The sequence below is a fragment of the Mesorhizobium sp. M0239 genome (genome assembly GCF_040321815.1).
In the GTDB taxonomy this organism is placed as follows: Bacteria; Pseudomonadota; Alphaproteobacteria; order Rhizobiales; family Rhizobiaceae; genus Mesorhizobium.
The window spans coordinates 56,799-113,495 of sequence record NZ_JAMYSG010000012.1; the positions used below are offsets into that span (position 1 = coordinate 56,799).

A 56,697-nucleotide genomic window follows, 5' to 3' on the forward strand; every position below is an offset into this window, starting at 1 on the left:
TCCCCATAAGCCCGTAATGCCTAGGTCCGCTTCTCCAGCCCGAGGGCGCGGCTCTTGTGTGAATCGGCTGGCAGGGTGACTTCCCCCGAAATCCCGGCAAACCGATGATGGTAGGCAGCGAAGATAATGTCCCGTCAGGGAGACTCCAAATCACGGTTTCTTACTCTGTGTAACCGCGAAATGGAATGAGTACGAATTGGTAAGTCGTTGAAATCCCACCATTTAAAACGTTAACAGGCAAGCGATTCCTCGCTTGCCTGTTAACAAATGTTACAGTCCGTTTACCAATCAGTTGGCCTGGCGGCGCAGGAACGCCGGAATCTCCAGCTGATCGTCTTCCTGAGTCGTCCTCACCTGCGGCGTCAGGCGGCCCTGATCATCGAGCTGGCCACGGCGCGGCGCATACAGCTGCGCATCCTGACTGGCGAGACGGCGTACTTCGGGCGCTGCCTGGCGCAGCTTGGGCTCGCGCGGCTGCGCCGGCTGCAGCCTTGCGGGTTCCTCCTCGCGGCGGGTCAGGCCATTGGTCAGGCGCTTCAGCAGGCCCATCGGTCCGCTGTTGTTCTCGTGGTCGACCGGGCGGCTCTTGGCGTCCACCTCGGCCTTGACGACCGGCGGAAAGTCCTCGACGCGCGGCATACGCTGCGGCGCCATGGCAACCGGCTGCGGCGCTTCGCGCTGCAGCATCTCGCGCGGCTGCGGGGCCGGCTGCATCTGCTGGACCACCGGCTGCGGCATCGGCTGGGCGGGCGGTGCCTGGAAGATCTTGCTCTGCGGGCGGAAATCTTCAGCGTGGGCGACCGGGGCCGGGCGCGCCTGCGCCATAGCCGCGGCATTAGCTTCGGCCAGATGGATGGCTTCCGCGACCGGGTCGACAGCGCGTGGCTCGTATGCCGCCTGCTGGACAGGCGCCGGACGAACCTCCGCGATTTGAGCCGCCGGGCGGCTGGCCGGCTTCGGAGGCGCCGTGCGGATCGAGATCGGCGCGGCGGCGATTTCAGCCGCCGACTTGTCGATGCCGGTGGCAACCACCGAGACGCGAATGACGCCTTCGAGTTCCTCGTCGAAAGTGGCGCCCAGGATGATGTTGGCGTCCTGGTCGACTTCCTCGCGGATACGGGTCGCGGCTTCGTCGACTTCGAACAGCGTCAGGTCGCGGCCGCCGGTGATCGAGATCAGCAGGCCCTTGGCGCCCTTCATCGAGGTCTCGTCGAGCAGCGGGTTGGCGATCGCCGCTTCGGCGGCGGCCATCGCACGGCCCTCTCCGGAAGCCTCGCCGGTGCCCATCATCGCCTTGCCCATCTCGCGCATGACGGAACGGACGTCGGCGAAGTCGAGATTGATCAGGCCTTCCTTGACCATCAGGTCGGTGATGCAGGCGACACCGGAATAGAGCACCTGGTCGGCCATGGCGAAGGCGTCGGCGAAGGTGGTCTTGTCATTGGCCAGCCGGAACAGGTTCTGGTTGGGGATGACGATCAGCGTATCGACGCATTTCTGCAATTCCTCGATGCCGAAATCCGCGGTCTTCATGCGGCGCTGGCCTTCGAAGTGGAACGGCTTGGTGACGACGCCGACGGTGAGGATGCCCTTTTCGCGCGCCGCGCGGGCAACGACGGGAGCAGCACCGGTGCCGGTGCCGCCGCCCATGCCGGCGGTGACGAAGCACATATGGGTGTTGGTCAGGTGATCGAGGATTTCATCGATGCACTCTTCCGCCGCCGCACGGCCGACTTCCGGCTGCGAGCCGGCGCCAAGGCCTTCGGTGACATGCGCGCCGAGCTGGATCAGGCGGCCCGCCTTCGACATGGTCAGCGCCTGCGCGTCGGTGTTGGCCACCACGAACTCGACACCGCGCAAACCGGCGGTGATCATGTTGTTGACGGCATTGCCGCCGCCGCCGCCGACACCGAACACGGTGATGCGCGGCTTAAGCTCGGTGATGTCCGGCTTCTGCAGATTGATGGTCATTGTCTCCGTCCTTTGCCTTTCACGCCGCTTCGCCGCCGCGGCCGCCTATGGGGCTGTCCCCGTCAATTTTAGAAACTGTCTCTCAACCACTGACTCATGCGATGCAGTTTTCCGCCCGTTCCGGTCATTTTGAGACCGGAAATTCCTTTCGCAGGATGGCTCTCGAAGCTCGCCATCTGCGGATAGATCAGAAGCCCCACCGCGGCCGAGAAGGCCGGCCCCTTCGCCGCTTCCGGCAGGCCGGCCACGCCGAGCGGGCGGCCGATGCGCACATTGCGTCCCAGGATGCGGCGCGCCGCCTCCGGCAGGCCGGCAAGCTGGCTGGCACCGCCGGTAAGAACCACACGCTTGCCCACTGCATTGCCATAGCCGGACCTGTTGAGCCGGTCGCGCAGCAGTTCGAGCGTCTCGTCGATGCGGGCGCGCACGATGCGCGTCATCACCGAGCGCGGGATCTGCAAGGGCACGTCGCCATCGTCGCCGATCGGCTGGACCGAGACCAGGTCGCGGTCGTCTGCGCTGCCCGGCAGCGCCGAGCCATGCATCACCTTCAGCCGTTCCGCGGCATCGAGCGAGGTCGACAGCCCCTTGGCCATGTCCAGCGTGACGTGGTTGCCGCCGATGGCGATGGCGTCGCCATGGACGAACTTGCCTTCCGAAAACACCGAAATCGTTGTCGTGCCGCCGCCCATGTCGATGCAGGCCGCACCCATTTCCAGCTCGTCGTCGACCAGGGCCGCCAAACCGCTGGCATAGGGCGTCGCCACCATGCGCTCGACCGACAGATGCGAGCGGTTGATGGAAAGCTCCAGATTGCGCATCGGCGCGGCGTCGCCGGTCAGCACATGCATGTCGACGCCGAGTGCGTCACCGACCATGCCGCGCGGATCGCGCACGCCGCGTTCGGCATCCAGCGAGAAGCCGACGGGAAGCGAATGGATCACCTCGCGCTCGGCCTTCAGCGCCTGCTTGGCGCCAGCACCGAGAACGCGCTTGATGTCGGCCTCGTCGGCCTCATGGCCGCCAAGATTGATGGTGGCGGAGAAGGCTTCGCTCTTGAGCCGGCCGGCCGTCATGTTGACGATCAGAGAATCGACCGTCAGCCCGGCCATGCGCTCGGCCGCGTCGACGGAAAGGCGGATGGCGTGCTCGGCGCGGTCGAGATCGACGATGACACCCGACTTCACGCCTTGCGACTTCTGGTGACCGATGCCGATCACCTGGATCCGGTGCGAGCGGCCGCGCAGCAGCTTGCCGTCATCGCACGGCTTCAGCTTGGCCACCATGCAGCAGACCTTGCTCGAACCGACATCCAGCACCGTCAGGGTGCCGGACCGGCGCGACGCGGCATCGCCAGGACCGCCAAGCCAGTTCATATCTTCGTCTCCGGCTTGCGCTTCAGGCTCTTGGGTTTCTCGTTGAGGGCGGCTTCGCGCTGCGTCGCCGCTTCCGCCGTCAACTGCACGACCAGCCGGTCCGTCAGGCGCATGTCGACGGCGGCGATGTCGCGCGACAGCAAGCCGCTGTCATGATCCATCTTCACGAGTTCGGCGAGCGCCTGTTCCTCGTCATCCTCGGGAAGCTTGATGGTGATGCCATTGTCCAGCTTCAGGTCCCAGCGCCGCTCGCCTACGCGGATATACCCTTTGATCCGGCTCGCGAGCTCGGGATATTTTTCGACCTTGGCCAGGAAATCGGGCGCGCTCGCCGGCGCGCCGGCGCCGATCAGCAGCGGCAGAAGCACCTGCTTGCCGCCCGAGAACGGCGCGATCATGGCACCATTCCTCTCGATGACCGAAAGCTCGTCGCCCTGCTGCCAGAGCGCGAAAGCCTCGCGCTCCTCGACACGTACTTCCAGCGTATGCGGGTAGACCTTGCGCACCGCCGCAACCTCGATCCACGGCAGGCCGGAGATCCGTTCGCGCGCTGCCTCGGCATTAAAGCCGATCAGCGACGTCCAGCCATCAAGTTCAAGCCTGTCGAGTATATCGATTTCCGAGGTCTGGCGATTGCCGACCACCTTGACCTGATCGACGGCAAAGCCGGTACGGGCGGTGATGCTCTGCACGATACCGTCGACGTGACCGCCAAGGTAGGCACCATAGGCACTGCTCGAGAAAATCAGCACGGCCGACATCATGGCCGCGGAAAAGCGCGGCGCCTGGAATTCCCCAACGCCCAGGCGCGCCAGAATGCGCACCGGGCGGCGAAGCATGCGCGGCAGTACGAAATGGTCCAACGACAATGACAGGCCGAACAGCGCCGGCCCGGCCGCGCCCCTCTCCCTACCTTGTCCCCATTTCAACGCAGACACGAAGCGTCCTCCACCATCCAACTCAACAAATCGCCAAACGAGTGCCCGGCTTGGGCGGCGATTTCAGGCACCAAAGACGTCGGCGTCATACCCGGCTGGGTGTTGACCTCGAGCCAGACAATCTCGCCGTTTTCGGAATGACGATCGTCATAACGGAAGTCCGAACGGGAAACGCCTCGACAGCCGATCGCTTGGTGAGCCTTGAGCGCCAGTGTTTGTATTTTTTGGTAAATATTCGGTGAAACTTTTGCGGGGCATTCGTGCTTTGATCCCCCGGCGACATATTTTGAATCATAGTCGTAGAAGGAATGGCCGGTCGGGATGATCTCGCAGACCCCCAGCGCCACATCGCCCATCACCGCGCAGGTCAGCTCCCTGCCGTGGATGTAGCGCTCGACCATGACGGTATCGCCATATTTCCACTCCGACGAGCCAAGAACCTGCGGCGGATGCGACTGGCCCTCATGCACGATGACGACACCGAAGCTCGAACCCTCATTGACCGGCTTGACCACATAGGGCGGCTTCATCGGATGCTTGTTCTGGATGGCAAAGCGGCTGGCGACCTTCGATTCGGCGACCACGATGCCGACCGACTTGGCAACCCGCTTGGCCTGCTCCTTGTTCATGGCCAGAGCCGAGGCGAGCACGCCAGAATGGGTGTAGGGAATGCCGAGATATTCAAGGATGCCCTGAATGGTGCCGTCCTCGCCAAAAGGGCCGTGCAGCGCATTGAAGGCGACATCCGGCTTGAGCTCGGCAAGCACGGAGCCGACATCGCGCCCGACATCGACACGGGTGACCTGGTAGCCTTCCTTCTCGAGCTCATCGGCACAAGCCCTTCCCGACGAAAGAGACACGGGCCGCTCGGACGAAAAACCACCCAGCAGGACGGCCACATGCTTGTTTTTCATTCCCCGGCATCCCCTCTCTCACGGCGGACCAAAACCAGATTTTCCGCAACATTGAGTCAGAGTCTCCCGGCAGGTTGCCCCCCAGACGGAAAACGCTGAAAACGCGTCGAACGACTCAAATCAGGAAACGCTTTCGAGCAGAGAATCAGAGAGTTGATTCACTGGCAAGTGCTTACGATTCCGAGAGATTCACTTTCTGAGAAAATGGATGCGAAAAGCGTGTCGTTGAGTCTTTGCGGCAACGGTCGCGGACCGTTTCGGCCTCGTTGAAGTTCATGCATCACATGAACTTCAACGCGCGCCAAAGTGCACCTTAAAGGAGCTGCCCGAGAAACTCCTGCACGGCATGCCCCGGCCGGAAATTGCCGATTCGCTTGATTTCCCATTGCAACCGGATACCGGAATTCTCCAGCACCCGCGTGCGCACCGTCTCGCCGAGATATTCAAGGTCGTAGCCGGTCGCGGTTCCCGTGTTGATCATGAAGTTGCAATGCATCGGCGACATCTGGGCCCCGCCGATCATCAGGCCGCGGCAGCCCGCTCTGTCGATCTCCTTCCAGGCCGACGTGCCTTCCGGATTCTTGAAGGTCGAGCCACCGGTCTTCTCGCGGATCGGCTGCACGGTCTCGCGATGGTTCTGCACGGCCTCCATCGCCGCCTTGATCGCCGTTTTCTCCTCGGCAAAGCCTTCGAACACGGCCGAGGTGAAGATCAGCCCGGAGGGCGCCGCTGAATGGCGATAGGCGTATCCCATATCGGCATTGCTCAGCGTCTGCACATTGCCCTTGCGGTCGAGCGCCCGCACTTCGACGACGCGCTCGCGCGTCTCGACACCATTGGCGCCGGCATTCATCCGCAGCGCACCGCCGATTGCACCCGGAATGCCGTGGTAGAAATGAAAGCCGCCAATGCCGGCCTCGAGCGCCACCGCTGCGACACGCTTGTCGGGGGTCGCAGCTCCCGCCTTGATCCTGATCGGCGAAATCACCTCGGCCTCGCCGAAGCCCTTGGCCGAAAGGCGGATGACAAAGCCCTCGATGCCGCCGTCGCGGACCAAAAGGTTCGAGCCGACGCCAACGACGGTAAGAGGTATTTCTTCAGGAACGGCTTTGAGGAACACCGCAAGATCCTCCTCATCAGCCGGCTGGAACAACGCTTCAGCCAGGCCCCCGGCACGGAACCAGGTGATCTTGTCCATCTCGGCGTTCGGCGTGAGGCGGCCGCGCAGGCCGGCAAGCCGGTCGCCAAGTCTGTCGATCAGGGCCTGGCCGTGCATCATGAGACGGTCCCGCCAAGCTCCTTGGGCAACGCATAGGCCCATTGGGTGATGTTGCCGGCGCCCAGGAAGACGACGAAGTCACCCGGCTTGGCCAGATCACGGATGACGGGCGCGATCGCCGCCGGACCCTCGATGTAGCGCGCGTCGCGATGGCCGCCGGCGCGGATGCGCGACACCAGCGCGTCCGAGCTGACGCCGTCGATCGGCTCTTCGCCGGCCGCGTAGACCGGCGCCACCATCACTGTGTCGGCGTCGTTGAAGCAAGTGGAAAACTCGTTGAACAGATCATGCAGCCGGGTGAAGCGATGCGGCTGGGCAATGGCGATGACGCGACCCTGGGTGGCGCTGCGCGCCGCCTTCAGCACCGCCGAGATCTCGACCGGATGGTGGCCGTAATCGTCGAATATTTCGACGCCGTCCCACGAACCGGTATGGGTGAAGCGGCGCTTGACGCCGGCGAAGGACGACAGGCCCTTCTTGATCGCCTCGGCCGACAGGCCGAGCTCATGCGCGACCGCGATCGCTGCCGTCGCGTTGGAGACGTTGTGGCGGCCGGGCATCGGCAGGCGCAGGCCTGCTATGACAGTCTGGCCGCCTGTCTTGCGGTCGCGGATCACCACGTCGAATTCCGAAATGGCACCTGCCATGCGGTGATTGGTAAAGCGCACGTCGGCCTGCGCATTCTCGCCATAGGTGATGACCCGGCGGTCCTCGATGCGGCTGACCAGCGCCTGCACCTCGGGATGGTCGGTGCACATCACGCCAAAACCGTAGAACGGCACGTTCTCGACAAACTGGCGGAACGCCTCCCGCACCTTGTCGAAGCTGCCATAGTGATCGAGATGCTCGGGATCGATGTTGGTGACGACCGCGATCTCGGCCGGCAGTTTCAGGAAAGTGCCGTCGCTTTCGTCGGCCTCGACCACCATCCATTCGCCGTCGCCCATGCGCGCGTTGGTGCCGTAGGCATTGATGATGCCGCCATTGATGACGGTCGGATCGAGCCCACCGGCATCGAGCAAGGTCGCCACCATCGAGGTCGTGGTCGTCTTGCCATGCGTGCCGCCGATCGCCACCGCCTGGCGAAAGCGCATCAGCTCGGCCAGCATTTCGGCCCGGCGCACGATCGGCAGCAGCTTTTCGCGCGCGGCCTTGAGCTCAGGGTTGGATTTCTTGATCGCCGTCGAGACGACGACAACCTCGGCATCGCCGAGATTCTCGGCCCTATGGCCGACGAAGCATTCGATGCCCTTGTCGCGCAGCCGCTGCACATTGGCGCTTTCGGCCTGATCGGACCCTTGCACCTTGTAGCCGAGATTGTGCAGCACTTCGGCAATGCCGCTCATGCCGATGCCGCCAATGCCGATGAAATGCACAAGGCCGATGGTCTGCGGCATCTTCATGCTTGCGTCCCCTTCCTGAAATCCGAAATGGTTTTTTTGGACGCAATAGCCTCTGTAAGATCAGCGAGCAACCGTGCCGCGTTCGGCCGGCCGGCCGATTTCGCGCCCGCCGCCATCGCCACAAGCCGCTCAGGCTGGTCGATCAGCCCGCCGAGGAGCACTGCGATGCGTTCGGGCGAGAGCGAGGATTGCGGGTGCACTTCGCCGCCGCCGGCAGCGGCAAGGGCCGCCGCGTTCGCCGCCTGGTCGTGGTCGAGCGCGTAGGGGTAAGGCACCAGCAGCGCCGGCCGGCCGATGACGGCGATCTCCGAAACGGTCGAGGCGCCGGAGCGCGAGATCACCAGGTGCGCAGCCGCCATGCGCTGCGCCATGTCGGTGAAGAAGGGTGAGACCTCGGCAGCAACGCCCAGTGCCGCATAGGCCGCCTTGACCCGCGCCACATCATCGGCGCGAGCTTGTTGGGTAATGACCAGCCGCTTGCGCTGAGCATCGGAAAGCAGCGCGATCGCCCCCGGCACGGCATCGGAAAAGAACTGAGCGCCCTGGCTGCCGCCGAACACCAGCAGGCGGAACGGCTGTTCCCCGGTCGATGCCGCATAATTCGTCCTGGCAGCTTCCAGCACGGCCGGCCTGACCGGATTGCCTGTCGTCACCGTCTTGACCCCGGCAGCACTGGTGTCCTGCGGCAGGAAGCCGCCGGCGATGGCATCGACACGGCCGGCCAGCGCCCGGTTGGCGCGCCCCATCACCGCGTTCTGCTCATGGATCAGGGTCGGCACCTTGCGCCGTGTCGCCGCGTAGAGCGGCGGCAAGGTCGGATAGCCGCCAAAGCCGACGACCGCATCCGGCTTGATCCTGGCGATGACGGCGGAAGCCTGGCGCACGCCGCGCCAGATTTTCCAGAAGGCACCAAGCAGGGCAAAGGGGTTTTTCGAGCCCATCGTCGCCGACTGGATCGGATGGACGGCTGCGGCCGGGAAATGGCCGGCGAAACGCTCTGCACGGTCGTCGGTCGCCAGATGCACTGACCAGCCGCGCTCGTTCAGCTCATGCGCCAGCGCTTCGGCCGGGAAAAGATGCCCACCGGTGCCGCCTGCCGCGAGAAGGATGACGCCTCTGGCCATATCACTCCGCCGGCAGGGCGCGTTGCGACAGGCCAAAGCCCATCTGCTTGCGCTTTTCCGGCCGCTTGCGTGTCAGCGCCAGCACCATGCCCATCGAGATGGCGATGGCGATCTGCGAGGAGCCGCCATAGGAGATGAACGGCAGCGTCATACCTTTGGCCGGCACAAGCTGGAGATTGACGCACATGTTGATGACCGCTTGCAGGCCAAACACGGTGACGAGGCCGCCGACCGCATAGCGGGTGAAATCGTCATGCTCCTTCAGCGCCGTGTTGAGGCCGCGCAGCACGATGAAGGCGAAGATCGACATGATGAAGAAGCACATGATCAGCCCGAACTCTTCGCCCGCGACCGAGAAGACGAAGTCGGCATGGCTATCGGGAATGACGCGCTTGACTGTGCCCTCGCCCGGCCCGACACCGAACCAGCCGCCATTGATCAGCGCTTCGCGCCCCATGTCGACCTGGAACGTGTCGCCCTCGCCGGTGAGGAACTTGTCGATGCGCAAGGCAACGTGCGGGAACACCGTATAGGCGGCAAAGACGCCACCGACGCCGGCCGCGCCGAGCGCGACGATCCACAGCCAGGGCAGCCCGGCCATGAAGAACATGATGCCCCAGGTGCCGGTCGTCAGCATGGTCTGGCCGAGGTCCGGTTGCGCCACCAGCAGCGATACGACCAGCACCAGCAGCAGCATGGCAAACAGATTGCCCGGAATGTCAGGCTGGCGCTTGTGCTCGGCGAACAGCCAGGCGCACATGATGACGAAGGCCGGCTTCAGGAATTCCGACGGCTGGATCGACAGGCCTGCAAGCGACACCCAGCGGCGCGCACCCTTCACCTCGACGCCGATGTAGAGCACCGCCACCATCAGCACCAGCATCAGGCACAGGATGACCAGCGCCATGCGCCGGATCTGCCTGGAATCGAGGAAGGAAACGGCCAGCATCACGCCGAGCGCCGGCACGGTGAAGATGATCTGCCTGGTGGCAAAGTGGAAACTGTCGAGGCCGATGCGTTCGGCCACCGCCGGGCTGGCAGCGAAGGACAAGACGATGCCAAGCCCCATCAGCGACAGGAACGCCGCCAGGAACCAGCGATCGATCGTCCACCACCAGGTCGCAACCGGACTTTTGTCGAGACGGCTCTGCATTATCGTGCCCCTCCGATGGGTTTCACACCCTCGATAGCATTCGCAGCTTGCCTGAAGGCTTCGCCGCGGACTTCGAAATTCTTGAACTGGTCGAAGCTGGCGCAGGCCGGCGACAGCAGCACCACCGCCTCACCGCTGTCGTCCTTGGCCGCATCATGCGCGGCGTGCTCGACCGCCGCGGCCAGCGTGCCTGAAATCTCGTAGGGAACTGCCTCGCCCAGCGTCGCCGAAAAAGCCGGCGCCGCCTCGCCGATAAGATAGGCCTTGGCGATGCGCGGGAAGAAGCCGCGCAAGGGTTCGATGCCGCCTTCCTTGGGCAGGCCGCCGGCGATCCAGTAGATGCGCGCGAAGCTGGACAGCGCCGGCGCCGCCGCATCGGCATTGGTCGCCTTGGAATCGTTGATGAACAGCACATGGTCCTTGCGGCCGACCTGCTCCATGCGGTGCGCGAGGCCGGGAAAGCTTTCCAGCCCCGACTGGATCTCGCCAAGCTCCAGCCCGACCTTGAGGCAAGCGGCGACCGCCGCCAGAGCGTTCTGGGCATTGTGCTGGCCACGCAGCGAGCCGATGCCTTCGAGGAAGGCGACACGGCTGTAACGGCCGTGCACGGCTTCCATCAGATTGCTGCCATCGGCGAAATAGCCATCGGTCAGCGGCAGGCGCTTGGAAATGCGTATGACAGGCCGGCCCGCCCGCTCCAACCGCTCGGCGATCTGCGCGCACCAGGAATCGTCGATGCCGACGATCGCCGTCTCGCTGCCGGCCACCAGCCGCTCCTTGATCGCGGCGTAGTGCTGCATGGTGCCGTGGCGGTCGAGATGATCGGGCGTCAGGTTAAGCAGGATGCCTGCCGTCGGATTGATCGAGGGCGCGAGGTCGATCTGGTAGGACGAGCATTCGACCACATAGTGCCGATCGGGCTCGGGTGGATCGAGCGTCATTACCGCGCGGCCGATATTGCCGCCCATCTGGGTGTCGCGTCCCGCGGCTTTCAGGATATGCGCGGTCAGCGCGGTCGTCGTCGACTTGCCGTTGGTGCCGGTGATGGCGATGAAAGGCGAATTTGGCGCGCTCAGCATCCGCTCGCGGCAGAAAAGCTCGATGTCGCCGATGATCTCGACGCCCGAACCGCGCGCCAGCTCCACCGTCCAATGCGGCTTGGGATGCGTCAGCGGCACACCTGGCGACAGCACGAAGGCCGAGAATTTCGCCCAGTCGGCGCCGCGGAGATCGGCGGTTGCGATGCCGGCAGCCGTTGCCTTGGCCACGCTTTCGGGATTGTCGTCCCAAGCCAGCACGTCCGCGCCGCCCTCGATCAGTGCGCGCGCCGTCGCGATCCCCGAGCCACCGAGCCCGAAGAGCGAAACGCGCTTGCCTGAAAAGGATGCGGCGGGGATCAAGGGGCTTCCTATCTCAGCTTGAGGGTCGACAGGCCGACCAGCGCCAGGATGACGGCGATGATCCAGAAGCGGATCACCACCTGGCTTTCGGTCCAGCCGAGCTTTTCGAAATGATGGTGGATCGGCGCCATCAGGAACACCCGCTTGCCGGTCATCTTGAAGTAGCCGACCTGGATGATGACCGACAGGATTTCCACGACGAACAATCCGCCGACGATGACCAGAACGATCTCGTGCTTGGTGGCGACCGCAACGGTGCCGATCAGGCCGCCCATGGCCAGCGAGCCGGTGTCGCCCATGAAGATCGCCGCAGGCGGCGCATTGAACCAGAGGAAGCCCAGACCAGCGCCGATGACCGCGCCGAGCACGACCGCCAGTTCACCGGTGCCGGGCACGAAATGGATCTGCAGATATTCGGCGAACACGGCGTTGCCGGAGAGATAGGCGATGACACCGAAGGAAGCCGCCGCGATCATGATCGGCACGATCGCCAGTCCGTCCAGACCGTCGGTGAGGTTCACAGCATTGCCGGCGCCGACGATGACGAAGCAGGAGAACGGAATGAAGAACCAGCCGAGATTGACGATGAATTCCTTGGCGAAGGGAAATGTCAGCGACGAAGAGAACGGCGCCTGGCCATTGTGCATGATCACCCAGGCGGCGATGCCGGCAATGACAAATTCAAGCGCAAGGCGTGCCTTGCCGGAAAAGCCGAGATGCGACTGCTTGGTTACCTTGAGATAGTCGTCGTAGAAGCCGATCGACCCGAAGCCCAGCGTCACCAGCAGCACCACCCAGACATAGATGCTCGACAGGTTCGCCCACAAAAGCGACGAGCCGATGATGCCCGACAGGATCATCAGGCCGCCCATGGTCGGCGTGCCGGCCTTCTTGAAATGTGTCTGCGGCCCATCGGCGCGGATCGGCTGACCCTTGCCTTGCCGCAGCCGCAGCGAATTGATGATGGTCGGTCCGAAGATGAAGACGATCAGCGCCGACGTGATCAGCGCCCCGCCGGTGCGGAAGGTGATGTAGCGGAAGACATTGAAGACCGAGACCTTGTCCGCAAAATCGACGAGCAGTGTAAACATGCGTTTTCGTCCCCCGACCTAGGTCTGTTTTCTAGCTGTCGATTCAGCCGGGAATTTGCCCAGCAGCGCATCGACCAGTTTTGCAAAACCGATGCCCTTCGACGATTTGATCATCACCACGTCACCCGGCTTAAGCGCGGCAAGCAGCACCGGCTTCAGCTCCTCGACACCAGCGCGGTATTCCGTCTTGATCTCAGCCGGCAGCGCTTCGGCCAGCGCCCGCATTTCCGGGCCGCCGAGGAAGACGGTCTGTGTCCCGGTGCCGACGATGAGTTCGGCAAGGGCTGCATGCAGCTTGGCCGAATGGTCGCCGAGTTCGAGCATGTCGCCGAGCACGGCGATGCGGCGGCCCTCGCCCGTCACAGGCGTCGCGTTGAGCAATGCCATGGCAGCAGCCATCGATGCCGGATTGGCGTTGTAGCTTTCGTCGATCAGCGTGATCGGTCCACCTGGGTGGCTCGAAGTCGAGCCACCGGGATGGCGCAGCACATGGCGCTTGCCGCGCCCGCGCTCGGCCGAAAGATCGGCCAGTGCGAGTGTCACCTTGTCGAGATCGGCCCCGACCAGATGTGCCGCCCCCAGCACCGCCAGCACGTTCTGCACCATATGGCGGCCGGGCGCGCCGATCCGCGCCGTCACTTCGTGGCCGCCGATCCTGGCGATGATATCGGAATGATCCGCATGCAGTTCGCATTTGGTGAGCTTGAAGGTAGAGCGCGCATTCTCGCCGAAGCCGTAGACGTGCTCGACACCGGCTGCATGGGCCATCTTGTCGAGCAGCTTGAAGCGCGTATCGTCGCGGTTGAGGACGGCGGCCCCCTCGGGCTCCAGCCCCTCGAAAATCTCGGCCTTGGCCTTGGCGATCTCGTCCAGATTGCGGAAGAAACCTAGGTGGGCGGCCGCGATCATGGTGACGATGGCGACATGCGGCCTCACCATCTTGACCAGCGGACGGATCTCGTCGGGATGGTTCATGCCGATCTCGAACACGGCATAGTCGCAATCATCGGGCATGCGTGCCAAAGTCAGCGGCACGCCCCAGTGATTGTTGAAGGACTGCGCCGAGGCATGCACCTTGCCGGCGGCTTGCAGCACATGGCGCAGCGCTTCCTTGGTGGTGGTCTTGCCGGCCGAACCGGTCACAGCGATGATTTTCGCGCTCGAGCGGGCGCGCGACGCAACTCCAAGCTTTTCCAGCGCGACCAGCACGTCCTCGACGACGATGATCGGCGCCGTCAGCCGGCCGAGCGACGGCAGCTTGCCTTCGGCCACCACCAGCACGCCGGCGCCAGCCTTGATGGCGGCGGTTGCGAAGTCATGGCCGTCCATCGCCTCGCCCTTGATAGCGAAGAAGGCGTCGCCCGGCTGCAGGCTGCGGCTGTCGATCGAAATGCCTGAAATGCCTTCCGGCATCGGCCCGAGCGGCCGCCCGTCCATGGCGGCAACCAGCGCCTCGGAGGTCCACAGCAAGCTCATGCGGCACGCTCCACGAGTGCCGCGCGAACCTCCTCGTGATCGGAAAAATGCAAGGTCTCGGAGCCGATCGTCTGGCCCTCCTCGTGCCCCTTGCCGGCCACGATCAGCGTGTCGCCGGCATGCAGCATGGCGACCGCCTCATGAATCGCCTGGCGCCGGTCGCCGATCTCGATGGCACCGGGAGCGGCGGCCAAAATAGCGGCGCGGATCGTTTCCGGCACTTCGGAGCGCGGATTGTCGTCGGTGACGATGACGACATCTGCAAGTCGCGTCGCAATCTCGCCCATGATCGGTCGCTTGCCGCGGTCGCGGTCGCCGCCGCAGCCGAACACGACGATGACGCGGCCGGTGGTGAACGGCCGGACCGAGGCCAGAACGTTTTCCAGCGCGTCCGGCTTGTGGGCATAATCGACATAGACCGGCGCGCCGCTGGCGGTGGTGCCGACGAGGTCGAGCCGGCCCGGCGCGCCCTTCAGTTTCTCCAACGCCATCAAGGCCTTGGCGACAGGTGTTCCCGTGGAGATGGCAAGACCCGCCGAAACCAGCGCGTTCGAAATCTGGAAATCACCGGCCAACGGCAGGTCGATCTCGTAGAGCACGCCATCGGCCTCGACTTCGGCGCGTTGGCGGTGGCGCTCGTGCTCGACCCGCTTCAGCCTGAGGAAATCGCCATGGCGGCCGACCGTCAGCACATTGAGCCCGGCGCCCTGTGCGGCCCCGATCGTCGGCGCCGACCATGGATCGTCGGCGAAGATCACGGCTGGTGCGCCCTTCGGCAGCAGCGTGTCGAACAGACGCAGTTTGGCGCGGTGATAGTCCTCGATGGTCGGATGATAGTCCATATGGTCACGGCCGAGATTGGTGAAGCCGCCGGCGGCCAGCTTCACGCCGTCGAGGCGGCGCTGGTCGAGTCCATGGCTGGAGGCTTCCATCGAGGCGTGGGTGACGCCGGCACCCGCCAATTCCCGCAGCAATTGATGCAGGGCGACCGGATCGGGTGTCGTCAGCGAGCCATAATCGTTGCGCCCAGGCGCCACCACGCCGGTGGTGCCGATCGAAGCGGCGGCATAACCGGCCTGCTCCCAGATCTGCCTGGTGAAGGCGGCGACCGACGTTTTGCCGCTGGTGCCGGTCACCGCGACCATGATCTCAGGCTGCTTGCCGGAATAACGGGCGGCACTCAGCGCCAGCGCCAGGCGGGGATCGTCGACCGCCAATACCGGAACCGACAGCCCTGCAATGGTGCTGCCCTTGCCCGCCACGATCGCGGCCGCACCGCGCGCAGCGGCATCTGCGGCATAAACGGCACCATCGGCCTTGGTTCCGGCGAGCGCAAAAAAGACAACGCCCGGTTTTACCTGGCGGGAATCCGAAGAAATCCCTGTAACCTCCAGATCGACGGAAGCTATTCCCTCGACGGGCAGGATACCGGCTAGATCTCTGAGCTTCATCGAGTCCCGTTCACCGCAACAAAATAGCGCGCTGTTGCCGGCGCGCCCTAAGAATCACTGATAGGAAACCAGCGTTGCACCATTTTCATGGCTGAAATCTGGCTTCACGCCAAGCATGGCAGCTGAACGCCTGATGATATTGCCGGCCATGACCCCCGCATTTGCGGCCGCAACATCCGTCATACCAGGCTTTTCCGGGTGCGGGGCATCGGCAATGGTAAACACCAGATACTGCGGATCGTCCATCGGGAAGGCGGCGACGAAAGTGTTGAAATTCAAGTCCTTGGAGTAACGGCCATTGACGACCTTCTCGGCCGTTCCGGTCTTGCCACCAACGCGGTAGCCGGGGACTCTGGCGTTTCTGGCAGAGCCCTTTTCGGCATTGAGCGAATAGAGGTAGCGCATGCCTTCGACGGTCTTTTCGCTCACCACTCTCTTGGCGGTGGCCATCGCTTCCGCCTGCGTCCGCACCAAAAAGGTGGGGTTCATCAGGAAGCCGCCATTCATCAACGCCGCGCAGCCCACAGCCGCTTGCAGCGGCGTCGTCGACACGCCATGGCCGAAGGCGATGGTGAATGAATTGACCTGTTTCCAGACCTTCGGTTCAGTCGGACGGGCAGTCTCCGGCAATTCGGTCTGCATCCTGTCCAGAATGCCAAGGCGGTGCAGGAATTCGCGATGCCCCTCGATGCCGACCATCTCGGCTTCCCTGGCCGACCCGATATTGGACGAATAGAGGAACACCTCCGGCAACGACAGCACACGGTTCTTGCCGTGGAAATCGTGAATGGCCTGATGGCCGACCCGGATTGGATGCGAAGCATCGAAGCGGCTCGCCATCGTCGCCTTGCCGGAATCGAGCGCCATGGCGGATGTGAAGCTCTTGAAGGTCGAGCCCATCTCGTAGAGGCCCGCCGACATGCGATTCAGCCGGTCCTTGTCCTGTGCATTGTAGGGATTGTTCGGATCAAAATCCGGCACGGAAGCCATGGCCACCACTTCGCCGGTCTTGACGTTGAGCACGACGGCGCCGGCCCCCATGGCACGATAGCGCTCAAGGCCGGCGGCGATCTCGTCGCGCACCACATGCTGCACGCGCAGATCGATCGAAAGCTTTACCGGCTTGAGATCCTTGGCAATGGCAAGGCCCGATGCCTGCAAGTCGCTCAAGCCTTGCTCGTCCACATATTTCTCCATTCCGGAGATGCCCTGGTTGTCGATGTTGGTGAGGCCGACAATGTAGGACGAGGTCTCGCCGCTCGGATAGAAGCGGCGCTTTTCGGTGCGGAAGCCGAAACCGGGAATGCCGAGCTGCATGATGTCGGACTGTTGCTTCGGCGTCAGCTGCCGCTGCAGCCAGACGAAACCGGCGCCGCTCTTCAGCTTATGGTAGGTCCGCTCATAGTCGATGTCCGGAAGCACCGTCGACAGCTTCTCGATCGCCTCGTCGGCGTCGACAATGCGGCGCGGTTCTGCAAACAGCGACGCCGTCTTGATATCGGTGGCCAGCACTTCGCCGTTGCGGTCGACGATGTCGGGCCGCGATGCCGTCACCCGGCTCTGCGGACCGCCCGACATATCGGGGGTCTGGAAGCCGAGATAGACCAGCCGCCCTGATATGGTCGAGAAGATGCCGAAGAACACCGCCATCGTCATGACGATGCGCGTCCTGCCCTTGCCGCCGGTCGCCTTGCGGGCGCCCTCGACCACGATCGATCCATCCTCACTCGTCCTGGCGCGACGCTTCAGCAGTTTGCCGATCATTGGGCGATGCCTCCGGTCACGACGGGATCCTTACTGTCCGAAGGCGCTTGGTCGGAATTGTCGGCCATGCCGCCCTGGCGTCCCGACAGGATGTCCTGGATGTCAAGGGATTTGGCCGGCAGGTCGCCGATGCCGCCGATCTGACGAGCGCTGACCGGCTCGAGTTCGAGCTGCGACTTGTAGAGTTCAGCCAGCTTCTGCAGCCGCGAGGGCTGGGTAAGCAGGCTCCAGTCGGCCTTGAGCAGGTCGATCGTGTCCTCCTCATAGCGTATCTGCGCATGGATCTTCTGCACCGAAGCCAATTGTTCCTCGGCCTCGCGCTTGGCCTTGTAGGTAAGGGCCGCGACCGCAACCATGACGGCGATCAGGACAATGTCGCTGGTACGAAACACGTGTTACCTCTCCCCCGGCCGGTCGATACCGGGAAGCTTTGGAAGGCCGAAAATCGAAAAATCACTGCCGCGCGCCGGCGCCTCGGTGCGGATCGCCGCGCGCAGCCTGGCCGAACGGGCGCGCGGATTGGCCGCCACCTCGGCGTCGCCGGCAGTCACGCCGCCGCCCGCCTTGCGGAACGTCGCGGTGCGCGCATGAGCCTCGGGCAGGTGACGTGAGCCGGTCGCAACATCGGCCCGGTCGGCGATGAAGCGCTTGACGATGCGGTCTTCCAGCGAATGGAACGTCACCACGGCGAGCCGACCGCCCGGCTTCAGCGCGCGTTCGGCCGCGAACAGCGCCTTGGCCAGTTCGCCAAGCTCGTCATTGACGAAGATGCGCAGCGCCTGGAAGACGCGCGTCGCCGGATGGATCTTGTCCTTCGGCGCCCGGCCGATATGCGTCTCGATGGCGTCGGCCAGTTCCAGCGTCCGTTCGAACGGGCGCTTTTCGCGGCGCGCCTCGATCATGCGGGCGATGCGTCCGGCATGGCGCTCCTCGCCGAGAAAGCCGAAGATACGGGCAAGGTCGCCCGGCTTGAAGGAATTGACGACATCGGCGGCGCTGAGGCCCGATTGCGCCATGCGCATGTCGAGTGGCCCGTCGGCGCGGAACGAAAACCCGCGCTCGGCCTGGTCGAGCTGCATCGAGGACACGCCGATGTCGAGCACGACGCCCTCGGCGATCTCGACATGTTCGTCCAGCGTCGAGAACGGCGCCTGCACCAGCCGCAGCCGGCCGCCGGACTGCGCTTCCAGATCGCGCCCGGCATCGATTGCATCCGGATCGCGATCGATCGCCACAACCGAGGCGCCCGTCGCCAGAATGGCCCTGGTGTAGCCGCCGGCGCCGAACGTGCCGTCGATGATGATGTCGCCCTGCGCCGGCGCCAGTGCTTCAAGCACTTCGGCAAGCAGGACCGGAATGTGGCGGGCCGATCCGCCAACGGCGTGCCCACCTACGGCGCGAGGAAGGTCATCGCCGTGGCCTGCCGTCATTCCGGTCGCTCCCCAGGCTTCGTCCCCTGCCGAAGCTGCAAAAGCCGTGCCCGCGCCTGCGCCCCATAGGCGGCAAGCCGTCCCGGCTCCCAGATCTGAAAGAAATTGCCGCGCCCGACAAAGGCCACCTCGGCCGAAATGCCCGTGTGTTCGCGAAGGAAATCGCTCATCGTGATGCGGCCATCCTGGTCGAGTTTCAAGAAGGCTCCTTCGCCATGGCAGAAGAACGACATATCGTCCGCCGTCTGCAGGAAGGGATCCTCGAGCGCTATGCGCTGCTCGTAGCGGTCGAGCAGATCGAGCCCGCCGACATCCATCGCCGGCAGATCCAGGCAGCGTAGCGCATAGAGTTCCGAATAGCCGCGTTTCTGCACGACGGCACGGAAATGCGCGGGAACGGACACCCGCCCCTTCGCATCGATCCTGCTCACCGAGTTTGACAGAAACCGGTCCATTACACGCTACGGCCGCTTGCGCCGCCGCACCCCTCTCCATCTTGTCGCCGGCGCCGCCGCGGCGCCTTCCCTGGCCCGTATCAGTCTCGTCCGCACGGGCAAAAACCGGCAAACGCGCAGCCGCCGCGGCTGCCCGATTGGCGTACGCTTTACCCTGACACGGAACGAAGGCTTTGATGTCTGGATGGGATATCATGGGGCACTATGGGCGTCAACGGGATTAGGCTTCACAAACACGCGCGCCGCGACCAATGAGAACAGCCTCGACGACACGTCTCGTCTTTATCGTCTATTAAGCCTAACGAAGCGTTTAGAGCCGCTTGGCCCAACCGGACGCGCCTTGCCGCGCGCCGCTGCCGGGCATAGCGTCTCGCCACATCTCGTCGGTCGCAAACAGGGTTGGAAATTCGATGTCTGAAACAGCAAAGTCACGCGCTGCAGCACTTCCTCATCTGCGTCGCAGCGGGCTTGCCATGGGCGATTCCATTCCCCTGCCCCTGACCATGGCCGCCATTTTTCATGCGCCCGGCGACGCCACCGGCTTCAACCAGTATGGCCGCTTCAGCAACCCGACCTGGGACGCGGTCGAACATATGCTGGCTCATCTGGAGAGTGCGCCGTGCGTTGCCTTCCCTTCAGGAATGGCGGCAATCTCGGCGGCGTTTTTTGCCATGCTCAAGGCCGGCGACCGTATCCTGCTGCCTTCAGACGGCTATCACACGACGCGGGCTTTGGCCGATCGCTTCCTCAAGCCGCTCGGCATCACCTACGATGTCAGGCCGACCTCGACCTTCCTCGATGGCGGCTTCGATGGCTATCGGCTGGCGTTTGTCGAAACCCCTGCCAATCCGGGGCTGGATATCTGCGATATCGCCGCCGTTGCCGATGCTGTTCACAAAGCCGGCGCGATCCTTGTCGTCGACAACACGACCATGACACCCTTCGGCCAGCGGCCGCTCGACCATGGCGCCGATATCGTCGTTGCCGCCGACACCAAGGCACCCAATGGCCACTCCGACGTGCTGTTCGGCCATGTGGCCAGCCGCAATGCCGATATCATCGCCGCCGTGACCGGCTGGCGCGAAGTTTCCGGCAGCATTCCCGGACCATTCGAAGCCTGGCTGGTGCACCGCGGCCTGGAGACACTGGATGTGCGCTTCGATCGCATGTGTTCCTCGGCGGAAGTCATCGCGCGGCGGCTGCAGGGCCATCGGGCAATCAGCGGTCTGCGTTATCCCGGACTGGAAGGCGATCCGTCGCACAACCTTGCCCGCGCCCAGATGGAGCGCTTTGGCTTTCTCATTTCTTTCGAGCTCGCCTCGGAGGACGAGGCCGAGGATTTCATCAACAATTGCGCCTTGATGCAGGCCGCGACATCCTTCGGCGGCGTCCACACCTCCGCCGAGCGGCGCTTGAAGCGAGGCGATGCCGTTGCCGCCGGCTTCGTTCGCCTCTCGGTCGGCTGCGAGCCGGTGGACGAGCTCTGGAAGGCGATCGAGGCGTCACTGGACAAGATCGGCGGCTGACGAAACGGCTACGCGCCGACGTCATCGGCCTCGATGTTGCGCTTGCCATGCAGCACGCGGATTATTTCGATCGCATCGTCATCGACCCGGTACAAGGTGAGATAGTCGCCAACGACCAGATGACGGATGCCTGGCGCGATGTCGTCGCGCGGTGCGCCTAAGAAGGGATAGGTGGCAGTTGCCGCCACCGCGCCTCGATGCGATCGAGCAACCGATCGGCCGCAGCCTCGCTGTCGCGTGCAACATGAAGCCAGATCGCGATCAAATCGTCTTCTGCGCGCGCATTCCGGACGATGGGCAGCAGATTCATGCCGCGTCGTCAGATCGCAGGCGTCTCCTCGCTTCAGCCTTGATGTCATCCATTGACGCAAATCGACCAGGCCCGCTGTCGATCCCTTCCTGCACCAGCTTGCGCAATTCCTCGACCGTGTAGCCATGCAGGTCGCGCCGGTCTTTCCACTGTCTGAGCGCGTCGCGGATCACTTCGCTGGCCGATGCATATTCGCCGGCGGCGACTACATCGTCCACCGCCGCCGCCAGTTCCGGCGACAGCGTGATGCTGCGTTTGTCGACCTGTCCCATGAGAGGCTCCCGATGCTATCAGCTGATCCATGGTACGATTTAATCGCACCAGTTTCAAGCAATAGCCGGCCCTCGCTCGCATGGATGGATCGGTGAACAAACTTGAATCAGCAGGCGCGCCCGAGGGCGCAACCTGTTGATATCAAGAGACTTCTCTTCGATATCGCGGGAGAAAAAATTGCCAGCTGGCCTGTAAGCCGGGTTCTGTATGGCCCTCGCCCCTTGCGAGGCGAGAACGTGGCGGCCATTCATCTTGGGCGCATGTTGCCATGTGCCTCACGCAACCTACCCGGACGGTGAGCCGGAAACAGCCCTCGAGGGTTTCCCCCCGCACCGCCCCTATTCGGTCTTGCTCCCGGTGGGGTTTACCGTGCCGCTCCTGTTGCCAGTCGCGCGGTGGGCTCTTACCCCACCCTTTCACCCTTACCCCGAATCCGGCAAGCCGGATCGTGGCGGTTTGCTTTCTGTGGCACTTTCCCTGGGGTCGCCCCCGCCGGCCATTAACCGGCACCGTGTTTCCATGGAGCCCGGACTTTCCTCACCCACGACCTTTCGGCGTTTGCGGGTGCGGCCGCCCAGCCAGCTGGCAGAGCGTATAAAGGGGTTCACGCCCGAAAACGCAAACGAAAAAGCAGACTTATGCGGGCGATCCCAGCGCAGCCATCTGCACCTTCACCTTGCCGCAATAGGCTGCCGACACCGGGTTCATCCGCGTTGCGGCGTGGCCGGCATTGTATTTCAGAATTGTGCCGCAGGTCGTGCCGCCGCCGAGGCTCCGCGCCATGGCAAGGTATTTCATCCCGTATTTGATGTTGGTGTCGGGATCGAACAGACCCTTGGCGGAGCCGCTATAGCCCATCATCCGAGCCGTGGCCGGCTTGATCTGCATCAGGCCGATCTCGCCGGCGCCGCCGACGATGTTGGGCCGATAGTTGCTTTCGATCTGGATAACCGCCGAGGCGAGCGATACCGGAACGCCTTCGATCGCCGCATAGCGGGCAACGATTGCGGAATACTGCCCGCTGCTGGCCACCGCGGCCGCCGAGGCTGCCGCGTTCCGGACACCGATCGACGCCGTTGCCGTCATGTCGACGGTTTTTCGGCCACGCTTCGTCTGCTTTCTGGCGGACTTCTTCGGCTTGGACCAGCTTGCTTTTTCCATTTTCGCGGAAGCCCGCTTCGTCGCCTTGGCGTCCTGGCCTGCCTTGCCGCTTCTGGCCTGTGGGGCCTTGCCGCTTTTCGCGGATGCCACGACAGGCCCTTGATCGGCTCGCGGGCTGAGGGGCGCGGCATCTGCGGCACTGAAGGCAAAGGTCATTACGCCGGCAGCAAGAGCTGCCGTTAAAACGGTAAATTTCTGCATGTGATCCTGTTCTGTCTGAACCGCGCGAAGATGTTCGCGCAGCAACGCCTAACCAACGTCGGAACAACCCGGGGGCTTGGGGTCCGACATCTACACGTCAGCCGTTTGACGCCCGAATTGGTGTCAAACAAGGCCAGGCAAGTCACTTTGAGTGACAGCTTGTAACTTAAGGATTGGAAAGAATTGCTTGGAAGAGGCTTCCCGGGGGTCAGCGCCTCACGGAAGCAAGCAGCCTTTGCAGCGTCCGCAGCGTCGAGCCGTCGGCAACGCCGTCCACCTTGCGCGGCCGGAAATGACGCTGGAAGGCCTCGACCACCGCCTCGGTCTGCCGGTCGAAAACGCCGGATATTTCAACGCCATAACCGTAGAGCGCCAGCATCGACTGCAACGCTTCGACGTCGCCGCCGGTGTCGCCGGTTGTCAGAGTGGCGCCTCGCCTGACGGGTGCGGCCGCCACGAGATGACCGACACCGGCTTCGAACAGCGTCCGCCACGGAAACCTCTCGCCGGGATCGATCTTGCGCCCCGGCGCAATATCGGAATGCGCGAGTACCCGCTCGGCGGCGATCGAATGCCGACCGGCGATCCCACGGCACAGCCCGATCACCGCATCGATCTGCCGCCGGGGAAAACCGGGATAACCCAGCGAATGCCCCGGATTGACGATCTCGATGCCGACCGAACAGGAATTGATGTCGGCCCGTCCGAACCACGAACTCTTGCCGGCATGCCAGGCGCGGTCGCTTTCCCTGACCATCTGCACGATATGGCCATTCTCGTGGACGAGATAATGCGACGAGACCTCGCTGGCCGGGTCGCAAAGCCAAGCCTCGGCCCCGGCGCCGGTCGCCATACCGGTGTAGTGCAGCACGATCATGTCAGGCCTGGGCGTCTCGCGCCGCGGGCCGAAATTCGGCGATACCCTGACTTCGGCACGTGGCTCGTCGGGCAGAAAGCCGCTCATGCGTGGCGCAGGCCCCGCTCGATCATCTCGTAGGCGGCGTTGATCGCCGCCACCCTGGTGGTCGCGATCTTGATGAATTCCTGAGGCAGGCCGCGCGCGATCAGCCGGTCCGGATGATTGTCGGAAACCAGCTTGCGATAGCGTTTCCTGACCTCTTCGAACGGCTTGCCGCGCTCGATGCCAAGCACGACATAGGGATCCCCGGCGCCGAGATTGACGTGCCGCGCCATGATGGCCTCGTAATGCGCTTCGTCGATGCGGAAAATCTCGGCGATGCGGTGCAGGAAGTGGCCTTCGCGCTCGTGCACCAGCCCGTCGGCCTTGGCGATGTGGAACAGACCGTCGAGTATGTCTTCCAGCATCACGCAATTGGAATGCCCGGAACCGCACATCTGCGCCATCCGCTCGGCATAGGTCTCGAAACCGGCCACGTCGCGTTGGGCGAGATCGAACAGACGCGCCACATTGCGCGTCTCCTTCGGCGGCACTTCGAAGATTTCCTGGAACGCGCGCACCTCGTCCTGGGTGACGATGCCATCGGCCTTGGCCATCTTGGCCGACAGCGCGATCATCGCCACCGAAAAGGCGACACGCCGGCGCAAATCCGCATCGCCGGCGAAAACCGTGCGCACGGCCTCGACCACGTCGGCGACACCCGACGAGGCTGAGGATGAAACGCGGGTGATGAATTCGCCGAGGCGATCCCAAATCGACATGGCCTGCTTCTTAGAGCCACCGCCCGCTCCTATCAAGCCGGGACAGTGCCGCAGGCTTTGCGCGACAAATAGATCGGACTCGAACGCCACGGCGCTCGGACAATATGAAAAAGGCCGGCGCGAGCCGGCCTTTCTCATTCATCACACGAAGTACTGCTTGCTCACTACTGCGCGGGCGCAGGAGCTGGTGTTGCCGGAGCCGGCTCGGCAGGCTTCTCGGGTGTGATGCTCTTCGTGGTCGAATTATCCGTTGCCGGAGGCGTCGCGGCCGGCGGCGTGGCTTCCGGGGTAGCCGGCTTCATCGGTTCCTCGGCGGCCGGCGGATTGGTGCTCTGGGTGGTGGTATTGTCCGTACCGCTGTCACTGCAGGCGGCGACGCCAAGCAAGGCCAGAGCGGAAACGGACGCGAGAATGAGCTTTTTCATTTTGTCTCTCCTTCAACACACGCTCACGTTGCCGTGAGCGGTCGAAGGACAAATGCGTCAGACGACCATGAGTTTCGTAACGTTGCGTTTCCGCATGTAACATCGTCTGGTTCATTTGCGATTGCCGCTCGGGCCGTGGCCAACTAACAGAATGTGCCGAACCACCGATCGAACAGAAGAGCGACAGGGGCTGTCATGACCGAAAAATGGGATTTCTGGATCGACCGCGGCGGCACATTCACCGATATCATCGGCCGAGATCCGGAAGGCGGGCTGCACCCGCGCAAGCTTCTCTCCGAAAATCCCGAAGCCTATAACGATGCCGCCATCCAGGGCATTCGCGACCTCCTTGGCTTGTCGTCCGGAGACACGATCCCAAGCGGCCTGATCGGCGACATCAAGATGGGCACCACGGTCGCCACCAATGCGCTGCTGGAGCGCAAGGGCGACCGCGTGCTTTTGCTCATCACCAAGGGCTTTCGCGATGCGCTGAAGATCGCCTACCAGGCGCGCCCCGACATCTTCGCCAAGGAGATCGTCCTTCCCGAACAGCTCTACGAGCGCGTCATCGAAATCAACGAGCGTGTGCGCGCCGATGGCCGCGTCGAACAATTGCTCGACATCGCCGCCTGCCGGCCGGCGATCGAACAGGCCAGGGCCGACGGCATCGACGCCGTCGCCATCGTCTTCATGCATGCGTGGAAATACCCCGACCACGAGAAGGCCGTGGCAAAGGTCTGCCGAAAGCTTGGTTTCAGCCAGGTTTCGGTCAGCCATGAGGTCTCGCCGCTGATCAAGCTGGTCGGCCGAGGCGACACCACCGTGGTCGACGCCTATCTGTCGCCGATCCTGTCGCGCTATGTGCAAAGGGTGGCGGGCGAGCTGGGCGTGGCGCCAATCTCCCCCCTTGTGGGAGGTGAGGAGCGATCGGCCGAAGGCCGAGAAAAAACCAACGATTTGGCTTTTTCAGCGACGAACGCCCGGAGCCATAGCGAAGGGCAGTCGGCGAAGCCGACAGAGGGGGGCGCTGTCCCGCCAACGCCTTATTCTGTCACGCCCCCCTTTGCCCTGCCGGGCATCTCCCCCACAAGGGGGGAGATCGGCCAATCGCCTCGCCTCATGTTCATGATGTCGTCGGGCGGTCTCACCGCCGCCGACATGTTCCAGGGCAAGGACGCACTGCTGTCGGGGCCCGCCGGTGGCGTCGTCGGCATGGTCGAGACGGCCAGGCTCGCCGGCTTCGACAAGGTCATCGGCTTCGACATGGGCGGCACCTCCACCGACGTCGCCCATTATGACGGCGAATATGAGCGCGCCTTCGACACCGAGGTCGCCGGCGTGCGCATCCGCGCGCCGATGATGCGCATCCATACCGTCGCCGCCGGCGGCGGCTCGATTCTGCACTATGAGGCCGGCCGTTTTCGCGCCGGACCTGACTCGGCCGGCGCCAATCCCGGCCCGGCAGCCTACCGGCGCGGCGGCCCGCTCGCCGTCACCGACGCCAACGTCATGCTGGGCAAGCTGCAGCCCGATTTCTTTCCGGCAATATTCGGACCCGGCCAGGACGAACCGCTCGACGTCGAGACGGTGCGAGCAAAATTTGCAACACTCGCCGCCGAAATCGGCGATGGCCGGTCGCCCGAGACTGTCGCCGAAGGGTTCGTCACCATTGCCGTGGAGAACATGGCCAATGCCATCAAGAAGATCTCCGTGCAGCGCGGCTACGACGTCACCGAGTATCTCCTGAACTGCTTCGGTGGCGCCGGCGGCCAGCACGCTTGCCTGGTCGCCGACGCGCTCGGCATGGAGGCGGTGCTGATCCATCCCTTCTCTGGCCTGCTGTCGGCCTATGGCATCGGCCTGTCCTCGGTCTTTGCCTCGCGCCAGCAGGCGCTGCTAAAGCCGCTTGCCGAAGAGTCCAGAACAGAGATCGGCAGCCTCATTGCCATCTTGAGAGAAGCCGTCATCGCCGAACTCGCGGCGCAAGGCATCGGCGAGGATACGGTCGCCACGAAGCCGGTGCTGCACATTCGCTATGACGGCACCGACACGACACTGCCGGTGAATTTCGAGGCGGATTCGATTTTCCAGGCCAGGCGCGATTTTGAAATCGCCCACAAGGCGCAGTTCGGTTTCGTTTATGACGACAAGCCGATGATCGTCGAGACCGTCGGCGTCGAAGGCGCGGACACCGGCGGCACCGGGCGCGACGAAACTGAATCGCGAACCGAAGACCTTGCCGTAAGCCCTTCGCAAACCCGCGAAATCTTCACCGAAGGAGAGTGGCACACTTCACCCATCTTCCGCCGCGAGGCGCTGAAGCCGGGAAACAGGGTTGCGGGACCTGCCTTGATTATCGAGCCGAACCAGACAATCGTCATCGAGCCGGGCTGGCAGGCCGAAATCACCGCCAGGAACCATGTGCTCCTGCGCCGTGTCGAGAAAAAGCGCCGGCAGGCAGCGCTCGGCACCGAGGCCGATCCGGTCATGCTGGAGGTCTTCAACAACCTCTTCATGTCGATCGCCGAGCAGATGGGCGTGACGCTGCAGAACACCGCCTATTCGGTCAACATCAAGGAACGGCTGGATTTCTCCTGTGCCGTCTTCGATCGCACTGGCGCGCTGGTCGCCAATGCGCCGCATATGCCGGTGCATCTGGGCTCGATGGACCGCTCGGTCGAAACCATCATCCGGCTGAATTCCGGCGACATCCACCCCGGCGACGTCTTTGCCCTCAACGCGCCCTACAATGGCGGCACGCATCTGCCCGACATCACCGTGGTGACGCCGGTGTTCGACGACGCCCAACGCGAAATCCTGTTCTGGGCAGCCTCTCGCGGCCATCATGCGGATATCGGTGGCACGGCACCCGGCTCGATGACGCCGCTTGCCACCACGGTCGACGAGGAAGGCGTGCTGTTCGACAATTTCCGCATCGTCGATCGTGGAAAATTCCGCGAGAAGGAGCTGGAAACGCTGCTCACCGACCACCGCTACCCGGCCCGCAATCCGCACCAGAACATCGCCGACCTCAAAGCGCAGATCGCCGCCAACGAGAAGGGCGTCGCGGAACTGCGCAAGATGGTCGCGCATTTCGGCCTCGATGTCGTCGAGGCCTATATGGGCCATGTCCAGGACAATGCGGCTGAAAGCGTGCGCCGCGTGCTGGAGCGGCTGCCCGATAGTTCGCAGTACGAATACCCGACCGACACCGGCCAAATCATCAAGGTGAAGATCACGGTCAACCGGCAAAAGCGCGAGGCGACCGTTGACTTCACCGGCACGTCGCCGGTCATGAAGAACAATTTCAACGCGCCCGAACCCGTCGCCCGAGCGGCCGTGCTCTATGCTTTCCGCGTCATGGTCGAGGACATGATCCCGATGAATGCCGGCTGTCTGCGGCCAATCAACATCATCATTCCCGACGGCTGCATGCTGAAACCCGCCTACCCCGCCGCCGTCGTCGCCGGCAATGTGGAGACCTCGCAGCATGTCACCAATGCGCTGTTCGGCGCCATGGGCGCCATGGCCAACGCGCAAGGCACGATGAACAACCTGACCTTCGGCAACAAGACCTACCAGTACTACGAGACGATCTGTTCCGGCTCGCCCGCCGGCCAGATGAACTCGGGCCGCGGCTTTGCCGGCACCTCCGGCGTCCATACCCACATGACCAACTCGCGCCTCACCGACCCGGAAGTGCTGGAATTGCGCTTTCCCGTGCTGCTCGAGGATTTCCACATTCGGGAAAACTCCGGCGGCAAGGGCAAATGGAGCGCCGGCGACGGCACCAAACGCACCATCCGCTTCCTCGAAAAGATGGAATGCGCGATCCTGTCCTCGCACCGCAACCGCCCGCCGCAAGGGCTGGATGGTGGCGGCGATGGCGAGGTCGGCTCGACCAAGGTCCGCCGCAAGGATGGCACGATCGACATGCTGAAAGCCTGCGACCAGACAGTGCTGCAGGCCGGCGACGCCGTCATACTGACGACGCCGACGCCGGGCGGATTTGGCAAGCCGTGAAAAGATGCGTCAACAGGCTGTCACCGGCCTGTCATGACCCTGAGCTACCCGCTTGCGGCAAAGCAAATGGGGAATCATCTTGCCATGACGGACGTTTCCGCTGATCTGGTTTTTCGCCGCGGCAAGGAAGTTGGAAAGGCCGTCTACCAGAACCGCCCGCTGTCGAAGGCAGGCATTTCGGAGCGGCTGTTCGCCTTCCTGTTTTCCGGCCTCGTCTATCCGCAGATCTGGGAGGACCCCGATGTCGACATGGAGGCGATGCAGCTTGGCCAAGGCCACCGCGTCGTCACCATCGCCTCCGGCGGCTGCAACATCCTGGCCTACCTCACGCGCTCGCCGGCCCGGGTCGACGCCGTCGATCTCAACGCCGCGCACATCGCGCTGAACCGCATGAAGCTGGAGGCGGTGCGCCATTTGCCTTCACAGGGCGACCTGTTCCGCTTCTTCGGTGCCGCCGACACCAGCCACAATTCGGCGGCCTACGACCGCTTCATCGCACCGCATCTCGATCCGGTAAGCCGTCACTACTGGGAGCGCCGCAACTGGCGTGGCCGCCGTCGCATCACTGTGTTCGACCGCAATTTCTACCAGACCGGCCTGCTCGGCCTGTTCATCGCCATGGGCCACCGCACGGCAAAATTCTTCGGCGTCGACCCCGCCGGCATCATGCAGGCCCGCAACATCGGCGAGCAGCGCCGCTTCTTCAACGAGGAACTGGCGCCGGTCTTCGACAAGAAGCTTTTGAAATGGGCGACGTCGCGCAAGGCTTCGCTGTTCGGCCTCGGCATTCCACCGGCGCAGTACGATTCGCTGATCACTTCTGGCGACGGCACCATGGCCAGCGTGCTGAAAGCCCGGCTGGAAAAGCTCGCTTGCGATTTTCCGCTGGAGAACAACTACTTCGCCTGGCAGGCCTTCGCTCGGCGCTATCCGAACCCCGGCGAGGCCGCCCTGCCCGCCTATCTCGAAAAACAGAATTACCAGACCATCCGCGGCAATGTCGACCGCGTCGCCATCCACCACGCCAATCTGATCGAATTTCTCACCGGCAAGGACGCCGGCGCGGTCGACCGTTTCGTCTTGCTCGATGCGCAGGACTGGATGACCGACGATCAGCTCAACGCGCTGTGGGCGGAAATCACCCGCACCGCATCGGCCGACGCCCGCGTGATCTTCCGCACCGCCGCCGAACCCAGCCTGTTGCCGGGCCGAGTCTCCAGCTCGCTGCTCGACCAGTGGGACTATCAGGACCAGGCTTCGCGCGAATTTTTGGCCCGCGACCGCTCGGCCATCTATGGCGGCTTCCACCTCTACGTGAAGCGTGCGGCATGAGCACCAGCGAGTTGCCGGCCAGCCCCGAATTCAAGGCCAACCATGCCGAACTGATGGACCGCGTCTACCGCTGGCAGCGCCATATCTACGACCTGACCCGCAAATACTACCTGCTCGGCCGCGACCTAATGATCTCGGGGCTCGACGTGCCTGTCGGTGGCACCGTGCTGGAGCTCGGCTGCGGCACCGGCCGCAACATCATCCTGGCCGCGCGTCGCTACCCCGACGCCGGCTTCTTCGGCCTCGACATTTCAGCCGAAATGCTGGAGACGGCCAGCGCCGCGATTGCCCGCAAGGGCCTGGTCGATCGTGTCACGCTCGCCCAGGGCGACGCCACGGGATTCGATGCCAAGGCGCTGTTCGGGCGCAACGGCTTCGATCGCGTCTTCGTGTCCTATTCGCTGTCGATGATCCCCGGCTGGGAAAAAACTGTGTCGGCAGCGCTGGCCGCGCTGTTACCGAACGGTTCGCTGCACATCGTCGATTTCGGCCAGCAGGAAGGCCTGCCCGGCTGGTTCCGGACCTTGCTGCGCGGCTGGCTGAAAAAATTCCACGTCGCGCCGCGTGAATCGTTGCGCGAAGTGCTGGAATCGGAATCGCGGCGAACCAGCGCAAGCTTCCGTTTCCGCACGCTTTATCGCGGCTATGCCTGGCTGGCGGTTATCAAGATCACTTCCTGAATATTGCCGTGGGAAAGGCACATAAAGGCGAAGCAGCCACGATCCGTTGGATCAACGTTGCCTTATGACCCCGAGAGCGGTACACTATCTCACATGCATGGAAGCATGTGGTGATCATCGGCTTCAGGGATGAATGGCTGCGGGCCTTCTTCGTGGAAGACACCCATTCTCGCAACATTCCGTCCGATCTCGAAAGCCGTTTGTTCCGCAAGCTCCAGATGATTGACGACGCGATGATCGATCAGGATTTGCGTGTGCCGCCCAGCAATCATTTCGAGAAGCTGCGTGGCATTCTCGAAGGCTTCCATTCAATACGCGTCAACAAGCAATGGCGGCTGATCTTCCGCTGGGACGGCGGCCGCGGTGAGGCGTCGGACATCTATCTCGACGACCACAGCTATAAGTGAGGTGAGAACATGTTGATGACCGCACGCAAGCCAGCAACGGTTGGCGAAATTCTCACGGAAGAATTCATGCAACCGCTTGGCCTTACGCAGGCAGCTTTGGCCGAGGCGATGGGGGTCCAGCGCAAACATGTGAACGAATTGTGCAACGACCGCCGCAACGTGACGGCGGCGACCGCGCTCATTCTGGCACGGGTGTTCGGCAACAGCCCGGATTTCTGGTTGAACGTACAGCGCCGCAGCGATCTTTGGCAGGTCATGAACTCGCCCGACGAGCGGGCGCGGGTTGATCGCGCCAAGCCTTTGGCGACAGCTGCATAGACAAGAGTTACGGCGCGCTAGTCTAATGTAACGCCTTGATTAACGCCGCCACCATCGTCTGCGGCCGGTAGCCGAGCTTGGCCGGCGTTAGCCCCAGCCGCACGACCACCAGTTGCTCCGAGGGAATGATGGCTACCGTCTGCCCGTCATGACCTTCCATCCAGTAGGTGTCCTTGGGCAGGCCTGCGGCGACGCCGGCGCCGGGGTTTTCCTCATCGCCCGGGGCCTCGATCCACAACTGGCCCTTGCCGTAGACTTTCGAGGCGGACGCCGGCTCGCGCATCCAGTCGACGAAACCGGTTGGCAGGATCTGGTTGCCGTTCCACACCCCGCTTTGCAGCAGGAACTGACCGAAGCGCGCCCAGTCATGGGCGGTCGCGTAGAGATAGGACGAGCCGACGAAAGTGCCTTGCTCGTCGGTCTCGAGCACCGCGCTGTGCATGCCGAGCGGCTCGAACAGCGCCGTGCGCGGCCACGTCAGCGCCTTGGCCTTGTCGCCGATCGCGTCCTGCCAGAGGCGCGACAGCATCACCGCCGTGCCGCTCGAATAGGAAAACTGTTTGCCGACCTCTGCAGCCAGCGGCTTGGATTCGGCGAAGCCCGCCATGTCAGGTTCGAGATAGAGCATACGCGTGACGTCGGCGACGTCGCCATAATCCTCGTTGAACTCCAGCCCGCTCGACATCGCCAACATGTCGGCGAGGCTGATGGCAGTGCGGCCGTCCGCCTTCCACGGCGCAAACAGGTTTTTGTCGTCGAAAGCAATCTTGCCGTCCTTGACCAGCGTGCCGACGATGGCGGCGTTCACCGTCTTGGTCATCGACCAGCCTAGCAGCGGCGTCTTGGCGGAAAAGCCATCGCCGTAGCGCTCGCCGACGACGCGGCCATTCTTGACCACCACCACCGCGCGCATGCCGGTGCCGGTCAGCGCCGCATCGTCGAGCAGTTTGGCAACAACCGGATCCTGCGATGCCTCGACCCGCTCGCCTTCCGGCCACAGGTCGCCCATGGTGGCCGCCGACGGCTCCGCCTGGATCGCGGTCCGCCGCGCCTTGCCTACATCGCCGTCCGGAACCGAAGCGCAGCCCAGCCCGTCACGGGCGACGGCGATGCTCTTGCCGAGGAAGCCGAACAGGCCCGCCGACACCGTTCCCCTGTTCTTGTCCACCGAAACACGCATTAGCCGCAGCAGGGGATGCCCGGGCGCCTGCACGTCGACGGCAAGCACCTCATTGGGATCGCGGCCGGCAATGAAGACGTTCGAACAGACGATCTTGGCCGAGTAGCCCGAGCCGACCCTGATCAACTCCGGCGGCGCGATATAAAGCCAGGCAAAAAGGGCGGCGATCGCCAGAACGATCAGGCCAAGCAGCCATTTGACGATCTTGACCACGATCCGCATTTATTTCCTCCGGGCCCTGCGCGACCCTTATGTCATCGATTTGCCGCCATTGCTTCCGCAAATCACAATGCTTGTCGAGCGCCATCAACGGATTATCAACCATGATCGGCGATCACAGGATATGCTGAGCGATGCTGTGGGGCGATCGCTCGGAGGGGGCCCGATCACAAAACCGGCCATCAGTGTATAGACCCATCAGCGACCGGCTGAATCCGGCTCGGGAATTGCGATGCGCCGTCTTGCGGGCCTCATCATGCTGACGCTGCTTGGCGCCTGCTCGACCGTGGACGATCTCTCGCCGCTGTCGCCGTCCGCGTCGAGCAGCCCGACGGTTGCCGTGCGCGCGCCGCGCTTTGCCGATTCCAAGCCGCATGAATGGGAAAGCGGAGCGCCATGGAACTATGCCGTTCACGGCACCGACGTCTCCAAATACCAGACCTCGGTCGACTGGCCGGCGGCCAGGGCCAGCGGCATCTCCTTCGCCTTCATCAAGGCGACCGAGGGCGGCGATCGCTTCGATGAGTATTTCAACGAGCATTGGACCCGCACGAAAGCTGCCAGCGTTCCGCGAGCCGCCTATCACTTCTACTATTTCTGCACCCCGGCTGCCGTGCAGGCGCGCTGGTTCATCCGCAACGTCCCCGTCGACCGCTCGGCGCTGCCGCCGGTCCTCGACATGGAATGGAACCCGCAATCGCCGACCTGCAGGCTGCGTCCCGACGCTGCCACGGTGCGCGCGGAGATGACCACCTTCCTTGAAATCGTCGAACGGCACTACGGCAAGAAGCCGATCATCTACACCTCGATCGACTTCTTCGACGATAACGAGCTGTCGAGCTTTCGCGGCTATCCCTATTGGCTGCGCTCCGTCGCCGGCCATCCGCGTGAGAAATACGGCAGCCACCCCTTCACCTTCTGGCAATACACGGGAACCGGCATCGTTCCGGGCGTAAGCGGCAAGTCCGACATCAACGTCTTCAACGGCAGTGAAGCCGCCTGGAACAAGTGGCTGCGGCAGAACACCCGTTGACACCGGGCCTGCCGCCTGCTTTTCGACACAGCCAGCGGTGAAAAGTGCAACCGCCAGTAATTCAGGGCGTTGGGCTTCCGGGGAGCACAACAACTGCCCGCTATTCGTTTCGAGAGGAAGCTGATGCGACTGCGTTCCAAAGTCCTCGCGGCTGCGCTGACCCTGTGCGCCACGGCCTTGCCGGCGATGGCGCAGGAATGCGGCGGCGACTTCGAATCCTGGAAGCAGGGCGTCGCTGCGGAAGCCAAGGCGGCTGGCGTAGGTACAGCGGGTCTCGACGCCCTTGGAGCGGCAACCTTCGACGACAAGGTGTTGGCACGCGACCGCGCCCAGGGCGTCTTCACCCAAACCTTTGTCGAGTTTTCCAACCGCATGATCTCGGCCTATCGCCTGAAGCAAGGTGCGGCAAACCTGAAGAAATACGCCGACGTCTTCGCCCGCGCCGACCAGCAGTTCGGCGTCCAGGCGCCGATCATCGCCGCTTTCTGGGCGCTGGAGACCGATTTCGGCGCCGTGCAGGGCGACTTCCACACGCTGAGCGCCCTGGTGACGCTTTCCCATGATTGCCGCCGGCCGCAGCTCTTCCGGCAGCAGCTGGTGCCGCTTCTGGAGCTGATCGATCGCGGCGTGCTGCCGGCCGATGTCAGGGGCGCCTGGGCCGGCGAGATCGGCCAGACGCAGATCCTGCCCTCCGACTATCTGGCACGCGGCGTCGACGGCGACGGCGACGGCAAGATCGACCTGCGCGGCAGCGTGCCCGATGTGATCATGACCACCGCCAACAAAGTGCTGTCGCGCGGCTGGAAACGCGACCAGCCCTGGATCCAGGAAGTCCGCGCGCCCGAAGACATGCCGTGGGACCAGACCGGCCGCACCAACAAGCTGCCGCTGTCGCAGTGGGCGCAATGGGGCGTCACCTACCCTAGCGGCGCGCCGCTGGTCGACAACGGCCTGAAAGCAGGCCTGGCGCTGCCGATGGGCCGCAAGGGGCCTGCCTTCCTCACCTACGACAATTTCGACGTCTATCTCGAATGGAACCAGTCCTTCACCTATGCGCTGACGGCAGCCAACCTTGCCGCACGACTCGCAGGCGCGCCGCCGCTCGACCCGCGCAATCCCGAAACCGGCCTCAACAACGAGCAGATGAAGGCGTTGCAGACCAAGCTGGAAGCCAGGGGCTACGATGTCGGCACTGTCGACGGCATTTTGGGTACCAACACCCGCGAGGCGATCCGCAAGGAGCAGATGCGGCTAGGCCTGCCGGTGGATGGCTGGCCGACGCCGGAGCTATTGGGGAAATTTTAGGGCAGTAGGCAGTAGGCAGTAGGCAGTAGGAAATTACTCCGAAAGCCGTGCCTGCCACCCCTATTCCCTATTCCCTATTCCCTATTCCCTAATCCGCCATCGTCTCCAGACTCGCAAACCCCTGCGGCGCGTCGCCCTCGTCGAACGGCGTCGTCACCTCGACGAAGGTGTCGGGGTAAAACCCGTTGAATCGGGTCCTCAGCGACAGCGAATAGGCGCCGATATGGCCGATCTCGATCCAGTCGCCGGTATCGACCGTTTCCGGCAGCCAGAATGGCCGCGACAGGATGTCGACGGAATCGCAGGTCGCGCCGCAGACCTTGAACGGCACGATGTTCTTCTCCTCGCCATTGCGCGAGCGGATCGCAGGATCGGGAATGAAGCGGGCCGGCAGCGTGATCTTGCCGGTCCATGAATCCGACAGCGACGCCCAGATGCCGTCATTGATGTAAAGCCGCTTGCCCTTGCGCAGCAGCACCCGCACGATCAGCGACAGGCAGCGCGCCACGATCACCCTGCCCGGCTCGGCCACCAGCGGCATCTGGTCGAACTGATACTCTTTCAGATCGCCCGAAAGCCGCGACATGATCTGGCCGAGCGACGGCATCTCGATCTGCTTGCGGTTGGGATCGTGGCCGTATTCGGCGGGGAAACCGCCGCCGACGTCGAGCCCTGCAATATCGAAGGTCAGCCGGTTGCGCACCCAATCGGCGGAAGCCAGCGCCCGCTCATAGGTGTCGGGATCCTCGATCTGACTGCCGACATGGAAACACAGACCAACCTTGTAGCCGGTGCGGTTGAGCCGCTCGGCCAGTTCGACCGCATAGGCCGGCCCGGCGCCGAACTTCTTCGACAATTCGTAGGCGGCATGCCCCTTGGTCTGCACCCGCACGAACACGCTGATCGAGCCCGGATCGATGTCGAGCGCCCGCACCACTCGCGTCAGCTTGGTGATCTCGTCCTCGTGATCCAGCGAAATGACGCGGATGGCGTATTTCTCCAGCGCCAGCTTGATGTCCGACTGCGCCTTGACCGGATGCATGTAGAGCATCTCGGCATCCGGAGAGACCGCGCGCACGGCGGCGAACTCGCCCGGCGAAGCGACGTCGAAAGCCTTGACACCGGCTTCGACCAGGGTCTTCAGCACGATCTGCTCGCCATTGGTCTTGACCGCATAGGCGGTCTTGCCGGGGAACATGCCCATGAACTGCCTGGCATCCGCCATCAGCACTTGCGGGCGGAAGCAATAGACCGGATCGTCCGGACGAAGCGCCAGTGCCGCCTCGCGGGCATTTTCGAATCGCTGCATCGACGAATCCTTGACCTAGCCTGCGCACAATTAATCCAAGCTAGCGGCTAATGAAAACAATTCTGTGTCTCGTGCGGCTGACGCAGCGGCGCTAGGTCTTTGCCAGCAACGTTTGCCAGCGATCAGGTTTCGGGTGGCCCTTGTCACTGGCGCCGATATGGCTTCTGCCTGAGTGACTGGCATTCAGGCAGTCTGGGAGGGCGACTCACATGGCAATGGCCGCGACATCCGCACCACGCGGGCCGATGGTGCTCAAGGATTGGGGGCAACTCCTGCTGCTCGGCGCGATCTGGGGCGGCTCGTTCTTCTTTGCGCGCATCGCGGTGGCGGAACTCCCCCCGCTGGTGCTGGTGCTGTTTCGCGTCGCCATCGCCGCCATTGCGCTGCAGATCTATCTCGGTCTGCGCGGTCCGTCCTTCCGCCTCGCGCTTCCGCATGCAGGCCTGTTCTTCCTGCTGGCGCTCACCAACAATGTCGTGCCCTTCTCGCTGATCTTCGTCGGCCAGACGGAGCTTGGCGCCGGCGTCGCCTCGGTGCTCAACGCGACGACGCCGTTCTGGACGCTGATCCTCGCGAACGCGCTGACATCCGACGAAAAGCTCTCCTGGAACAAGCTCGCCGGCATTGCGCTCGGCATCGCCGGTACGGCCGTCATGATCGGCCCCGGCCTGCTTACCGGGCTCGGCGGCCCGGTCTGGGCCAAGTTCGCGCTGATCGGTGCTTCGCTGTCCTATGGTATTGCGCTGATGGTCGCCCGCCGCTTCAAGGGCGTGCCCTCACCGGTCATCGCCACCGGACAGTTGACGGCGTCGACCATCATCATGATCCCGATCGTGCTCTTCACCTACGGTCCATCCGGCCTGTTCTCGGCCTCGCCCCCGGTCTGGGCGGCGGTGCTGGCGCTGGCGCTTCTGTCCACCGCCTTCGCCTACATCCTCTATTTCAACCTCGTCGCCTCGGCCGGCGCGACCAACGCCTCGCTGGTCACGCTTGTCGTGCCGGCCAGCGCCATGCTGCTCGGCTTCCTGTTCCTTGGCGAGCGGCTGGAGCTGTTCGAAATCGGCGGCGTGGTGCTGATCGCGCTCGGCCTCGTCACCATCGACGGGCGGTTGTTCGGCCGACGTTAGAGCGCCGCGCGTCCACTGGACGCGCAAAGAATGCCCGCCTAATTGCCCCCGCATCGCGAAAGCCGAATTCGGCTTTCGCGGGGGTAGCGCTGCCATGGCACAGCAGCGACACGAGCGGGCCACATTTTATTCACAGGTCTGAAGCCGGTTTTTGCCTAGGAGTTTCAAAGCTTAACGGCAAAAGACATGTCGCGGATTTCACAATCACGTCGCAATGCAGCACATTTTCCGCTTGCCTGTGGCACAAATGAACCTAGACTCCATGACATAGCTCTTTAAGAGGAGGCTATGTCATGGGACTTACGAGGCCTATCAACGCATTGATGATCTGTGCTGCGTTCGCCTTTATCGGAGCCCTTATTATGGGCTTCCTTCCCTGACCGCCAAAGCGGGGAAGACCAGCACCCAAATAGTCCAACCAATTCAAAAGGCCGGGTTTTTCCCGGCCTTTTGTTTGAACCCGACCTCAAGCCGCGGCTGATCCGGCCGCCGCCGCCTCGTGCGAGCGGATGCCGATCATATGGCAGATGGCAAAGACCAGATCGGCGCGGTTCATGGTGTAGAAGTGGAAATCGCCGACACCGCGCTCGACCAGATCCATCACCTGTTCGGCTGCCACCGCCGACGCCACCAGCGCATGCGTCTGCGGGTCCCGGTCAAGGCCTTCGAAACGCTCCGCCAGCCAGCCGGGCACATGCGCGCCCGCCCTGGCGGAAAAGTTCGCGACCTGCCTGAAACTGTGAACCGGCTGGATTCCCGGCACGATCGGGATGTAGATGCCGGCGCGGCGGACGCGCTCGACATAGCGCTCGTAGAGATCATTGTCGAAGAAGAACTGGGTGATGGCGCGCGTCGCGCCATTGTCGACCTTGCGCTTCAGCATCTCGATGTCGGTGGCGAAATCGGGACTTTGCGGATGCTTTTCCGGATAAGCCGCGACGGAGATGTCGAAGTCCGCGATTGCCTTGAGCCCGGCGACCAGCTCCGCGCCGTTCTCGTAGCCACCGGGATGCGGCCGATACGGTTCGCCGACGCCGGAGGCCGGGTCGCCGCGCAGCGCCACGAACCGGTTGATGCCGATCGACCTGTAATCCTGGATGACCGCGTCGACCTCGTCGCGTGTTGCACCGACGCAGGTCAGATGCGCCGCTGCAGGAATACCGGTTTCCGTCAGGATGCGCTTTACAGTGCGCGCGGTACGCTCCCGCGTCGAGCCGCCGGCGCCGTAGGTCACCGAGACGAATTTCGGCTTCAGCGGCTCCAACTTTGTTACCGTCTCCCACAGCCTCGCTTCCATCTCGTCCGTCTTCGGCGGGAAGAATTCGAAGGAAACCCTGACCTTGTCGCCAATGTCGGGGCGGCGGGAAAAGCGGAACTGGTTCATGCGATTTCCCCTATCGAGTTCGCTTTGGCCTGCCTTGTGTCGTTGGAAGGATCGGCGATCAAGAGGCGCCGGTCGCGGCCAAGCCAGAGTTTTACGGTGAGCCTGGCCTCGTTGCCGCCGCGCGGCTCGAATTCCTGACTGTCTTCAAGATCGAGGCCGGCTTCCGAAAACCAGTCGGCGATCTGCCGGTCGGAAAAACCGAGCCGCATATGCGCGTGCTCCTCGCGCAGGAATTCCAGCGCATGCGGCGCGAAATCGACGATGACCAGGCGTCCGGCCGGACGCAAAAGCCGCGCCGCCTCGTGGATGGCGCGGGCGGGATCGTCGAGATAGTGCAGCACCTGATGGATGGTGACGAGATCGAAGGCATCGCGCTCGACCGGCGGTGCGAAGATGTCGCCCTGCCGAACCTGTGCGTTCGAAACCCCGGCCTTGTCGAGATTGGCGCGCGCCACGGTCAGCATCTCGCGCGACATGTCGATGCCGACACCGCGCCGATAAAGCGGCGAGAAGATTTCAAGCAGCCGCCCGGTGCCGGTGCCGAGATCCAGCATCGACTGGAACGGCCGCTTGCCCACCAGCTTCAACATTGCGGCTTCGACGGCGCGGTCCGGCACATGCAGCGAGCGGATATGGTCCCAGCTTGCCGCATTCACCGAAAAATACGCGACCGCGCGGTCCTGCCGCTTGCGCTTGACCGAGGCCAGACGCTCAAGATCGCGCTCGACCTGCGGATCGGCGCCGCGAATGCCGGAAACCAGTCCCATGACGAAGTCACGCGCTGAATCCGCATCCGACAGACGGAAGAAGGCCCAGGACCCTTCCTGGTAGCGGCCGATCAGCCCGGCCTCCAGCAAGAGCTTCAGGTGACGCGAAACGCGCGGCTGCGACTGGCCGAGAATTTCGGTAAGATCGGAAACCGTGAGGTCGCCGCGCGACAGAAGTGCCAGTATGCGCAATCGGCTGGATTCGGCCGCCGCCTTCAATGTATCAACCATGGTGTCGAGCGAGACATGCATCAGCGTATTCTCTTTGAAAAGATATAAACATATGTTTATGTCGGTTTTCGAAACCTTGCAAGCGCTATGTCGCTTCCGGACCAGAAAATGCCGCTCGTGTGGCGTTTTAAGAGACGCGGGCCATGACTGAAACGCGTGAGATGTTCGAGGCGCGCGAAGGGGAGCAGAGGCTGGAAAACGATCCGGCCCTGATGCCGCCTGATGGCGGCATCGTCTTCATCGGCCGCATTGCCTCGCCGTGGACGACGCGCGAAACCTGCCCGAAGAACATGCGCGTCGCGCGCGAGACCGGACAGAAGGCGGTGCTGACCATCGACGCGCCCTACCGAAGGGGCCTGCAGGGGCTGGAGCGCGCCAGTCACGTCATCATCCTATCCTGGCTGCATCATGCGCCGCGGACTCTGATTGTGCAGAAACCGCGCCATGCCGTTGAAGCGAAAGGTGTATTTGCGCTGCGCTCCCCTGCCCGCCCGAACCCCATCGGGCTGCACATCGCCAGGCTGATTGCCGTCAACATCGAAACCGGCCGCATCGATCTCGACGCCATCGACGTGCTCGACGGCACGCCGGTCATCGACCTAAAACCCTATTTCGCCTCGACCGACGCCATATCAGAGGCGACCATCGAAGGGCGCGACGAGCCCAATGGGATCCGGCGATGACAGCGCCGACCGGCCGCCGCCGCGCCATCGCCAAGGCGCTGACCGCACTTCTGCCGCTGGCGCCCTATGCCGATATGGAGAAGATCCGCACCGACGCCGGCGCGGTTCACATGAAGACCCTGCCGCCGGGCATCGCCGTATGGCTGGCGACCATTGCCCATATCCGCCACATGCATACCGACTACGAAAAGCTGCTGAGTGAAGGTTACGATCGCGACTCGGCGCGTTTCTTCGTCATCGAGCAGACCAACATCGTGCTCACCCGCTGGCGCGCGACACGCCTGCTCGACGCCGACGACGAGGAATGAGGCGGCAGAACCGTTATTGCCGCTTCAGAACGGCGACTGCATTGTAGGGCTGGCCATCGGCCTGGCCGACCCACGTCCAGGACAGATTGCCCTTGTAAAACCTGACGGTGATGTTGCCGCCGTCGATGCACTTATCCTGCCCGTAAGTGATGCTCTCGTGGTATTCCGCCGATGTGTCGTCCCTTGATGTCTGCGACAGGGATCCGCCGCAGCCGAGCGACGGATAGTCGATCGACGCACCGCCATCGTTGATCGTCATGGCGATCGCCCAATCAGCTCCGGCATCGCCGGCCGGGCTCTGGTGGCCGCTGCCGACCCAGGTGCCGCTCAGCGACGGCACATTCACCGCGCAGGGCAGGTTCTGGAAGATCGGCGTCAATTCGCTGCCGGTTTTCCCGCAGCGATAGGTCTGGCCGCTCTGGCACAGTTCCTCGCCTTCGCGCGCGCACTGGGCGCTGGCTTCGCCCGCGGCGGCGAACATCATCATGGCTGCTATGACGGCCCCGAGCCTGCCCATCTTCCCCTCCCGTTCAGACCCGGAATGATAGGGCAATTGCGATCGAATGTATCGGCCAGATCATGATGGAGGCCGAACAGCGTCGGGCGGGTGGCTCTATGCCTTCTGTCTGGCGCCGCTAGCCTCTCGCCTTGCGCGACAGGAGGCCCTAATGAGCCGGACGATGGCAACACAGGACGAGAAGCAACTGCCCCTGGTTGGCGACCGCCATGTCGACCCGCACTCCTACCCCGAGGGCGTCGCTTTCCTCGACGACCAATACCTGCCGATGTCGCAAGCCAAGGTCTCGGTGCTGGACTGGGGTTTTCTGCATTCCGATGCCACTTACGACACCGTGCATGTCTGGAACGGTCGCTTCTTCCGCCTCGACCTGCATCTCGACCGCTTCTTCGGCGGGCTGGACAAGCTGCGCATGACCATCCCCTTCGATCGCGACGGCGTGACTGAAATCCTGCACAATTGTGTGGCGCTGTCCGGTCATCGCGCCGCCTATGTCGAAATGCTGTGCACGCGCGGCGCCTCGCCGACCTTCAGCCGCGACCCGCGCCAGGCGGTCAACCGCTTCATGGCGTTCGCCGTGCCTTTCGGCTCGGTCGCCAATGCCGAGCAATTGCAGCGCGGCCTGCGTGTCGCCATCAGCGACAAGGTGCGCATTCCACCGGCCTCGATCGACCCGGCGATCAAGAACTACCACTGGCTCGATCTGGTGCGCGGCCTCTACGATGCCTATGATCGCGGCGCCGAGACTGCGTTGCTTCTGGACTTCAACGGCAATGTCGCCGAAGGCCCGGGCTTCAACGTCTTCTGCGTCAAGGATGGCAAACTGTCGACGCCTTCCATCGGTGTGCTGCCCGGCATCACCCGCCGCACTGTCTTTGATCTGTGCGCCGAAGAAGGTCTTGCAGCCACCGCCACCGATGTCAGCGTCACCGCATTGCGCGAGGCCGACGAGGTCTTCATCACCTCGACCGCGGGCGGCATCATGCCGGTGACCGAGATCGACGGCGCGGCGATCGCCAACGGCAAGGTCGGGCCGATCACCAGCCGGCTGATGGCGCTCTATTGGGAGAAGCACGAGGATCCGGCGTGGTCGAGCCCTGTGAATTATCCCTGATAGTCAGCAAGGTCTCGAGAAAAACCGCAAGGATTGAGGCCACCACTTTTGCTACGCTCCATGGGCGGCGTAGCTCGCCCTCAGGCTTTATAGATCCACTGCTCCGGCACGCGCACCGAGATTTCTTCGCCGGCCATGACCGTTCCCGGCTTCTCGACCCAGGCGACAACGCCACGCAGCCGCTTCGCCGCTTTCGGGAACAGCAGCGCGCCGGCTTCGACGTCGGCCAATCCGGCGTTTTGGGCGATCGACCGGCCGGCGATGCGGCACGGGCCGTTCTGTGCGTCGACCTTGATGGTGACGCCGCCCTTGAAGAACAGCAGCGTGCCGGCCGGCAGCATGGAGAGGTTCGGCACCCCTTCGATCACAAGATTGGCGCCGATCCACTCCGGCTTGATTTCGGTGAGATCCATCCGTTCGGCGACGATGGCGAGTTCATCCGCTGCAATGATCGATATCTGCCGTTCGTTGCGCATTTCGGTGCCGCGCGGATACCACGGTTCGCGCCCGCCCGAACGGCGCGTTGGCCCGGCATGGAAATCACCCGATATACCGTCGAAACCCAACCGCAATTCATCCACTGGGCGCGTCTGAAAATGATCCGCCGGCGCCACGTAAAGCGCTGCCGCCCTGGCGGCAAGCTTTCGCGCGGGGATGATTTCAACCGGCTTTTCGGCCTCGGGGAAGAGATCCGACATGGCGTTCTTTCCAATCGTCATTTGACGAGTTAGCCGGGCGGGCTTCGCGGCGTCCAGTCGAAAGTGCTGATCGTCCGATCAACAGCACCGATAGATCGCAATCACGCTTTTCTTACTGCCATCGATTTCGCGCCGCATTGCCGCCGCGCGGTGCCGGTTTCATGGTGACGTCCAGACAGTTTGCGGAGGCTGATCATACGACCTGTGACGGCAATCACGTTGCTTTGGTTGATCTGGGCAGGAACCTGGGCGGTCGCCGCCCTGTGGTCCGACCCTGCCCAGAAGCGCGCCGGGTTCAGGGCGGAGGCCCGCTATCGGGGTCTCTGGCTGGCCGGCGCGGTGCTGCTGTTCATTCCGGCGCACGGTTATGAAGGCCGGCTCAGGCTGTGGATGCCTGATCTCCGAGAAGCCTGGATTTGTGTCGCCCTGATCGCCATCGGCATCGCCTTTGCCTGGTGGGCGCGCCTGCATCTCGGCAGGCTATGGTCGGGCACCATCACCGCCAAGGCCGGGCATCGGGTCATCAATACAGGCCCGTATGGCCTTGTCCGGCATCCGATCTACACCGGATTGCTGCTGGCGATCCTCGCCACCATGGCGGCCAAGGGCACGGTCTGGGGCATAGCCGGAACCGCCCTGCTCATCATCGGCATCGTGACCAAGGCAAGACTGGAAGAAAGCTTCCTGCGCGGCGAGTTGGGCAGTGCCTATGACGACTATGCCAGCCGCGTTCCAATGCTGGTGCCGTTCGCACCAGCTTGACCAGACAAGCTCAGAGCATCCGTAATAGCGCTCCGCCTATCGAATACCCCGCGCCAAAGGCGCAGATCAGGCCGAAATCGCCGGGCTTCATGTCGGCATGGTTTTCCGACAGCGCGACGATGGCGCCGGCGCCCGCCGTGTTGCCAAGCCGCTCCAGCACCATCGGCGCGCGATCATGATCGACCTCGTGGCCGAACGACAGTTTCAGGATCATGGCATTCATCCGCGCATTGGCCTGATGCAGCCAGAAGCGCCTGATCGCCTGCGGCGTCAGCCCGTGCTCGGCGAGGAATTCGACGATGAATTTTTGCCCGGCGACAGTGACTTCCTTGAACACCTTGTTGCCGACCTGCTTGATCAGATTGCCTTCCAGATTGATCATGTAAGGATCTTCCTGGGCGGTGCGGGTGTGATAGCCCAGATTGGTGCGGATGTTGTTCGACATCTGCGTCCAGACGCGCGTGTCGAGCACTTCGAAGCGCCCCGGCCGCTTATCGCCCTTGGCCAGGCCTTCGACCACCATCGACACCGAAGCGTCGCCGAAGATGAAATGCGTCTGCCGGTCGCGGAAATTGAGATGGCCGGTGATGATCTCCGGCGTCGTCACCAGGATGCGTTTGTGCGCGCCCGACCGCACCAGGTTGACGGCGACGTGCAACGCGGCCGCGGCCGAGGAACAGCCAAGCCCCATGTCGAAGCCGGCGCCCTTCGTCCCCAGCGCCTCCTGCATTTCGATGGCGATCGCCGGATAGGGCCGCTGGTGATGCGAGGCCGAGCAGATCACCAGGTCGATATCCGACGGCTGCAGCCCGGCGTGGTCGAGGGCCTTCTTCGCCGAGGCGATGCCGAACTCGGCCTCCAGCGACAGCGCGTCGTCGGGCCGTGCCGGAATGCGCGGCGACATCCGGGTCGGATCGAGAATGCCTTCCCGCTCGATCACATGGCGGGTGCGCACGCCCGACGCATGGACGATGAAGTCGCTGTCCGATTTCGGCAGCGGCGGCTCGTCGGTGCCCAGGCGGCGCGCATTCTCCGTGTCGACCCAGGCATTGAAGCTGGCGACCAGCTCTTCATTGGTGATCTTGGCTTCAGGGATTTCAACGCCGATGCCGCTGATGATGACGCGATGCATATATCCAGTCCGTCCCATCCGCAGGCGTTGCGGGCTTCATGTGGGCGCCGGAACGCTCCGGCGCAACAGTTTTCTCACCGCGGCGGTTTACGCCAGCTTAAACCGAAGGTTTAGCCGCCTTGAACCAGATTTCACCAGGCGCACGGCTTGCTGCTGGTCCACGGGTTGCATGGACAATCAGGCCCGTTTGGCGACGATGAAGATGCGCGGAAAGCGCAAAAGCACCTTGCCGCTTGCCGTCTTCGGATAGGCCTTGGCGATCTTGGCCGTGTAGCTGTCGAGGAACATCGTCCGCTCGTCGGCGCCCAGCGGATCGAGGAACGGTTTCAAGCCCGTCGATTTCACCCATTCGACGATCGCCTGCGCATCGGCAAGCGGGTGGTTGTAGATGGTGTGCCAGATATCCAGCCGATCGCTGAGCGGCGACAGCAGGTCATAATAGAACGACACCGGCTGCAGCGGGCCGCGTGCCGCGCCCTTGAGCTTGTCGGCAAACGGCATTTCGGCGGCGGTCTCGCGCATCAGGCGGTGCGAGTCTTCGCCCATATTGTCGGGCATCTGGATGGCCAGCGCGCCGCCTGGCGCGAGAAAACCCATCAGCCGCTGGAACACCGCAGGATGCTCGGGCAGCCACTGGAACACCGCATTGGCAAAAATCACGTCGACCGGCTCCGCCGGCTGCCATCTGGAAGCATCGGCGAGATCAAAGGTAACCTCGGGCAGGCGCGCCCGCGCCTTCTCGATCATGTCGGGCGAAGTGTCGAAGCCGCTCACCTCAGCATCCGGCCAGCGCTCGACAAGCAGCGCGGTCGAATTGCCCGGCCCGCAGCCGATGTCGACGACCCGGCGCGGGAAGTCCACCGGCACCTGCGCGACCAAATCCCGCGCCGGCCGCGTGCGCTCATCCTCGAATTTCAGATATTGGGCGGCGGACCAATCAGCCATGTGAACTCCTCACGTCTTCTTGAGAATTCGCCGCCCGGAAAACCCCTTACCGCGTCAGCCTCTTGTAGGTCATGCGGTGCGGGTTGACGGCATCCGGCCCGAGGCGGCGGATCTTGTCCTGCTCGTAATCCTCGAAATTGCCTTCGAACCATTCGACATGGCTGTCGCCCTCGAAGGCTAGGATGTGCGTCGCCAGGCGATCGAGGAACATACGATCGTGCGAGATGATGACGGCGCAGCCGCCGAAGTTTTCCAGCGCGTCTTCGAGTGCCGCCAGCGTTTCGGTGTCGAGATCGTTGGTCGGTTCGTCGAGCAGCAGCACATTGCCGCCGGTCTTCAGCATCTTGGCCAGATGCACGCGGTTGCGCTGACCGCCGGACAGATTGCCGACCTTCTGCTGCTGGTCGCCGCCACGGAAGTTGAACGACGCGCAATAGGCACGCGTGTTGGCCTCGAACTTGCCGAGCTTGACCACTTCGGCGCCGCCGGAAATCTCTTCCCACACCGTCTTTGACGGATCGAGCGCATCGCGGCTCTGGTCGACATAGCCGAGCTTCACCGTTTCGCCGACGCGCACTGAGCCCGCATCCGGCTTTTCCTGGCCGGTGATCATACGAAACAGCGTCGTCTTGCCGGCGCCGTTCGGGCCGATGACGCCGACGATGCCGCCGGGCGGCAGCTTGAATTCCAGGCCGTCGATCAAAAGCGTGTCGCCAAAGCCCTTCGACAGGCCTTCCGCCTCGATCACCACATTGCCGAGCCGCTCGCCATGCGGGATGACGATCTGCGTATCGCTCGGACGCCGCTTGTCGGCTGCATCCAAAAGATCCTGGAACGCCTGGATACGCGCCTTGGACTTCGTCTGGCGGGCCTTCGGGCTCGACTGGATCCATTCGCGCTCGCGGCCGATGGCGCGCTGGCGGGCATCGTCCTCGCGGCCTTCCTGCTTGAGCCGCTTGGCCTTGGCTTCGAGGTATTTGGTGTAGTTGCCCTCATAGGGAATGCCGCGGCCGCGATCGAGTTCGAGGATCCAGCCGGTGACGTTGTCGAGGAAGTAGCGATCGTGGGTGATGATCATCACGGCGCCCGGATAGGCACGCAAATGCTTTTCCAGCCACGCCGTGGTTTCGGCGTCGAGATGGTTGGTCGGTTCGTCGAGCAGCAAAAGGTCGGGCTGGCGCAGCAAGAGTTGGCAAAGCGCGACGCGGCGCCGCTCGCCGCCCGAAAGCTTGGTGACTTCCGAATCCTTGGGCGGGCAGCCCAGCGCTTCCATCGCCATCTCGACCTGCTGTTCGAGATCCCACAGGTTGAGCCGGTCCATCTCGTCCTGAAGCTTGGCCGACTCGTCGGCCGTCTCGTCGGAGTAGTTCATCATCAATTCGTTATAGCGTTCGATGATCGCGGTCTTGGCGGCGACGCCTTCCATGATGTTTTCGAACACGGTCTTGTCCGGATCGAGCGCCGGCTCCTGCGCCAGGTAGCCGACGGTTGCGCCTTCGGCCAGCCAGGCTTCGCCGTTCCACTCCTTGTCGAGCCCGGCCATGATCTTGAGGATCGTCGACTTGCCCGAACCGTTGGGGCCGAGGATGCCGATCTTGGCGTCGGGATAGAAGGAGAGATGGACATTCTCGAGCACCTTCTTGGTGCCATAGGCCTTGTTGAGGCCGGCCATGTGATAGATGAACTGGCGTGCCACGCGCGCTTTCCCTGAAAAAAACTGACTGGCCCAGAAAACTGACTGGATCTGTCGAATTGAGTGGAGGTTGGCCGCTATGTAGGCGATGCGGCGGCGAACGGCAATCGCTTTTGCCATATCTGCCCGGTCACACGCGGAAGTGTCCGCCAACCGCCGAAGTTTTCCACCAGCACGAAGCGTGCTGAAATCTCCGGTTAACTCTTCGGCGTCAAAACAGGATCGGAGTGGAATCGCTCGCTATTCGCGATTTCGAGAAAGAGATCGGGTCGACGGCATTGCTGAACAGTTTCCTGCTCCTTGCCGAAGCGGTCGTCTATTTCAGCGTCATGGTGACGCTTTTCCGCTTCCGGAGGCGCATCGGCCTCGGCGTGTTCATCTGCGCGCTCGGTGTCATGCACTTCCTCGAGACCTACCTCGCCAGCGTTTTTTATGTCGCCTTGCCGTTCGGCATGGTCTCGCCTGGCTCGGCGGTGCTGTTTTCCGGCAAGCTGGTGATGCTTTTGCTGCTCTATATGAAAGAGGACGCTGCAACTGTGCGTCAGCCGATCTACGGCCTGCTGCTCGGCAATGCGCTGATGATCGGGCTGGTGCTGCTGCTGCGCCTGCACGTCATCGCGGCACTTCCCGACGGCAGGCTCCCAGACATCGGCTTCATCGACCAGATGGGCTGGCTGATGGTGTGGGGCACGACGCTGCTGTTCGTCGATGCCATCCTGATCATCCTGCTTTATGAAAAGCTCGGGCGTTATCTGCGCAAGGCGCCGTTCGCGCGCATCCTGATTTCGGTCGCTTGCGTGCTGACATTCGACCAGGCCGGGTTTTTCACCGCCCTGCATTTCGTTGCCGGCGCGCCGATAGCCGTCTTTTTCGGCGGCTGGTTCGCCAAGATGGCGGCGGCGGTGACGTTCAGCACCATGCTCGTCGCCTATCTCAAATGGTTCGAGGAGCGCCAAGTCACCGCGCCGCGCGGATTGACCGATATCTTCGATACGCTGACCTATCGCGAACGCTACGAAGCGCTGGTCGAACATGTCGGGCGGGACGGCCTGACCGGCCTGCTGCACCGCGGGCGCTTCGACGCCGACGGTGAAGCCGCCGTCCAGGCCAGCCTGCGCACCGCCAGGCCGCTCAGCCTGCTGATCATCGATGTCGACCATTTCAAATCGATCAATGACCGTTTCGGCCATGCCGAAGGCGACAAGGTGTTGAAGGCGGTCGCGGCCCTGCTTGGCGAGACGGCAAGCGCCGAGGACCAGGTGTTCCGCATCGGCGGCGAGGAATTCGCCATCCTCAGTTCGCGTCCGCACTCGGTCGCCAGGCTGTTCGGCGAAAGCATTCGCCACGCGGTCAAGGGCTCGGCCGCCACCAGTCGCTTCGAGCTCACCGTCAGCGCTGGCGTTTCCAGCGTCAGCGAAACCACGCGCTGCCTTGCCGACCTGTTCGCGCTTGCCGACCAGCGTCTCTACAAGGCGAAGTCGACCGGCCGCGATCGCGTCGTCGGCGAGCCGGGCGGCCAAGAAGCCGACACAGCCGCTGCGCGGACCAAATCCGCACAGATCTAGTTCGTTACGAATTCCTCTGCCGTCGAAAGCCCGTCACGGTCGAAACCGCCATCAGCGCGATCGCCAGCCATTTCAGCACCGTGATGATCGGCCCGGCCTGGATATCGTAGGCAATGAACAGCAGGATGCCCGGCACCAGCAAGCCGCACATGACCAGCATGATGCGGTTGATCTGCCAGGACACTTTTGAGGCCAACGCCTCGTCGCCGGACGCGGGAACAAGTGCTGCCCGCACTGCCTTGCCACCCACCAATATGGCCGAGAGGCGCATCGAGGCCGGCAGGCCGAGCCCGATTATCAGGAAAGCGCAAGCCACCAGCAATAGCGAGAATTTCAGCGCGCTGGTTTCCGCCGGTATGGGAAACAGCAGCGTCGCCAGCGGCAGGAAGACACCGAAAATGCCGATCGCCGCGATCGTGATGAAGGTCGCCGCATTGACGATCGTGAACAGCTGGTAGGTGCCGACGCCGATCGGTTCGGAGAGCGTCCGCATGCGTGCCCACTCGGCGTCGGTATACGAAAAGCCCGGCCATTCCATGCGGGCATCGTTTATCGAGACCATGCCCTTGGCCCAGAAAGCCAGCCGCGCCAGCGCGCTGCTCGTCATGCCATCCATTGCCGCCCCCGCCAGAATGATGCGCTCGCAGCATAGCACCAGGGCGCGGCAGCGCGACAGTCCGGTATCTCTGTTGAGAGTTACTGGAAGCCGATCGCGTCGACATTGCCTGTCGGGCAGCCGGCCTTGTTGGTCGGCACCGAAGCCAGCAGCAGATCCTTAAGCGAGCTGTTGGGCCCGATCGGACCCGCGAGGCCGAGCGTCAGTTCGCCGATCAGCCGCCTGCCGCTCGACGGATCGATGACGCAGGAAACGCGCACGCGATCCCCTGCCCCTGCCCCGAAGGCAGTGTCGAAAGCGCCGCGGATCTGGTCCGCCGTCAGCTTGCCGCCAATGTTCTTGACGAAGAGATCGCGCACCGGCGAGCTGTTCACCGCGCGCATCAAATTGAGCGCATCCGAGAAATAGTCCTGCTGGCTCTTGCCGTAGCAGGTGCCGTGCTTGATCCATTCATGCCGTTCGAGCTGCGAAGCTGTTCCAGGCATCACCTGATCGAGCTCCGTGCGGGTGTTGGCGTCCAGATTGACCGGCGGCAGGTCTTTCCAGTGGGCCGGATTGTCGTTGGCCTTGTCGCTCGCCGTCGCCTGGCAATAGAAATTGCCGTTCGGCTGCGGCCAGAGACCGTGCAAGGTGAAATGCGTGGCGTCGAAATCACCAGCACTCTGCGCCCTGCATTCGGTCTTGTTCGACTTTGTCTCGCAAAACGCCGGCTGCCAGCTCAGCGCGAAGACGTATTCGGGTTTCCCCGATGCCGCCGGCTTGCCGTGCCCGTCAGGTGCGGCCGGCACGGTCGCCGCGCTGCTGCCGGAAACGTGGCCGCAGCTGACCTTCACCCAGCGGCGCTCCGGATCGGCGCCCGGCACCAGGATGAGATAATGCGTCGGCGTATCCTTGTTGCCGGCAAGCAGCTGATAGCTCTGCCCGGCATCGGTCGAGACATTGCCGGGGTTCTTGCCGTTCTTGATGGCTTGCGTTGCCGGACAGGCAGCGTCGGCCACAAAGGAGCCGCTCATCTTGACGTCGGCACGCGCGGCACCGGCCAGCGACGCGGCCAGCATGGCCAATCCGAAAACGACACCAATGCGCATGGAAAATCCTCGGCTGGACAAGTGGGCGACAGACTGAAGCTGTCTCCATGTCAGAATTGCGATATTTTGCTGGCCAAACGCAAGAAACATCGTCGCGAAAAGCGGGTTTGCTGGATTGACGCATAATGTGGGCCGGCGCAAACAAAGCCAACGACGATAATGCAAGGGCGGGACCGAGCGGCATGTCATTCAGCCAGCAGCGCGTGGTTCGCTCCCCAACCGGTGCCGAGCTCAATCTTTTCGTCAGGCAGGCCGATGGCCGGGCACGCGCCGTCGTCCAGATCAATCATGGCCTGGCCGAGCACGCAGCGCGCTATGCCCGCTTTGCCGATTTTCTTGGCTCCCGCGGCTTCGATGTCTATGTCCACGATCATCGCGGCCATGGCGCGACCAAGGCGCCCGACGCGCCGCTCGGCAGGTTCGCCGCCAGCGACGGCCCGGCCAAGGTGATAGCCGACGTCGGCGCCATCCATGATCTCATCGCCAGCGAACAGCCAAACAGACCGGTCATCCTGTTTGGCCATTCGATGGGTGCGTCGGTCGCGCTGAACTACCTGTTGCGCCATTCGCCGCGCATTCATGCCGCCGCGATCTGGAACGGCAATTTCTCCGAAGGCCTGCTCGGACAGGTGGCGCTGGGCATCCTTGCCTGGGAACGGATGCGGCTCGGCTCCGACGTGCCATCGCGTCTGCTGCCGAAGCTCACCTTCCAGGCCTGGGGCAAGGCGGTGCCCAATCACCGCACATTGTTCGACTGGCTGTCGCGCGACGAGGCGGAAGTGGCGAAATACATCGCCGATCCGCTCTGCGGCTGGGATGCCTCGGTGTCGATGTGGCGCGATGTGGTCTCGATGGCGCTGAACGGCGGCAAGGATGCCGGCTTTGCCGGCATCCGGCGCGACCTGCCCATCAGCATCGTCGGCGGCGAAAGAGATCCCGCCTCGGATTATGGCAAAGGGATCACGCATCTTGCCAGCCGCATGCGCGCGATGGGCTTTTCGAATCTGGTTTCAAAGGTTTACGCCGACACCCGCCACGAAAGCCTGAACGAGGTGAATCGCGACATCATCATGGATGATTTCGCCGCCTGGGCCGACAAAGTCCTCAAAGCGTGACGGATTGGCCCATTGCAAGAGCCGTGACAGCCGTTGCAGGGCTTGATAGAGGCTCTGCTTTCGCAGCAGTCACGGTGATTGCGGCAACCACGGTGATCCATGGCTGAGCCCCCGCTGAAAGGCGTCCGCGTCGTCGAACTCGCCCGCATCCTTGCCGGGCCATGGGCCGGGCAGTTGCTTGCCGATCTCGGCGCCGATGTCATCAAGGTCGAAAGCCCCGATGGCGGCGACGACACCCGCAAATGGGGGCCACCCTTCGTCATGGGCAAGGACGGCGAGAACCTGTCGGCCGCCTATTACCATTCCTGCAATCGCGGCAAGCGCTCCATCGCCATCGATTTCTCGACACCGGAAGGGGCCGAGACCGTGCGCCGGCTGGTCGCCACCTCGGACGTGCTGATCGAGAACTTCAAGCTCGGCGGTCTGAAGAAATACGGCCTCGACTATGACAGCCTGCGCAAGATCAACCCGCGCCTCGTCTATTGCTCGATCACCGGCTTCGGCCAGGACGGACCCTATGCGCCGCGCGCCGGCTACGACTTCATCATCCAGGCCATGGCCGGCATGATGTCGATCACCGGCGAGGTCGGCCGCGAGCCGCAAAAAGCGGGCGTCGCCATCTCCGACATCTTCACCGGCCTCTATTCGGTCATCGCCATCCAGGCAGCATTGCGCCATGCCGAACAAACCGGCGAAGGCCAGCACGTCGACATGGCGCTCTTCGACACCCAGATCTCGGCGCTCGGCAACCAGAATTTGAACTATCTCGTCTCCGGCAAATCGCCGGTGCAGATGGGCAATGCGCATATGAACATCGCCCCCTACGAGGTGGTGCCGGTCCGGGATGGGCACATCATCCTGGCGGTCGGCAATGACGGCCAGTTCGCCAAATTCTGCGCCGCTGTCGGACTGGGCGACCTGCCTGCCAATCCCGACTTCGCCACCAACCCCGCCCGGGTCGCCAACCGGGTGAAATTGCATGAGCGCATGATCGAGGCGCTGAAGGTTTTTGACCGCGATCCGCTGCTGGCCAAGCTGGAAGCGGCCAGCGTGCCGGCGAGCCCGATCAACACGATCGGCCAGATGTTTGCCGATCCGCAGACGATCGCGCGCGGCATGCGGCTTGATCTCGACGACGGCCATGGCAATCTTCTGCCTTCGGTGCGTGCGCCGATGGTGATGTCGGGCACGCCGCTGGTCTATGAGCGCCCCTCGCCGCGCCTGGGCGAGCACACGCAAGAAATCCTTGCCGAACTGGAGAAGTCTGGACAATGAAGACCGGCGGACAACTCATCGTCGACGCGCTCGAAGCCAACGGCACCGACCGCATCTATTGTGTGCCGGGTGAATCCTATCTGGCGGTGCTCGACGCGCTGCACGATTCTGCGATCCGCACCATCGTCTGCCGCCAGGAAGGCGGTGCCGCGATGATGGCCGATTGCCACGGCCGCCTGACCGGGAAGCCCGGCATCTGCTTCGTCACCCGCGGCCCCGGCGCCACCAACGCCTCGGCCGGCATCCACATCGCCATGCAGGATTCTATACCCGTCATCCTGTTCATCGGCCAGGTCGCCAGCCACGCCAAGGAGCGTGAAGCGTTCCAAGAGGTCGATTATAAGAGGTTCTTCGGCGATATCGCCAAATGGGTGGTCGAGATCGACGACGCCTCGCGCATCCCCGAATTCGTCACCCGCGCCTTCGCGGTGGCGACATCGGGCCGGCCCGGCCCGGTGGTGATCTCGCTGCCCGAAGACATGCTGACCAGCATCGTCGAAGCACCTATCGCCTTGCCGCACACGCCGGTTGAGACACGGCCGGGCGAAGCGGAGCTCGATGCGCTGGAAAAGCTGCTGGCTAAGGCCAAGCGGCCGTTCGTCATCCTCGGCGGCACGCGCTGGGACGCCGAGGCGGTGGCGCAAATGCGCACGGTCGCCGAGGCGTGGTCGCTGCCGGTCGGTTGTTCCTTCCGCCGGCAGATGCTGTTCGATCATCTACATCCGAACTATGCCGGCGATGTCGGCATCGGCATCAACCCCAAGCTGGCCACAGCGATCAAGCAGGCCGATCTCGTGCTCCTGATCGGCGGCCGCATGGGCGAAATGCCGTCCTCGGACTACACGCTGCTGAAAAGCCCCTACCCCGACCAGACACTGGTCCATGTCCATGCCGACGCTGGCGAGCTCGGCCGCGTCTACAGGCCGACACTGGCGATCAACGCCTCGCCTTCTGCCTTCATCGACGCTTTCGCCAAGCGCAAGCCGGCCTCTGAGCCGACTTGGGCAGCCGAGACACCAAAGCTGCATGCCTCCTATCTCGACTGGTCGACGCCACCGGAAGGCGGCCCCGGCTCGGTCCAGATGGGCCCGATCATGAACTACCTCGAAAAGATGCTGCCCGACGACGCCATTCTCACCAACGGCGCCGGCAATTACGCGACCTGGGTGCATCGCTTCCACCGCTTCCGCCGCTTCGCCACTCAAGGTGCGCCGACATCGGGCTCGATGGGCTATGGCACGCCTGCGGCCGTCGCTGCCAAAGAGCTGTTTCCGGAGCGCACCGTGGTCGCCTTCGCCGGCGACGGCTGCTTCCTGATGAACGGGCAGGAATTCGCCACCGCCGTGCAGTATGACCTGCCTATCATTGTGGTCGTCGTCAACAACGGCATCTATGGCACCATCCGCATGCATCAGGAGCGCGAATATCCCGGCCGCGTCGTCGCCACCGATCTTAAGAACCCCGACTTCGCGGCTCTCGCCCGCGCCTATGGCGGCCATGGCGAAACGGTCGACAAGACCGCCGATTTCGCTCCCGCCTTCGAACGTGCCCGCGCCAGCGGCAAGCCGGCGATCGTGGAAATCCGCCTCGACCCCGAAGCGATCACGCCGACCAAGACGATGACGCAGATACGCGACAAGGCGTAGTCCAAACAAAAAAAGAGGCGGTCGCCCGCCCCTTTTCGTCATGCGGCTTGCGCTATTTCGCGGCCTCGATCTGTCCGCGGATTTCGCCGTCCTTGTTGGCTGCCGTGTGCAAATTGACATAATCCTTGCCGCCCATCAGGTCGGCGGCCTGCGCGTCGGTCAGCACGGCCGACCCTTTGATCGGGCTCTTGAGCTTGCCCTTGAACGGGATCGCCACCCCGGCGTTTTCACCCATCGCGGCTGGGCCGTGAATATGCCCGGCGGTCGCCGACCCGCTGAGGCCGGAATATTTGACGTTCCAGCTGAGTTTCTTCGTGGCCGTGTCGAAGGTAAGAGCTGCGGTGCCCTTGCCTTTTGTGGTCACCGGCGGGTTCTGCTGGGCGCCGTCGAGCGTCGCTTTCAGCTTCACCGTCTCGGCCAGGGCCGGCGCTGCCGTAAGGAAGGACGCCGAGATGGCCAGTGCCGAAAGCATCGGCGCCAAGGATTGGATACGCATGAGGATCTCCGTTTGCTGATGACATCCAGCCACGGCTCCCCGGCGCGCGGATGTATCGGCACAACGCTTATAAGAGCGAATGGCTGCGCGCGAGTAACACTTACGTGCAAACTAATGGACCGCGCGATACCCCGGATACGGGGAGCGTCAGACCGCCGCCAGCGCCTGCGTCAGGTCGGCGATCAGATCGTCCGGGTGCTCCACGCCGATCGACAGCCTGACCGTGGTCTCCAGCACGCCGATGCGCTCGCGCACCTCGAAGGGTATGCCCGAATGCGTCATGGCCGCGGGGTGGCTGGCCAAGGATTCCGTTCCGCCCAGGCTCACCGCCAGCTTGAAGATCTGCAGGTTGTTGAGAAAGGCGAAAGCCGCCTTCTCTCTGCCCTTGATATCGAAGGAGAAGGTCGAGCCGGCACCAGTGCATTGCGCCCTGTAGGTGCGACCAGCCGGCGTGTCCTCGCCCAGGAACGGCAGGTAATGCACCTTCTCGACCTTGGCATGGTCGCGCAGGAATTCGGCGACCAGCCGCGCATTGTCGTTGGCCCGCTCCATGCGGATCGACAGCGTCTCCAGCGAGCGGCCGAGCATCCAGCAGGAATGCGGGTCGAGCTGCGTGCCGATCGCGCCGCGCAGCGCCTTGATCGGCTTGGTGACCGCCTTGCCGCCCATGGCGGCCCCCGCGATCAGGTCGGAATGGCCGCCGACATATTTGGTCAGCGAATAGACGGACACGTCGGCGCCATGTTCGATCGGCCGCTGGAACACCGGGCCGAGCAGCGTGTTGTCGCAGACGACGATCGGCGTCGACCCCTGGCTCGCGCCGATCTCGTCGGCGATCTTGCGCATCAGCGCGATATCGACCAGGCTGTTGGTCGGATTTGACGGCGTCTCGATCAGGATGACCGACACGCGGCCCTTCGCGACGGCG

Annotated in this window: 53 protein-coding genes and 1 other RNA gene (2 of these 54 running past the window's edge); 17 read left to right on the forward strand and 37 right to left on the reverse strand. The window is 63.4% G+C overall.

All coding sequences use genetic code 11. The annotated features are described in order from the left end of the window. The 17 genes from lpxC to mraZ form a co-directional block, all read right to left on the reverse strand. Positions 1–7, reverse strand: the 5' end (the start) of a protein-coding gene (gene lpxC / locus NKI99_RS14540) for a UDP-3-O-acyl-N-acetylglucosamine deacetylase (protein ID WP_023813134.1). It extends 944 nt beyond the left edge of the window; 7 of the gene's 951 nt are visible here — the first part of the coding sequence; the start codon lies at positions 5–7; the stop codon falls past the left edge of the window. A 281-nt stretch (positions 8–288) separates the two neighbouring features. Further along, the gene (ftsZ, locus tag NKI99_RS14545; protein ID WP_352611270.1) at positions 289–1,971 is read right to left on the reverse strand and encodes a cell division protein FtsZ; all 1,683 of its coding nucleotides are present in this window, start codon (positions 1,969–1,971) and stop codon (positions 289–291) included. Positions 1,972–2,039: 68 nt separating this feature from the next. Next, positions 2,040–3,347, reverse strand: coding sequence for a cell division protein FtsA (ftsA, locus tag NKI99_RS14550; RefSeq protein WP_352442240.1), 1,308 nt, complete (start codon positions 3,345–3,347; stop codon positions 2,040–2,042). Further along, on the reverse strand, positions 3,344–4,285 hold the full coding sequence (locus tag NKI99_RS14555) for a cell division protein FtsQ/DivIB (RefSeq protein ID WP_352442239.1): 942 nt from the start codon (positions 4,283–4,285) through the stop codon (positions 3,344–3,346). Before NKI99_RS14555 ends, ftsA begins: the two co-directional genes overlap by 4 nt. Then, positions 4,273–5,199 (reverse strand): D-alanine--D-alanine ligase, encoded by a 927-nt coding sequence (locus NKI99_RS14560; RefSeq protein WP_352442238.1) that lies wholly within the window; start codon positions 5,197–5,199, stop codon positions 4,273–4,275. The genes NKI99_RS14555 and NKI99_RS14560 overlap by 13 nt, the downstream gene beginning before the upstream one ends. Positions 5,200–5,512: 313 nt before the next feature. Further along, the gene (gene murB / locus NKI99_RS14565) at positions 5,513–6,478 is read right to left on the reverse strand and encodes a UDP-N-acetylmuramate dehydrogenase (protein ID WP_031213597.1); all 966 of its coding nucleotides are present in this window, start codon (positions 6,476–6,478) and stop codon (positions 5,513–5,515) included. After that, positions 6,475–7,881 (reverse strand): UDP-N-acetylmuramate--L-alanine ligase, encoded by a 1,407-nt coding sequence (murC, locus tag NKI99_RS14570; protein ID WP_023813140.1) that lies wholly within the window; start codon positions 7,879–7,881, stop codon positions 6,475–6,477. Before murC ends, murB begins: the two co-directional genes overlap by 4 nt. Beyond that, positions 7,878–9,005, reverse strand: a complete 1,128-nt coding sequence (murG, locus tag NKI99_RS14575; protein WP_128303495.1) for an undecaprenyldiphospho-muramoylpentapeptide beta-N-acetylglucosaminyltransferase — start codon at positions 9,003–9,005, stop codon at positions 7,878–7,880. Before murG ends, murC begins: the two co-directional genes overlap by 4 nt. 1 nt (position 9,006) lies before the next feature. Beyond that, positions 9,007–10,158 carry a putative lipid II flippase FtsW gene (gene ftsW / locus NKI99_RS14580; RefSeq protein WP_128303494.1) on the reverse strand — a complete coding sequence of 384 codons (1,152 nt, stop codon included), beginning with the start codon at positions 10,156–10,158 and terminating at the stop codon, positions 9,007–9,009. Continuing rightward, positions 10,158–11,558 carry a UDP-N-acetylmuramoyl-L-alanine--D-glutamate ligase gene (gene murD, locus NKI99_RS14585; protein ID WP_128303493.1) on the reverse strand — a complete coding sequence of 467 codons (1,401 nt, stop codon included), beginning with the start codon at positions 11,556–11,558 and terminating at the stop codon, positions 10,158–10,160. Before murD ends, ftsW begins: the two co-directional genes overlap by 1 nt. 8 nt (positions 11,559–11,566) lie before the next feature. Next, entirely contained in the window at positions 11,567–12,649 is a 1,083-nt protein-coding gene (gene mraY / locus NKI99_RS14590; protein ID WP_013530954.1) for a phospho-N-acetylmuramoyl-pentapeptide-transferase, read from the reverse strand. Positions 12,650–12,667: 18 nt separating this feature from the next. Continuing rightward, positions 12,668–14,125, reverse strand: coding sequence for a UDP-N-acetylmuramoylalanyl-D-glutamyl-2,6-diaminopimelate--D-alanyl-D-alanine ligase (locus NKI99_RS14595; RefSeq protein WP_352442236.1), 1,458 nt, complete (start codon positions 14,123–14,125; stop codon positions 12,668–12,670). Next, positions 14,122–15,576, reverse strand: a complete 1,455-nt coding sequence (locus tag NKI99_RS14600; protein ID WP_352611271.1) for a UDP-N-acetylmuramoyl-L-alanyl-D-glutamate--2,6-diaminopimelate ligase — start codon at positions 15,574–15,576, stop codon at positions 14,122–14,124. Before NKI99_RS14600 ends, NKI99_RS14595 begins: the two co-directional genes overlap by 4 nt. 54 nt (positions 15,577–15,630) lie before the next feature. Then, positions 15,631–17,340, reverse strand: coding sequence for a peptidoglycan D,D-transpeptidase FtsI family protein (locus NKI99_RS14605; protein ID WP_352611272.1), 1,710 nt, complete (start codon positions 17,338–17,340; stop codon positions 15,631–15,633). Beyond that, positions 17,337–17,732 carry a cell division protein FtsL gene (ftsL, locus tag NKI99_RS14610; RefSeq protein ID WP_023813147.1) on the reverse strand — a complete coding sequence of 132 codons (396 nt, stop codon included), beginning with the start codon at positions 17,730–17,732 and terminating at the stop codon, positions 17,337–17,339. The genes NKI99_RS14605 and ftsL overlap by 4 nt, the downstream gene beginning before the upstream one ends. Before the next feature lie 3 nt (positions 17,733–17,735). After that, a complete protein-coding gene (rsmH, locus tag NKI99_RS14615) occupies positions 17,736–18,770 on the reverse strand; it encodes a 16S rRNA (cytosine(1402)-N(4))-methyltransferase RsmH (protein WP_352611274.1) in 1,035 nt (344 codons plus the stop codon). Next, on the reverse strand, positions 18,767–19,225 hold the full coding sequence (gene mraZ, locus NKI99_RS14620) for a division/cell wall cluster transcriptional repressor MraZ (protein ID WP_352611276.1): 459 nt from the start codon (positions 19,223–19,225) through the stop codon (positions 18,767–18,769). The genes rsmH and mraZ overlap by 4 nt, the downstream gene beginning before the upstream one ends. A gap of 410 nt (positions 19,226–19,635) precedes the next feature. On the opposite strand from mraZ, the gene NKI99_RS14625 reads away from it, so the two are divergent. Beyond that, on the forward strand, positions 19,636–20,751 hold the full coding sequence (locus tag NKI99_RS14625) for a cystathionine gamma-lyase (RefSeq protein ID WP_352611278.1): 1,116 nt from the start codon (positions 19,636–19,638) through the stop codon (positions 20,749–20,751). A gap of 8 nt (positions 20,752–20,759) precedes the next feature. On the opposite strand, the gene NKI99_RS14630 is transcribed toward NKI99_RS14625, so the two are convergent. From NKI99_RS14630 to NKI99_RS14660, 7 genes are all read right to left on the reverse strand, one after another. Continuing rightward, positions 20,760–20,939, reverse strand: coding sequence for a type II toxin-antitoxin system RelE/ParE family toxin (locus NKI99_RS14630; protein WP_352442232.1), 180 nt, complete (start codon positions 20,937–20,939; stop codon positions 20,760–20,762). Between the two features lie 118 nt (positions 20,940–21,057). Continuing rightward, positions 21,058–21,333, reverse strand: coding sequence for a type II toxin-antitoxin system ParD family antitoxin (locus NKI99_RS14635; protein WP_023813151.1), 276 nt, complete (start codon positions 21,331–21,333; stop codon positions 21,058–21,060). Positions 21,334–21,510: 177 nt separating this feature from the next. Next, positions 21,511–21,920, reverse strand: an RNA gene (gene rnpB / locus NKI99_RS14640) — RNase P RNA component class A. Positions 21,921–21,970: 50 nt separating this feature from the next. Then, positions 21,971–22,696, reverse strand: coding sequence for a lytic transglycosylase domain-containing protein (locus tag NKI99_RS14645; RefSeq protein ID WP_127296019.1), 726 nt, complete (start codon positions 22,694–22,696; stop codon positions 21,971–21,973). 208 nt (positions 22,697–22,904) lie between these two features. Continuing rightward, on the reverse strand, positions 22,905–23,660 hold the full coding sequence (locus NKI99_RS14650; RefSeq protein WP_128303484.1) for an N-acetylmuramoyl-L-alanine amidase: 756 nt from the start codon (positions 23,658–23,660) through the stop codon (positions 22,905–22,907). Continuing rightward, on the reverse strand, positions 23,657–24,376 hold the full coding sequence (locus NKI99_RS14655; protein ID WP_023813154.1) for a J domain-containing protein: 720 nt from the start codon (positions 24,374–24,376) through the stop codon (positions 23,657–23,659). Before NKI99_RS14655 ends, NKI99_RS14650 begins: the two co-directional genes overlap by 4 nt. 164 nt (positions 24,377–24,540) lie before the next feature. After that, positions 24,541–24,801, reverse strand: coding sequence for a hypothetical protein (locus NKI99_RS14660; RefSeq protein WP_081734943.1), 261 nt, complete (start codon positions 24,799–24,801; stop codon positions 24,541–24,543). 195 nt (positions 24,802–24,996) lie between these two features. Here NKI99_RS14660 and NKI99_RS14665 point away from each other — a divergent pair, with 195 nt between their 5' ends. The 5 genes from NKI99_RS14665 (at position 24,997) to NKI99_RS14685 (ending at position 31,561) form a co-directional block, all read left to right on the forward strand. Continuing rightward, entirely contained in the window at positions 24,997–28,824 is a 3,828-nt protein-coding gene (locus NKI99_RS14665) for a hydantoinase B/oxoprolinase family protein (protein WP_023813156.1), read from the forward strand. Between the two features lie 33 nt (positions 28,825–28,857). Beyond that, on the forward strand, positions 28,858–30,156 hold the full coding sequence (locus tag NKI99_RS14670; RefSeq protein WP_352611280.1) for a BtaA family protein: 1,299 nt from the start codon (positions 28,858–28,860) through the stop codon (positions 30,154–30,156). Then, positions 30,153–30,836: a class I SAM-dependent methyltransferase gene (locus NKI99_RS14675; protein ID WP_352611282.1), complete on the forward strand. Its 684-nt coding sequence runs from the start codon at positions 30,153–30,155 to the stop codon at positions 30,834–30,836. Before NKI99_RS14670 ends, NKI99_RS14675 begins: the two co-directional genes overlap by 4 nt. A gap of 110 nt (positions 30,837–30,946) precedes the next feature. Further along, positions 30,947–31,243, forward strand: a complete 297-nt coding sequence (locus tag NKI99_RS14680) for a type II toxin-antitoxin system RelE/ParE family toxin (protein ID WP_352442224.1) — start codon at positions 30,947–30,949, stop codon at positions 31,241–31,243. 9 nt (positions 31,244–31,252) lie between these two features. Then, positions 31,253–31,561 carry a HigA family addiction module antitoxin gene (locus NKI99_RS14685; protein WP_023813159.1) on the forward strand — a complete coding sequence of 103 codons (309 nt, stop codon included), beginning with the start codon at positions 31,253–31,255 and terminating at the stop codon, positions 31,559–31,561. Positions 31,562–31,583: 22 nt separating this feature from the next. On the opposite strand, the gene NKI99_RS14690 is transcribed toward NKI99_RS14685, so the two are convergent. Beyond that, positions 31,584–32,963 (reverse strand): serine hydrolase domain-containing protein, encoded by a 1,380-nt coding sequence (locus NKI99_RS14690; RefSeq protein WP_352611284.1) that lies wholly within the window; start codon positions 32,961–32,963, stop codon positions 31,584–31,586. 229 nt (positions 32,964–33,192) lie between these two features. On the opposite strand from NKI99_RS14690, the gene NKI99_RS14695 reads away from it, so the two are divergent. Together NKI99_RS14695 and NKI99_RS14700 are read left to right on the forward strand one after the other, a co-directional pair. Beyond that, positions 33,193–33,993 carry a glycoside hydrolase family 25 protein gene (locus tag NKI99_RS14695; protein WP_352611286.1) on the forward strand — a complete coding sequence of 267 codons (801 nt, stop codon included), beginning with the start codon at positions 33,193–33,195 and terminating at the stop codon, positions 33,991–33,993. A 123-nt stretch (positions 33,994–34,116) separates the two neighbouring features. After that, positions 34,117–35,298: a lytic murein transglycosylase gene (locus tag NKI99_RS14700; RefSeq protein ID WP_128303477.1), complete on the forward strand. Its 1,182-nt coding sequence runs from the start codon at positions 34,117–34,119 to the stop codon at positions 35,296–35,298. 88 nt (positions 35,299–35,386) lie between these two features. On the opposite strand, the gene NKI99_RS14705 is transcribed toward NKI99_RS14700, so the two are convergent. After that, positions 35,387–36,607 (reverse strand): alanine racemase, encoded by a 1,221-nt coding sequence (locus tag NKI99_RS14705; RefSeq protein ID WP_013530936.1) that lies wholly within the window; start codon positions 36,605–36,607, stop codon positions 35,387–35,389. A 209-nt stretch (positions 36,608–36,816) separates the two neighbouring features. Here NKI99_RS14705 and NKI99_RS14710 point away from each other — a divergent pair, with 209 nt between their 5' ends. After that, a complete protein-coding gene (locus NKI99_RS14710; protein ID WP_352551765.1) occupies positions 36,817–37,734 on the forward strand; it encodes a DMT family transporter in 918 nt (305 codons plus the stop codon). A gap of 466 nt (positions 37,735–38,200) precedes the next feature. Here the strand turns inward: NKI99_RS14710 and metF are convergent, their stop codons facing one another. After that, the gene (gene metF / locus NKI99_RS14715; RefSeq protein WP_352442219.1) at positions 38,201–39,118 is read right to left on the reverse strand and encodes a methylenetetrahydrofolate reductase [NAD(P)H]; all 918 of its coding nucleotides are present in this window, start codon (positions 39,116–39,118) and stop codon (positions 38,201–38,203) included. Next, positions 39,115–40,137, reverse strand: coding sequence for an ArsR/SmtB family transcription factor (locus tag NKI99_RS14720; protein ID WP_128303474.1), 1,023 nt, complete (start codon positions 40,135–40,137; stop codon positions 39,115–39,117). The genes metF and NKI99_RS14720 overlap by 4 nt, the downstream gene beginning before the upstream one ends. A gap of 122 nt (positions 40,138–40,259) precedes the next feature. Between NKI99_RS14720 and tsaA the strand changes: the two genes are divergently transcribed. After that, positions 40,260–40,799 (forward strand): tRNA (N6-threonylcarbamoyladenosine(37)-N6)-methyltransferase TrmO, encoded by a 540-nt coding sequence (tsaA, locus tag NKI99_RS14725; protein ID WP_128303473.1) that lies wholly within the window; start codon positions 40,260–40,262, stop codon positions 40,797–40,799. Beyond that, positions 40,796–41,107, forward strand: a complete 312-nt coding sequence (locus tag NKI99_RS14730) for a DUF2293 domain-containing protein (RefSeq protein ID WP_128303472.1) — start codon at positions 40,796–40,798, stop codon at positions 41,105–41,107. Before tsaA ends, NKI99_RS14730 begins: the two co-directional genes overlap by 4 nt. 13 nt (positions 41,108–41,120) lie before the next feature. Here the strand turns inward: NKI99_RS14730 and NKI99_RS14735 are convergent, their stop codons facing one another. Then, complete coding sequence (locus tag NKI99_RS14735; RefSeq protein WP_128303471.1) at positions 41,121–41,624, reverse strand: hypothetical protein; 504 nt, start codon at positions 41,622–41,624, stop codon at positions 41,121–41,123. 151 nt (positions 41,625–41,775) lie between these two features. Between NKI99_RS14735 and NKI99_RS14740 the strand changes: the two genes are divergently transcribed. Further along, on the forward strand, positions 41,776–42,738 hold the full coding sequence (locus NKI99_RS14740) for a D-amino acid aminotransferase (RefSeq protein WP_352611288.1): 963 nt from the start codon (positions 41,776–41,778) through the stop codon (positions 42,736–42,738). Positions 42,739–42,818: 80 nt separating this feature from the next. On the opposite strand, the gene NKI99_RS14745 is transcribed toward NKI99_RS14740, so the two are convergent. Then, positions 42,819–43,436, reverse strand: a complete 618-nt coding sequence (locus tag NKI99_RS14745; RefSeq protein ID WP_352611289.1) for an MOSC domain-containing protein — start codon at positions 43,434–43,436, stop codon at positions 42,819–42,821. Positions 43,437–43,655: 219 nt separating this feature from the next. Between NKI99_RS14745 and NKI99_RS14750 the strand changes: the two genes are divergently transcribed. Further along, positions 43,656–44,198 carry a methyltransferase family protein gene (locus NKI99_RS14750; RefSeq protein ID WP_352611291.1) on the forward strand — a complete coding sequence of 181 codons (543 nt, stop codon included), beginning with the start codon at positions 43,656–43,658 and terminating at the stop codon, positions 44,196–44,198. A gap of 10 nt (positions 44,199–44,208) precedes the next feature. Here the strand turns inward: NKI99_RS14750 and NKI99_RS14755 are convergent, their stop codons facing one another. The 3 genes from NKI99_RS14755 to ettA all read right to left on the reverse strand — a co-directional run bounded on the left by NKI99_RS14755 (position 44,209) and on the right by ettA (position 47,971). Further along, a complete protein-coding gene (locus tag NKI99_RS14755; RefSeq protein ID WP_352611292.1) occupies positions 44,209–45,330 on the reverse strand; it encodes a beta-ketoacyl-ACP synthase III in 1,122 nt (373 codons plus the stop codon). A gap of 177 nt (positions 45,331–45,507) precedes the next feature. Then, positions 45,508–46,275, reverse strand: a complete 768-nt coding sequence (tam, locus tag NKI99_RS14760; RefSeq protein WP_352611294.1) for a trans-aconitate 2-methyltransferase — start codon at positions 46,273–46,275, stop codon at positions 45,508–45,510. A gap of 46 nt (positions 46,276–46,321) precedes the next feature. Next, positions 46,322–47,971: an energy-dependent translational throttle protein EttA gene (ettA, locus tag NKI99_RS14765; RefSeq protein WP_013530923.1), complete on the reverse strand. Its 1,650-nt coding sequence runs from the start codon at positions 47,969–47,971 to the stop codon at positions 46,322–46,324. A 275-nt stretch (positions 47,972–48,246) separates the two neighbouring features. Here ettA and NKI99_RS14770 point away from each other — a divergent pair, with 275 nt between their 5' ends. After that, the gene (locus NKI99_RS14770; protein ID WP_023813174.1) at positions 48,247–49,533 is read left to right on the forward strand and encodes a GGDEF domain-containing protein; all 1,287 of its coding nucleotides are present in this window, start codon (positions 48,247–48,249) and stop codon (positions 49,531–49,533) included. A gap of 4 nt (positions 49,534–49,537) precedes the next feature. Here the strand turns inward: NKI99_RS14770 and NKI99_RS14775 are convergent, their stop codons facing one another. Together NKI99_RS14775 and NKI99_RS14780 are read right to left on the reverse strand one after the other, a co-directional pair. Then, complete coding sequence (locus tag NKI99_RS14775) at positions 49,538–50,140, reverse strand: hypothetical protein (RefSeq protein ID WP_352611296.1); 603 nt, start codon at positions 50,138–50,140, stop codon at positions 49,538–49,540. Positions 50,141–50,229: 89 nt separating this feature from the next. Continuing rightward, positions 50,230–51,237 carry a ribonuclease T2 family protein gene (locus NKI99_RS14780; RefSeq protein WP_352611298.1) on the reverse strand — a complete coding sequence of 336 codons (1,008 nt, stop codon included), beginning with the start codon at positions 51,235–51,237 and terminating at the stop codon, positions 50,230–50,232. Positions 51,238–51,419: 182 nt separating this feature from the next. Here NKI99_RS14780 and NKI99_RS14785 point away from each other — a divergent pair, with 182 nt between their 5' ends. The 3 genes from NKI99_RS14785 (at position 51,420) to NKI99_RS14795 (ending at position 55,273) form a co-directional block, all read left to right on the forward strand. Beyond that, positions 51,420–52,352: an alpha/beta fold hydrolase gene (locus NKI99_RS14785; RefSeq protein ID WP_352611300.1), complete on the forward strand. Its 933-nt coding sequence runs from the start codon at positions 51,420–51,422 to the stop codon at positions 52,350–52,352. A 99-nt stretch (positions 52,353–52,451) separates the two neighbouring features. Continuing rightward, positions 52,452–53,627 (forward strand): CaiB/BaiF CoA transferase family protein, encoded by a 1,176-nt coding sequence (locus NKI99_RS14790; RefSeq protein ID WP_128303462.1) that lies wholly within the window; start codon positions 52,452–52,454, stop codon positions 53,625–53,627. After that, positions 53,624–55,273, forward strand: a complete 1,650-nt coding sequence (locus tag NKI99_RS14795) for a thiamine pyrophosphate-binding protein (RefSeq protein WP_023813179.1) — start codon at positions 53,624–53,626, stop codon at positions 55,271–55,273. Before NKI99_RS14790 ends, NKI99_RS14795 begins: the two co-directional genes overlap by 4 nt. A gap of 52 nt (positions 55,274–55,325) precedes the next feature. On the opposite strand, the gene NKI99_RS14800 is transcribed toward NKI99_RS14795, so the two are convergent. After that, a complete protein-coding gene (locus NKI99_RS14800; RefSeq protein ID WP_023813180.1) occupies positions 55,326–55,769 on the reverse strand; it encodes a CHRD domain-containing protein in 444 nt (147 codons plus the stop codon). Between the two features lie 147 nt (positions 55,770–55,916). Next, on the reverse strand, positions 55,917–56,697 hold the 3' portion of the coding sequence (locus NKI99_RS14805) for a cystathionine gamma-synthase family protein (protein ID WP_023813181.1). 503 nt of this gene lie beyond the right edge of the window; the window shows 781 of its 1,284 coding nt (coding positions 504–1,284); its start codon lies off the right edge, out of view — the gene reads right to left on this strand; the stop codon is at positions 55,917–55,919.

Coding starts and splice junctions, on each gene's coding strand:
- ftsZ (WP_352611270.1), bottom strand. CDS start 1,971: ATGACCATCAATCTGCAGAAGCCGGACATCACCGAGCTTAAGCCGCGC.
- ftsA (WP_352442240.1), bottom strand. CDS start 3,347: ATGAACTGGCTTGGCGGTCCTGGCGATGCCGCGTCGCGCCGGTCCGGC.
- NKI99_RS14560 (WP_352442238.1), bottom strand. CDS start 5,199: ATGAAAAACAAGCATGTGGCCGTCCTGCTGGGTGGTTTTTCGTCCGAG.
- murB (WP_031213597.1), bottom strand. CDS start 6,478: ATGATGCACGGCCAGGCCCTGATCGACAGACTTGGCGACCGGCTTGCC.
- murC (WP_023813140.1), bottom strand. CDS start 7,881: ATGAAGATGCCGCAGACCATCGGCCTTGTGCATTTCATCGGCATTGGC.
- murG (WP_128303495.1), bottom strand. CDS start 9,005: ATGGCCAGAGGCGTCATCCTTCTCGCGGCAGGCGGCACCGGTGGGCAT.
- ftsW (WP_128303494.1), bottom strand. CDS start 10,158: ATGCAGAGCCGTCTCGACAAAAGTCCGGTTGCGACCTGGTGGTGGACG.
- mraY (WP_013530954.1), bottom strand. CDS start 12,649: ATGTTTACACTGCTCGTCGATTTTGCGGACAAGGTCTCGGTCTTCAAT.
- NKI99_RS14595 (WP_352442236.1), bottom strand. CDS start 14,125: ATGAGCTTGCTGTGGACCTCCGAGGCGCTGGTTGCCGCCATGGACGGG.
- NKI99_RS14600 (WP_352611271.1), bottom strand. CDS start 15,576: ATGAAGCTCAGAGATCTAGCCGGTATCCTGCCCGTCGAGGGAATAGCT.
- NKI99_RS14605 (WP_352611272.1), bottom strand. CDS start 17,340: ATGATCGGCAAACTGCTGAAGCGTCGCGCCAGGACGAGTGAGGATGGA.
- rsmH (WP_352611274.1), bottom strand. CDS start 18,770: ATGACGGCAGGCCACGGCGATGACCTTCCTCGCGCCGTAGGTGGGCAC.
- mraZ (WP_352611276.1), bottom strand. CDS start 19,225: ATGGACCGGTTTCTGTCAAACTCGGTGAGCAGGATCGATGCGAAGGGG.
- NKI99_RS14625 (WP_352611278.1), top strand. CDS start 19,636: ATGTCTGAAACAGCAAAGTCACGCGCTGCAGCACTTCCTCATCTGCGT.
- NKI99_RS14635 (WP_023813151.1), bottom strand. CDS start 21,333: ATGGGACAGGTCGACAAACGCAGCATCACGCTGTCGCCGGAACTGGCG.
- NKI99_RS14645 (WP_127296019.1), bottom strand. CDS start 22,696: ATGCAGAAATTTACCGTTTTAACGGCAGCTCTTGCTGCCGGCGTAATG.
- NKI99_RS14650 (WP_128303484.1), bottom strand. CDS start 23,660: ATGAGCGGCTTTCTGCCCGACGAGCCACGTGCCGAAGTCAGGGTATCG.
- NKI99_RS14655 (WP_023813154.1), bottom strand. CDS start 24,376: ATGTCGATTTGGGATCGCCTCGGCGAATTCATCACCCGCGTTTCATCC.
- NKI99_RS14660 (WP_081734943.1), bottom strand. CDS start 24,801: ATGAAAAAGCTCATTCTCGCGTCCGTTTCCGCTCTGGCCTTGCTTGGC.
- NKI99_RS14665 (WP_023813156.1), top strand. CDS start 24,997: ATGACCGAAAAATGGGATTTCTGGATCGACCGCGGCGGCACATTCACC.
- NKI99_RS14670 (WP_352611280.1), top strand. CDS start 28,858: ATGACCCTGAGCTACCCGCTTGCGGCAAAGCAAATGGGGAATCATCTT.
- NKI99_RS14675 (WP_352611282.1), top strand. CDS start 30,153: ATGAGCACCAGCGAGTTGCCGGCCAGCCCCGAATTCAAGGCCAACCAT.
- NKI99_RS14685 (WP_023813159.1), top strand. CDS start 31,253: ATGTTGATGACCGCACGCAAGCCAGCAACGGTTGGCGAAATTCTCACG.
- NKI99_RS14690 (WP_352611284.1), bottom strand. CDS start 32,963: ATGCGGATCGTGGTCAAGATCGTCAAATGGCTGCTTGGCCTGATCGTT.
- NKI99_RS14695 (WP_352611286.1), top strand. CDS start 33,193: ATGCGCCGTCTTGCGGGCCTCATCATGCTGACGCTGCTTGGCGCCTGC.
- NKI99_RS14700 (WP_128303477.1), top strand. CDS start 34,117: ATGCGACTGCGTTCCAAAGTCCTCGCGGCTGCGCTGACCCTGTGCGCC.
- NKI99_RS14705 (WP_013530936.1), bottom strand. CDS start 36,607: ATGCAGCGATTCGAAAATGCCCGCGAGGCGGCACTGGCGCTTCGTCCG.
- NKI99_RS14710 (WP_352551765.1), top strand. CDS start 36,817: ATGGCAATGGCCGCGACATCCGCACCACGCGGGCCGATGGTGCTCAAG.
- metF (WP_352442219.1), bottom strand. CDS start 39,118: ATGAACCAGTTCCGCTTTTCCCGCCGCCCCGACATTGGCGACAAGGTC.
- NKI99_RS14720 (WP_128303474.1), bottom strand. CDS start 40,137: ATGCATGTCTCGCTCGACACCATGGTTGATACATTGAAGGCGGCGGCC.
- tsaA (WP_128303473.1), top strand. CDS start 40,260: ATGACTGAAACGCGTGAGATGTTCGAGGCGCGCGAAGGGGAGCAGAGG.
- NKI99_RS14730 (WP_128303472.1), top strand. CDS start 40,796: ATGACAGCGCCGACCGGCCGCCGCCGCGCCATCGCCAAGGCGCTGACC.
- NKI99_RS14735 (WP_128303471.1), bottom strand. CDS start 41,624: ATGGGCAGGCTCGGGGCCGTCATAGCAGCCATGATGATGTTCGCCGCC.
- NKI99_RS14740 (WP_352611288.1), top strand. CDS start 41,776: ATGAGCCGGACGATGGCAACACAGGACGAGAAGCAACTGCCCCTGGTT.
- NKI99_RS14745 (WP_352611289.1), bottom strand. CDS start 43,436: ATGTCGGATCTCTTCCCCGAGGCCGAAAAGCCGGTTGAAATCATCCCC.
- NKI99_RS14755 (WP_352611292.1), bottom strand. CDS start 45,330: ATGCATCGCGTCATCATCAGCGGCATCGGCGTTGAAATCCCTGAAGCC.
- tam (WP_352611294.1), bottom strand. CDS start 46,275: ATGGCTGATTGGTCCGCCGCCCAATATCTGAAATTCGAGGATGAGCGC.
- NKI99_RS14775 (WP_352611296.1), bottom strand. CDS start 50,140: ATGACGAGCAGCGCGCTGGCGCGGCTGGCTTTCTGGGCCAAGGGCATG.
- NKI99_RS14780 (WP_352611298.1), bottom strand. CDS start 51,237: ATGCGCATTGGTGTCGTTTTCGGATTGGCCATGCTGGCCGCGTCGCTG.
- NKI99_RS14785 (WP_352611300.1), top strand. CDS start 51,420: ATGTCATTCAGCCAGCAGCGCGTGGTTCGCTCCCCAACCGGTGCCGAG.
- NKI99_RS14790 (WP_128303462.1), top strand. CDS start 52,452: ATGGCTGAGCCCCCGCTGAAAGGCGTCCGCGTCGTCGAACTCGCCCGC.
- NKI99_RS14795 (WP_023813179.1), top strand. CDS start 53,624: ATGAAGACCGGCGGACAACTCATCGTCGACGCGCTCGAAGCCAACGGC.
- NKI99_RS14800 (WP_023813180.1), bottom strand. CDS start 55,769: ATGCGTATCCAATCCTTGGCGCCGATGCTTTCGGCACTGGCCATCTCG.